Annotated in this window: 50 protein-coding genes and 6 pseudogenes (1 of these 56 running past the window's edge); 29 read left to right on the plus strand and 27 right to left on the minus strand. The window is 63.2% G+C overall.

Features of this window, described 5'->3' with window-relative positions; all coding sequences use genetic code 11:
* Nucleotides 1-1,046, plus strand: the 3' portion of a protein-coding gene (locus EL22_RS10805; protein WP_006186939.1) for a cation-translocating P-type ATPase. It extends 874 nt beyond the left edge of the window; 1,046 of the gene's 1,920 nt are visible here — the last part of the coding sequence; the start codon falls outside the window, past its left edge; it ends in the stop codon at nt 1,044-1,046.
* 28 nt (nt 1,047-1,074) lie between these two features.
* Complete coding sequence (locus tag EL22_RS10810) at nt 1,075-1,728, plus strand: hypothetical protein (RefSeq protein ID WP_006186940.1); 654 nt, start codon at nt 1,075-1,077, stop codon at nt 1,726-1,728.
* 154 nt (nt 1,729-1,882) lie between these two features.
* Here the strand turns inward: EL22_RS10810 and EL22_RS10815 are convergent, their stop codons facing one another.
* A complete protein-coding gene (locus tag EL22_RS10815) occupies nt 1,883-2,422 on the minus strand; it encodes a hypothetical protein (RefSeq protein ID WP_156184107.1) in 540 nt (179 codons plus the stop codon).
* A 281-nt stretch (nt 2,423-2,703) separates the two neighbouring features.
* On the opposite strand from EL22_RS10815, the gene lysA reads away from it, so the two are divergent.
* The 4 genes and pseudogenes from lysA (at nt 2,704) to EL22_RS19310 (ending at nt 7,142) form a co-directional block, all read left to right on the plus strand.
* Nucleotides 2,704-3,951, plus strand: coding sequence for a diaminopimelate decarboxylase (gene lysA / locus EL22_RS10820; RefSeq protein WP_050051510.1), 1,248 nt, complete (start codon nt 2,704-2,706; stop codon nt 3,949-3,951).
* Entirely contained in the window at nt 3,952-5,064 is a 1,113-nt protein-coding gene (locus EL22_RS10825; RefSeq protein ID WP_050051511.1) for a M20 family metallopeptidase, read from the plus strand.
* Between the two features lie 98 nt (nt 5,065-5,162).
* Nucleotides 5,163-5,390, plus strand: a complete 228-nt coding sequence (locus EL22_RS10830; RefSeq protein ID WP_050051512.1) for a hypothetical protein — start codon at nt 5,163-5,165, stop codon at nt 5,388-5,390.
* Nucleotides 5,391-5,673: 283 nt separating this feature from the next.
* A pseudogene (locus tag EL22_RS19310) lies at nt 5,674-7,142 on the plus strand (MATE family efflux transporter).
* 73 nt (nt 7,143-7,215) lie between these two features.
* Here EL22_RS19310 and purB read toward each other — a convergent pair.
* Entirely contained in the window at nt 7,216-8,604 is a 1,389-nt protein-coding gene (gene purB, locus EL22_RS10840) for an adenylosuccinate lyase (RefSeq protein WP_050051513.1), read from the minus strand.
* A gap of 168 nt (nt 8,605-8,772) precedes the next feature.
* On the opposite strand from purB, the gene purH reads away from it, so the two are divergent.
* The 4 genes from purH (at nt 8,773) to EL22_RS10860 (ending at nt 13,534) form a co-directional block, all read left to right on the plus strand.
* Nucleotides 8,773-10,458: a bifunctional phosphoribosylaminoimidazolecarboxamide formyltransferase/IMP cyclohydrolase gene (gene purH / locus EL22_RS10845; RefSeq protein ID WP_050051559.1), complete on the plus strand. Its 1,686-nt coding sequence runs from the start codon at nt 8,773-8,775 to the stop codon at nt 10,456-10,458.
* Between the two features lie 446 nt (nt 10,459-10,904).
* Nucleotides 10,905-11,729 carry a GNAT family N-acetyltransferase gene (locus EL22_RS10850; protein WP_050051560.1) on the plus strand — a complete coding sequence of 275 codons (825 nt, stop codon included), beginning with the start codon at nt 10,905-10,907 and terminating at the stop codon, nt 11,727-11,729.
* A gap of 137 nt (nt 11,730-11,866) precedes the next feature.
* Nucleotides 11,867-12,346, plus strand: coding sequence for a hypothetical protein (locus tag EL22_RS10855; protein WP_050051514.1), 480 nt, complete (start codon nt 11,867-11,869; stop codon nt 12,344-12,346).
* A 75-nt stretch (nt 12,347-12,421) separates the two neighbouring features.
* Nucleotides 12,422-13,534 (plus strand): glycosyltransferase, encoded by a 1,113-nt coding sequence (locus tag EL22_RS10860; protein ID WP_050051515.1) that lies wholly within the window; start codon nt 12,422-12,424, stop codon nt 13,532-13,534.
* Between the two features lie 39 nt (nt 13,535-13,573).
* On the opposite strand, the gene EL22_RS10865 is transcribed toward EL22_RS10860, so the two are convergent.
* On the minus strand, nt 13,574-14,302 hold the full coding sequence (locus tag EL22_RS10865; RefSeq protein WP_050051516.1) for a nucleoside phosphorylase: 729 nt from the start codon (nt 14,300-14,302) through the stop codon (nt 13,574-13,576).
* A 162-nt stretch (nt 14,303-14,464) separates the two neighbouring features.
* Here EL22_RS10865 and EL22_RS10870 point away from each other — a divergent pair, with 162 nt between their 5' ends.
* On the plus strand, nt 14,465-14,728 hold the full coding sequence (locus EL22_RS10870) for a hypothetical protein (RefSeq protein WP_050051517.1): 264 nt from the start codon (nt 14,465-14,467) through the stop codon (nt 14,726-14,728).
* A gap of 52 nt (nt 14,729-14,780) precedes the next feature.
* Here EL22_RS10870 and EL22_RS10875 read toward each other — a convergent pair whose 3' ends face one another.
* From EL22_RS10875 to EL22_RS10885, 3 genes are all read right to left on the minus strand, one after another.
* Complete coding sequence (locus EL22_RS10875) at nt 14,781-15,083, minus strand: HalOD1 output domain-containing protein (protein ID WP_050051518.1); 303 nt, start codon at nt 15,081-15,083, stop codon at nt 14,781-14,783.
* Nucleotides 15,084-15,223: 140 nt separating this feature from the next.
* Nucleotides 15,224-16,105 carry a carbohydrate kinase family protein gene (locus EL22_RS10880; RefSeq protein WP_050051519.1) on the minus strand — a complete coding sequence of 294 codons (882 nt, stop codon included), beginning with the start codon at nt 16,103-16,105 and terminating at the stop codon, nt 15,224-15,226.
* A 117-nt stretch (nt 16,106-16,222) separates the two neighbouring features.
* Nucleotides 16,223-17,044 (minus strand): DUF63 family protein, encoded by an 822-nt coding sequence (locus tag EL22_RS10885; RefSeq protein ID WP_050051561.1) that lies wholly within the window; start codon nt 17,042-17,044, stop codon nt 16,223-16,225.
* A 164-nt stretch (nt 17,045-17,208) separates the two neighbouring features.
* Here EL22_RS10885 and deoC point away from each other — a divergent pair, with 164 nt between their 5' ends.
* A complete protein-coding gene (deoC, locus tag EL22_RS10890) occupies nt 17,209-17,889 on the plus strand; it encodes a deoxyribose-phosphate aldolase (protein WP_050051520.1) in 681 nt (226 codons plus the stop codon).
* Between the two features lie 87 nt (nt 17,890-17,976).
* On the opposite strand, the gene EL22_RS10895 is transcribed toward deoC, so the two are convergent.
* On the minus strand, nt 17,977-19,158 hold the full coding sequence (locus EL22_RS10895) for an NAD-binding protein (protein WP_050051521.1): 1,182 nt from the start codon (nt 19,156-19,158) through the stop codon (nt 17,977-17,979).
* 280 nt (nt 19,159-19,438) lie between these two features.
* Here EL22_RS10895 and EL22_RS10900 point away from each other — a divergent pair, with 280 nt between their 5' ends.
* Entirely contained in the window at nt 19,439-19,714 is a 276-nt protein-coding gene (locus EL22_RS10900) for a ubiquitin-like small modifier protein 1 (protein WP_050051522.1), read from the plus strand.
* Nucleotides 19,715-19,769: 55 nt separating this feature from the next.
* On the opposite strand, the gene EL22_RS10905 is transcribed toward EL22_RS10900, so the two are convergent.
* From EL22_RS10905 to EL22_RS18485, 3 genes are all read right to left on the minus strand, one after another.
* On the minus strand, nt 19,770-20,729 hold the full coding sequence (locus EL22_RS10905) for a GNAT family N-acetyltransferase (RefSeq protein WP_050051523.1): 960 nt from the start codon (nt 20,727-20,729) through the stop codon (nt 19,770-19,772).
* Nucleotides 20,730-20,853: 124 nt separating this feature from the next.
* Nucleotides 20,854-22,104, minus strand: a complete 1,251-nt coding sequence (gene gatD / locus EL22_RS10910) for a Glu-tRNA(Gln) amidotransferase subunit GatD (RefSeq protein WP_050051524.1) — start codon at nt 22,102-22,104, stop codon at nt 20,854-20,856.
* A 53-nt stretch (nt 22,105-22,157) separates the two neighbouring features.
* Nucleotides 22,158-22,523, minus strand: a complete 366-nt coding sequence (locus tag EL22_RS18485; RefSeq protein WP_231587930.1) for a hypothetical protein — start codon at nt 22,521-22,523, stop codon at nt 22,158-22,160.
* 25 nt (nt 22,524-22,548) lie between these two features.
* Between EL22_RS18485 and EL22_RS10920 the strand changes: the two genes are divergently transcribed.
* Nucleotides 22,549-23,208, plus strand: a complete 660-nt coding sequence (locus tag EL22_RS10920; protein WP_050051525.1) for a hypothetical protein — start codon at nt 22,549-22,551, stop codon at nt 23,206-23,208.
* Between the two features lie 205 nt (nt 23,209-23,413).
* On the opposite strand, the gene EL22_RS10925 is transcribed toward EL22_RS10920, so the two are convergent.
* Entirely contained in the window at nt 23,414-24,178 is a 765-nt protein-coding gene (locus tag EL22_RS10925) for a metalloregulator ArsR/SmtB family transcription factor (protein ID WP_050051526.1), read from the minus strand.
* A gap of 107 nt (nt 24,179-24,285) precedes the next feature.
* The gene (locus tag EL22_RS10930) at nt 24,286-25,410 is read right to left on the minus strand and encodes a hypothetical protein (protein WP_050051527.1); all 1,125 of its coding nucleotides are present in this window, start codon (nt 25,408-25,410) and stop codon (nt 24,286-24,288) included.
* Between the two features lie 242 nt (nt 25,411-25,652).
* Between EL22_RS10930 and EL22_RS10935 the strand changes: the two genes are divergently transcribed.
* From EL22_RS10935 to EL22_RS10950, 4 genes are all read left to right on the plus strand, one after another.
* Nucleotides 25,653-26,036 carry a DUF5802 family protein gene (locus EL22_RS10935; RefSeq protein WP_050051528.1) on the plus strand — a complete coding sequence of 128 codons (384 nt, stop codon included), beginning with the start codon at nt 25,653-25,655 and terminating at the stop codon, nt 26,034-26,036.
* Nucleotides 26,037-26,064: 28 nt separating this feature from the next.
* Nucleotides 26,065-27,006 (plus strand): Vms1/Ankzf1 family peptidyl-tRNA hydrolase, encoded by a 942-nt coding sequence (locus EL22_RS10940; protein ID WP_050051529.1) that lies wholly within the window; start codon nt 26,065-26,067, stop codon nt 27,004-27,006.
* 77 nt (nt 27,007-27,083) lie between these two features.
* A complete protein-coding gene (locus tag EL22_RS10945) occupies nt 27,084-28,100 on the plus strand; it encodes a DUF1611 domain-containing protein (RefSeq protein WP_050051530.1) in 1,017 nt (338 codons plus the stop codon).
* Nucleotides 28,097-29,137: a dipeptide epimerase gene (locus tag EL22_RS10950; protein ID WP_050051531.1), complete on the plus strand. Its 1,041-nt coding sequence runs from the start codon at nt 28,097-28,099 to the stop codon at nt 29,135-29,137. The genes EL22_RS10945 and EL22_RS10950 overlap by 4 nt, the downstream gene beginning before the upstream one ends.
* Nucleotides 29,138-29,149: 12 nt before the next feature.
* On the opposite strand, the gene EL22_RS10955 is transcribed toward EL22_RS10950, so the two are convergent.
* Nucleotides 29,150-30,187: a hypothetical protein gene (locus EL22_RS10955; protein ID WP_050051532.1), complete on the minus strand. Its 1,038-nt coding sequence runs from the start codon at nt 30,185-30,187 to the stop codon at nt 29,150-29,152.
* A 129-nt stretch (nt 30,188-30,316) separates the two neighbouring features.
* Nucleotides 30,317-31,372 (minus strand): hypothetical protein, encoded by a 1,056-nt coding sequence (locus tag EL22_RS10960; protein WP_050051533.1) that lies wholly within the window; start codon nt 31,370-31,372, stop codon nt 30,317-30,319.
* Nucleotides 31,373-31,667: 295 nt separating this feature from the next.
* Between EL22_RS10960 and EL22_RS10965 the strand changes: the two genes are divergently transcribed.
* The gene (locus EL22_RS10965) at nt 31,668-32,165 is read left to right on the plus strand and encodes an FxLYD domain-containing protein (RefSeq protein ID WP_394298905.1); all 498 of its coding nucleotides are present in this window, start codon (nt 31,668-31,670) and stop codon (nt 32,163-32,165) included.
* A gap of 45 nt (nt 32,166-32,210) precedes the next feature.
* Here the strand turns inward: EL22_RS10965 and EL22_RS10970 are convergent.
* A pseudogene (locus tag EL22_RS10970) lies at nt 32,211-33,043 on the minus strand (PspA/IM30 family protein).
* A 211-nt stretch (nt 33,044-33,254) separates the two neighbouring features.
* A complete protein-coding gene (locus EL22_RS10975; RefSeq protein WP_050051535.1) occupies nt 33,255-34,232 on the minus strand; it encodes a helix-turn-helix transcriptional regulator in 978 nt (325 codons plus the stop codon).
* Between EL22_RS10975 and EL22_RS10980 the strand changes: the two genes are divergently transcribed.
* Both EL22_RS10980 and EL22_RS10985 read left to right on the plus strand, forming a co-directional pair.
* Complete coding sequence (locus tag EL22_RS10980) at nt 34,231-36,027, plus strand: M23 family metallopeptidase (RefSeq protein WP_231587931.1); 1,797 nt, start codon at nt 34,231-34,233, stop codon at nt 36,025-36,027. The genes EL22_RS10975 and EL22_RS10980 overlap by 2 nt on opposite strands.
* Before the next feature lie 74 nt (nt 36,028-36,101).
* Nucleotides 36,102-36,731, plus strand: coding sequence for an alpha/beta hydrolase (locus EL22_RS10985; RefSeq protein WP_050051536.1), 630 nt, complete (start codon nt 36,102-36,104; stop codon nt 36,729-36,731).
* 89 nt (nt 36,732-36,820) lie between these two features.
* On the opposite strand, the gene EL22_RS10990 is transcribed toward EL22_RS10985, so the two are convergent.
* Nucleotides 36,821-38,713, minus strand: a complete 1,893-nt coding sequence (locus EL22_RS10990) for an ATP-binding protein (protein WP_050051537.1) — start codon at nt 38,711-38,713, stop codon at nt 36,821-36,823.
* Nucleotides 38,714-39,182: 469 nt separating this feature from the next.
* On the opposite strand from EL22_RS10990, the gene EL22_RS10995 reads away from it, so the two are divergent.
* Complete coding sequence (locus EL22_RS10995) at nt 39,183-41,207, plus strand: AMP-binding protein (protein WP_050051538.1); 2,025 nt, start codon at nt 39,183-39,185, stop codon at nt 41,205-41,207.
* Here the strand turns inward: EL22_RS10995 and EL22_RS11000 are convergent, their stop codons facing one another.
* Together EL22_RS11000 and EL22_RS11005 are read right to left on the minus strand one after the other, a co-directional pair.
* On the minus strand, nt 41,208-41,642 hold the full coding sequence (locus EL22_RS11000; protein ID WP_050051539.1) for a PIN domain-containing protein: 435 nt from the start codon (nt 41,640-41,642) through the stop codon (nt 41,208-41,210).
* Nucleotides 41,643-41,888 (minus strand): AbrB/MazE/SpoVT family DNA-binding domain-containing protein, encoded by a 246-nt coding sequence (locus EL22_RS11005; RefSeq protein WP_050051540.1) that lies wholly within the window; start codon nt 41,886-41,888, stop codon nt 41,643-41,645.
* A gap of 103 nt (nt 41,889-41,991) precedes the next feature.
* On the opposite strand from EL22_RS11005, the gene gatB reads away from it, so the two are divergent.
* On the plus strand, nt 41,992-43,476 hold the full coding sequence (gene gatB, locus EL22_RS11010) for an Asp-tRNA(Asn)/Glu-tRNA(Gln) amidotransferase subunit GatB (protein ID WP_050051541.1): 1,485 nt from the start codon (nt 41,992-41,994) through the stop codon (nt 43,474-43,476).
* Between the two features lie 132 nt (nt 43,477-43,608).
* The gene (locus tag EL22_RS11015; RefSeq protein ID WP_050051542.1) at nt 43,609-44,589 is read left to right on the plus strand and encodes an MBL fold metallo-hydrolase; all 981 of its coding nucleotides are present in this window, start codon (nt 43,609-43,611) and stop codon (nt 44,587-44,589) included.
* A gap of 18 nt (nt 44,590-44,607) precedes the next feature.
* Here the strand turns inward: EL22_RS11015 and EL22_RS11020 are convergent, their stop codons facing one another.
* Nucleotides 44,608-45,402 carry an N-acyl homoserine lactonase family protein gene (locus tag EL22_RS11020; protein ID WP_050051543.1) on the minus strand — a complete coding sequence of 265 codons (795 nt, stop codon included), beginning with the start codon at nt 45,400-45,402 and terminating at the stop codon, nt 44,608-44,610.
* 212 nt (nt 45,403-45,614) lie between these two features.
* On the opposite strand from EL22_RS11020, the gene EL22_RS11025 reads away from it, so the two are divergent.
* Nucleotides 45,615-46,034 (plus strand): hypothetical protein, encoded by a 420-nt coding sequence (locus EL22_RS11025; protein WP_050051544.1) that lies wholly within the window; start codon nt 45,615-45,617, stop codon nt 46,032-46,034.
* A gap of 147 nt (nt 46,035-46,181) precedes the next feature.
* On the opposite strand, the gene EL22_RS11030 is transcribed toward EL22_RS11025, so the two are convergent.
* The 4 genes and pseudogenes from EL22_RS11030 to EL22_RS16095 form a co-directional block, all read right to left on the minus strand.
* Nucleotides 46,182-46,730, minus strand: coding sequence for a homing endonuclease associated repeat-containing protein (locus EL22_RS11030; protein WP_050051545.1), 549 nt, complete (start codon nt 46,728-46,730; stop codon nt 46,182-46,184).
* A 193-nt stretch (nt 46,731-46,923) separates the two neighbouring features.
* The gene (locus tag EL22_RS11035) at nt 46,924-47,928 is read right to left on the minus strand and encodes a Cdc6/Cdc18 family protein (RefSeq protein WP_050051546.1); all 1,005 of its coding nucleotides are present in this window, start codon (nt 47,926-47,928) and stop codon (nt 46,924-46,926) included.
* Between the two features lie 74 nt (nt 47,929-48,002).
* Nucleotides 48,003-48,176, minus strand: coding sequence for a hypothetical protein (locus EL22_RS18065; protein ID WP_197075891.1), 174 nt, complete (start codon nt 48,174-48,176; stop codon nt 48,003-48,005).
* 550 nt (nt 48,177-48,726) lie between these two features.
* Nucleotides 48,727-49,334: pseudogene (locus tag EL22_RS16095) on the minus strand (IS6 family transposase).
* A gap of 173 nt (nt 49,335-49,507) precedes the next feature.
* Here EL22_RS16095 and EL22_RS11045 point away from each other — a divergent pair.
* Nucleotides 49,508-50,737, plus strand: coding sequence for an HAD-IIA family hydrolase (locus EL22_RS11045; protein WP_050051547.1), 1,230 nt, complete (start codon nt 49,508-49,510; stop codon nt 50,735-50,737).
* Nucleotides 50,738-50,814: 77 nt separating this feature from the next.
* On the opposite strand, the pseudogene EL22_RS18490 reads toward EL22_RS11045, so the two are convergent.
* Nucleotides 50,815-51,095 (minus strand): annotated as a pseudogene (locus tag EL22_RS18490) (transposase); the annotation flags it as partial.
* Nucleotides 51,096-51,154: 59 nt separating this feature from the next.
* On the minus strand, nt 51,155-51,877 hold the full coding sequence (locus EL22_RS11050) for a uroporphyrinogen-III synthase (protein WP_050051548.1): 723 nt from the start codon (nt 51,875-51,877) through the stop codon (nt 51,155-51,157).
* 93 nt (nt 51,878-51,970) lie between these two features.
* Between EL22_RS11050 and EL22_RS11055 the strand changes: the two are divergent.
* From EL22_RS11055 to EL22_RS11065, 3 genes and pseudogenes are all read left to right on the plus strand, one after another.
* A pseudogene (locus EL22_RS11055) lies at nt 51,971-52,192 on the plus strand (deoxyhypusine synthase family protein); the annotation flags it as partial.
* 350 nt (nt 52,193-52,542) lie between these two features.
* A pseudogene (locus tag EL22_RS19315) lies at nt 52,543-53,360 on the plus strand (ParA family protein).
* Nucleotides 53,357-53,773: a hypothetical protein gene (locus EL22_RS11065; RefSeq protein ID WP_050051550.1), complete on the plus strand. Its 417-nt coding sequence runs from the start codon at nt 53,357-53,359 to the stop codon at nt 53,771-53,773. The pseudogene EL22_RS19315 and the gene EL22_RS11065 overlap by 4 nt, the downstream one beginning before the upstream one ends.
* A gap of 183 nt (nt 53,774-53,956) precedes the next feature.
* Here EL22_RS11065 and EL22_RS11070 read toward each other — a convergent pair whose 3' ends face one another.
* Nucleotides 53,957-54,652 (minus strand): hypothetical protein, encoded by a 696-nt coding sequence (locus EL22_RS11070; protein WP_156184108.1) that lies wholly within the window; start codon nt 54,650-54,652, stop codon nt 53,957-53,959.
* Between the last annotated feature and the right edge of the window lie 118 nt (nt 54,653-54,770).

Genomic DNA, 54,770 nt, shown 5'->3' on the forward strand with positions numbered 1-54,770 from the left:
CCCGGTCGGGCGTGCTGATGAAGGGCGGCGAACACCTCGAACGCGCCGGCAAGATCGATCTCGTCGCCTTCGACAAGACGGGGACGCTCACGAAGGGCGAGACCACCGTCTCCGACATCGAGGGGTTCGGCGTCGCCGCCGCCGACGTCCTCTCGCTCGCAGCGACCGCCGAGAAGAAGAGCGAACACCACCTCGCGGACGCCATCGTCGACATGGCCCGCGAACGCCAGACGGCTGCGACGGACGGTGGAGCGACGGTCGCCCAAGCGGACGATACGGACGTGGGGCGCAGGTCGGTCCCCGATCCCGACGACTTCGACGTGGTCGCCGGCAAGGGCGTCATCGCCCATGCCGATGGCCAGGAAGTCGTCGTCGGCAACCGCGCGCTGCTGGACGACCGCGACGTCGATGTCCCCGATCGGGTCGCCGACTACGTCCGCGAGCGTGAGGGGCGCGGCGAGACAGTCGTCCACGTCGTTCGGGACGGGGACATCATCGGCGCGATTGCGATGCGGGACGAGCTCCGGGAGGCCGCTCCTGGGGTCGTCGCGGCGCTCCAAGACGCTGGCATCGAGACGGTGATGCTCACCGGCGACAACGATCGGACGGCCGCTGCCGTTGCCGAGGAGGTCGGTATCGACGAGTACCGTGCCGAACTCCTCCCCGAGGACAAGCAGTCCGTCATCGAGGGCTACCAGGCCGACGGCCACGTCGTCGCGATGGTCGGCGACGGCATCAACGACGCGCCATCGCTGGCCACTGCCGATGTCGGCATCGCGATGGGTGCTGCGGGAACGGACACCGCTATCGAAACGGCTGACATGGCGTTGATGGCCGACGACCTCGAACGCATCCCGTACGCGGTCAAACTCAGCAAGGCGACGCGCTGGAACGTCCTCGAGAACGTCGGGATCGCGGTGCTGACCGTGACCGTCCTCCTCGCGGGCGTGCTCACCAGCTACGTCACCCTCGCGTCGGGAATGCTGGTCCACGAGGCCAGCGTCCTCCTCGTCATCCTCAACGGGATGCGACTGCTCCGCTACTGACCACGAGACACGATCACAACCACAACTCATGACATCGAATTCGACTGCGACTGACACGACCCAGACGAGAACCAATTGGCAGGTCGACTACGACGTCGAGCCGATCGAAATCCGCGACCCCGTCGCGGAGGCCCTCGACGTCCTCGAACCGGGCGAGCCGTTCGTCATCGCTTATAGAGACGCGGTGAAAGAGGCAGGACACTCCTGTCCGACTGCCTCGGGCGCCTACCGGATCGTCCAGCTCGGGCTCGACGCCCTGTATCCCGACGACTATCCAGTCCGGAGCGAAATCGAGGTCCAGACGGCCGGCCCGCAGGAGGATGCTGCGTACGGCGTGATGAGCCGTATCATCTCGTACGTGACTGGCGCGACCGGCGATGACGGATTCAGCGGGCTCGCCGGCGGCTATGGCGGCCGCCGCGACCTCCTGTGCTTCGACGGGTTCGACCCGGACACGGCGGACCCGACGTTCCGGTTCCGGCGAACCGACACGGACGAGACCGTCGAAGTGGCCTACCACGTCAGCGACGTTCCTAGCGGTGGACCCGCAATCGGGAACCTCCAGAGGATTCTCGACGGATCGGCAAGCGACCAGCAACGGGAGGCCTTCGCTGACGCTTGGCACCGCCGCGTGCAGGCTGTTCTCAGAGACGCCACCCTATTCTCCGTCGAAGGGGTATGAACGCGGCGGTGTACCCCTCACACTCGTAATGAGAGTTACCGCGATATACTGTTGGGCTCCTTGGGTACCTTGGTAGCGCCATCACCTAACTCGCCGACATCGATATGAGAGTACCCCACGCAAACCATCCCCTCAGAGTTGTCCAAGTATCGAGCTACAACCGCCAACCCAAATACTCAAACAAGAATCTCGCCCATCCCGCGTCAACTGCCATATGGAGCAAGGTAATAACGGCGAACGACGAGTTCTCGGTCAGGGCGCGAAACCGTTGTTCGGACAGTTCGAGCTCGTGTTCACGTGCTTCGAAACCGGTCGCATAGTAGCCGAGCAGGATTCCTGCAGCCATAAAGAGACCGACGTCATTAAGAACGAGAACAGTCGGCTCGCCGGCGGGTACTTGTTCGAGTGAGATGATGAATAGTACCCAGACGGTGACGGCCACGCCGACGAGTGCGCCACCAAGAATCCACATAGCCAGCTGAATGATACGGTCGGTTGGATGTGTTCGTGCCAGCCAAGTTCCGCCAATGATGAGGCTAACTCCGACAATAAACGGAAGTGATACTTCGATAAAATCCACGACAAGGTTGTTGGTATCATTCTCGTAGAGATATCGGAGCACTCGCTCGGCGTTGCTCGGCTCCTCGAGTTCCGCGGAGGTGTGCTCTTCGAAATCCTCGATATCGATCGACATACGGGAACCAACGAGCCGGATCATCAAGAGTGTATCCGAAATATTATTGATATGGGCTGTACGCTTGTATTCTTGTATCCTTGTACTCTTGTATCTGACACATTCACCTTATTGGCAAGCGGAGACAGGCGGGCTGACGATGAACCAACACGGAGTGGATCGGATCTGCCTGCGACACCGAACCTGAGGGAGTAGACGGTATCGATTCAGGTGGTCCACCCGCTTCTCGGCGAGCGGACGAACCCAAACGCTTGAATCCTCCCGGTCACTTCCAGTTGATAATGAGTGATTTCGCGGACTCGCCGGCCGTTCGCCGGCTCGTAGACTGGAATCTCGAGCGACTCGAGTCGCTCGCCGCCGAGTACGACACGCCGCTTTACGTGATGGATCTCGATCGCGTGAAGGAGAACTACGGCCGGTTTTCGGCCGCGTTTCCCGATGCCCACGTGATGTACGCGGCGAAAGCGCACACTGGAAAGGCGGTCCTCGAGGCAGTGCTCGAGGTCGGCGGGACGATCGAATGTGCGGCCTGGGGCGAACTGCAACGCTCGATCGACGCCGGTGCGGACCCGAACGAACTGCAGTACACCGCCGTCAACCCACCGGACCACGACCTCGACTACGCGACCGACCTCGCCGTGGATAATCCGGGGCTGACGATCACCATCGGCGCGGTCGACACGCTCGAGCGCCTCGCAGATCGGGGTTACGACGGTCGCATCGCCATTCGGATCAACCCCGGCATCGGAACGGGCCACCACGAGAAGGTCGCGACCGGCGCGGACGCGAAGTTCGGCATCCCCTACGAACGCGTCCCAGAGGTCGCCGACCGCGTACGCGAGGCGTTCGACCTCGTCGGCCTCCACGCCCACGCCGGCAGCGGCGTTCTGACCGCCGGGCTCGAGGACCACTGTCGCGCCATTTCTCGCATCGGCGAGATGGCCCGCCGGGTCGGCGACGAGGACCTCGAGTTCGTCGACGTCGGCGGCGGCTACGGCGTTCCCTACCGTGAAGACGACGAGCCACTGGACCTCGTGAAGACCTCGAATATGGTCCGCGAGGCGGTTGGCGACCTCGACGCCCAACTCAAGCTCGAGCCGGGTCGCTACGTTGTCGCCGACGCGGGGCTAATCCTCTCGGAAGTGAACACGATCAAGGACGCGCCGGACACGACCGTGGTCGGCATCGACGCCAGCCTCGCGACGCTCATTCGGCCCGCGATGTTCGGCTCGTATCATCCCATGCGCAACGTCAGCGCGCCCGAGCGCGAGCCCCACGAGGTCACCGTCGGCGGGCCGGTCTGTACCAGCGCAGATGTCTTCGCTCACGATCGGCCGATCGCCCGGCCGGAGCGCGGTGACGTCGTCGCGATCGGTAACGCGGGATCGTACGGCTACGAACTCGCCAGTCAGTTCCACTCCCAGCCCCGACCAGCGGAAGTGGCGCTCGAGGACGGAAAGGATCGGGTCGTTCGCCGGCGCGAAACGCTCGAGGACGTAACGCGCGTCGAGCGCGAATCGGGGCAGTAGATGGGCTTCGATATCGCGCAGTTCCACGCCGACGCGGTCCGGACGCCCTCCCACGAGGACGTTTCGGAGATGCGGGACCTGCTCCGTGAGACGCTTCGCGACGCCGGGCTCGAGCCGACGGTGGACGACTACGGGAACGTCCTCGCCAGCCGAGGCGCCGGCGGACAGGGATCGACCGACGGAACGGACGCCTCCGGCCCGCACATCGTCTTGAACACCCACATCGACACCGTCGCTCCGCACGTTCCCTACGAGCGAGACGGCGATATCGTCCGCGGGCGCGGGGCCTGTGACGCGAAGGGGCCGCTCGCCGCCCTGCTCGCCGCGTTCCTCCGGGTCGAACCGACCGACGGGACGCTCACGCTCGCGATTACTACCGACGAGGAGACGCTGATGACCGGCGGGGCGGGACTTCAGGAGACGCTGGTCCCGTCTGCCGACGGCTTCATCGTCGGCGAACCGACGGACCTCGACGTGTGTACCGCCGCCCGCGGCCAGTGCGAAGGGACGATTACCCTCGAGGGCGAAAGCGGCCACGCGGCGAAGGTACCCGCTGACCGAAACGCGGTATTCGGCCTCGAGACCGTTCTCGAGGCGCTTCGAAGCTACGACGACGAGGCCGGACCGGGCGCGGACGCCACGCTCGGGGAGCCGAAACTGACGGCGACGATGCTCGAGGCCGGCGAGGCACCGAACCGCGTTCCGGACCGGTGCCGGCTCACGTTCGACCGGCGGAGCGTCCCGCCGGAGACGAGCGAGTCGTTCCGTACGGATCTCGAGGCGTTTCTCGACGACCGCGTTCCGGACACGCTCGAGGCCTCCGTCGATCTCATCCGGCCCGATACGCCGTTCCCGAAGGCGTTCGTCACGGACGAGGACGACGCGCTCGTTCGGAGTCTTCGAGCGGCGAGCGGCGGCGACGTCCGGCCGTTCGGCGCGGCGACCGAAGCCGGGTTCTTCGCCGCCGACGCGCCGACCGTCGTTTTCGGACCGGGTGTCCTCGAGGACGAGGACGGCGGCGTCGCCCACGCTGAACGCGAGTACGTTCGCCTATCCGACATCGAGCGAGCGACGGCAGCGGTCCGCGAGACGCTCGAGGAACTCGTCGGCTGATCGGCAGCGAGACCGCTCGAAGAAGTCATCGAACGGCTTCGCAGCACATTCTGTAACGGCCCGTAACTCTATTACTCCCACGCGAGTACTCGACTCGTATGGGACGGTACGGAAAACTCGATTATCCCCATCTGACGAAAGCCGGGTTCCTTCTCGGCCTTGGATTGCTCATTATTGGCGTCGGCGGCGAGTTCGTCGGGCAGACGTACTTCGGCGGTCTCCCCGCCTGGGAGGATACGCTGTTGTATGCCCTCTCGATCGTCGGCCTCCTTGTCGGCTTCTTCTCGCCGTTCGTGTTCGGCATCTTCCTCCCGCTCACCGAATAGGAAGACCCCTGGCCGTTTTCGATAGCTCGATCTTGAGTCGTATGAACACGTTTTCGCTGTTTCCTGTGACCGTGAGCGCGGTTTCCTTGGTTCCGCGACGCACACCCACGAAATGCCTTTACGGGCTGACTGACTAGTCAGTTACTATGTGGCAATTGAAACATCGAGGCTGGCCGAGGGAGTCGGATCGGCCGCTCGAACGGACTCCCCTCCCCGATCGTACCGACGCGTTCCCCCGCTCGAGAGCCCTGCCAGCGGATAGTCGCCGATCGTCGGGTGGAAGATGAGCGCGGCCGGCGAAGATCGATCCGTCGATGTGACTAACGGAGAGCTGTTGAAGCCGATCGTCTTTCTCGCGATTCCGCTCGTGTTGACACAGCTACTGCAGGTCGCGTACAACATCGCGGATACGTTCTGGGTGGGCCGGGTCGCTCCGACGCCGTCGCCGCGATCTCCTTTGCGTTTCCGATCATCTTCCTGGTCATCAGTATCGGCGGGGGCTTTACGGTCGCTGGCACCATCCTAATCTCCCAGCACAAGGGTGCGGACAACGACGAGCGGGTCGATCACGTCGTCGGGCAGACGATGTCGTTCGTGCTTCTCGTCTCGCTGCTCGCCTCGATCGTCGGCTACGTTTTCGCACCGCAGTTGCTCACGCTCGTCGGTGCCGAGGCCGGGAGCGCAGTCCACGGAATGGCCGTCGACTACACGCGAGCCTGGTTCGTCGGGACGGTCACCGTCTTCGCGTTCTTCATGTTTCAGGCGCTGTTGCGCGGGTGGGGCGATACGCGAACGCCGCTTTACCTGATGACCGTCAGCGTCGTTCTCAACGTCGTCCTCGATCCGTTCCTCATCCTCGGGTTCGAAAGCAATCCGCTGTTCGGCGCGCTCGGGCTGGAAACGCTCGAGTCGTCGCTATACTCGCTGACCGGCTTCGCCGGCCTCGGCGTCGAAGGCGCGGCGATCGCGACGGTGTTTAGCCGGGCAGTCGGCGCTGTCGTCGGCGTCTGGCTGCTGTTCTCAGGTCAACTGGGTATCCGACCCTCTATCTAGCAGTTCCGCCTGCAACTCGAGACCGTGAGGAAGATCGTCCGCCTCGGAATCCCCGCGGGGATCGAACAGAGCACTCGAGCACTCGGCCTGACGGTCCTGACGGCGCTGGTAGCCATCGCCGGTTCGGACGCCGTCGCGGCCTTCGGCGTCGGCAGTCGTGTGTACGCGGTATTTACCCTCCTCTCGCTCGGGATCGCGCAGGCGACCGAGGTCGTCGTCGGGCAGAATCTCGGTGCGGAGCAGTCAAACCGCGCCCGCAACGGCGTCCTATTGAACGCCGGGATCATCGGCGGGGCGTTCGCGGCGATGAGCGTCGTCGTCTACGCGTTCGCACCGGAGATCATCGGCGCCTTCTTGACCGGTGAGGAGTCGGCGACGGTGATCGACATGGGTGCCGAATTCCTCACGATCGTCGGTCCGACGTTTGCGTTCCTCGGGGTATTTCAGATCCTGATGGGGGCGTTCCGCGGCAGCGGAAGCACCCGGATCGCCATGGCGTTCTCGATCCTCTCGCTGTGGATCATCCAGGTCCCGGTCGCCTACGGGCTCATCCAGTGGGGTGGGTTCGGCGAGACCGGCGTCTGGTACGCGATGGCCATCTCGAACGTCGTGAGCGTCGTCGTCGCCGGCCTCTGGTTCTTCCGCGGGACCTGGACGAGCGGCGTCATCGACGCGCCCGCGTCGCCGACCACAGACTGATCTCGACTCCACGTTTCGAGGAACGTTTCTCGCCGCCGGACTCCGTTGACCGACGACTCGTCTCGAGTCGAGATTATTGGGGAACGTCGTCGACCAGATCGTCTGCGACGCCGGTGTACCCCGCCGGTGTCAACGCGTGCAGTTCTTCACGAACGTCCTCCTCGACTTCGAGCTCGTCGAACAGTTCTCTGAAGTCCGCGATCGAAACGTCCTTGCCGCGGGTGACGGCCTTGACCCGTTCGTAGGCGTCCGCCTGTCCTTCGCGTCTGAGAATTGTCTGGACCGCCTCGCCGATGATCTCGGGGGTCGACTCGAGTTCCTCGCGCATGACCTGCTCGTTCGGGACGACCTTCGAGAGGCCCGCGGCGGTCTTCTTGTAACCGATGAGACAGTGTGCGAACGCCGCACCGATGTTCCGTTTGACGGTCGAGTCCGACAGGTCGCGCTGGAGTCTCGAGGTCGTCACGTACTCGGCGAGGAAGGAGAGATCCGAGTTGGCCTTCGAGAGGTTGCCCTCGCTGTTCTCGAAGTCGATCGGGTTGACCTTGTGGGGCATCGTCGAGGAGCCGGTTTCGCCTTCGACGGCCTCCTGGCCGAGGTAGCGATCGGAGACGTAGAGCCACATATCCCGGTCGAGGTCGAGCAACACGTCGTTGATGCCGCGGAAGGCGTCGAACAGCGCCGCGAGGTCGTCGCAGGGGTTGACCTGCGTCGTGAGCGGTTCGAACTCGAGACCGAGGTCGGTGACGAACGCCTCGGCGAATGCCTGCCAGTCGACGTTCGGGTACGCCGCGATGTGGGCGGCGTAGGTGCCGCTCGCACCGCCGAGTTTCCCCCGGAGTTCGTCGGTCGCGTCGCGAACGCGAGCTGTCGTTCGACCGAGACGGGCCGCGTAGACGGCCAGTTCCTTCCCGAAGGTGGTCGGGGTCGCGGGCTGGCCGTGGGTTCGCGCGAGCATCGGCAGGTCCCGATGTTCGCGGGCCATCTCCGCGAGCGTCTCCTGTAGCTCGTACAGTTCGCCCAGCAGCACGTCCTCGACGGCGTCCCGGACGAGCAACCGGTGGGCGAGGTTGTTCACGTCCTCGCTGGTGAGCCCGAAGTGGATCCACGCGGAAGCGTCGCTATCCGCGGGCAGGTTGTGACGGATGTAGTACTCGACGGCCTTTACATCGTGGTTCGTGGCTTCGAACTCCTCGTAGCCCTCGGTCTCGAGGGTCTTGATCAACCTCGCGTCCTCCTCGGCGAAGTGGTTGTAGAGCCCCGAGAGCCGGGTTCGTTCGTCGGTGTCTAGCTCGAGCGGCGTCGCCTCGCAGTCGGCGAGCGCGATCAGGTACTCTACTTCGACGCGGACGCGGGCGCGCATGAGCGCAGCTTCGCTGGCGTAGGGCGACAGCGGCGCGGTGCGACCACCGTACCGGCCGTCGAGCGGCGAGACGGCGTACAGCGCGTGAGTGTCGGTCATGCTCGAGCATCCTCCAGCGCGGTCCAAAAGCGTATCGAAACGTGGGGCCACGAGCGTGCATACTGTCCGGGATACATCGGTTCGTGGCGAGTATCTATACCCACATTCATGCATATTATGCCGTTCGAGACCGCAATCACTTTCCCGTTTGCGAGCGCGGGTTCGAGTATGATTCGAATCGCCGGGATGGCCGGAAACCGCGGGCGCAACCTGCTCAACATCGCCGACCGCGCGCCGGGCGGCGCGGAACTGTCCGTCGTCCTCACCACGAGCGAGGACGCTCCAGTACGCGAGGGCGCTGCCGAGCGCGACGTTCCGACCGAGGTCGTCCCGCTCGAGGACGAGATGAGCCGAACCGACCACGAGGAGGCCGTCCTCGAGGCGCTTGCCGACTACGAGTTCGACCTGGTCTGTCTCGACGGCTACATGCGCATTCTCACCGATACGTTCCTCGAAGCGGCGCCGACCACGCTTAACGTCCACCCCTCGCTGCTGCCGTCGTTCCCCGGCATGGACGCCTGGGGCGACGCGCTCGAGGCCGGCGTCTCGACGACAGGCTGTACCGTCCACGTCGTCACCGACGCGACAGACGACGAGGGAACCGTCGTCGAAAGCGAGGTCGACGCCGGCCCGATCGTGACCCAGGAGCCGATCCCGGTCTACGAGGGTGACGACGAGGATTCGCTCGCCGACCGGGTGCTCTACGAGGGCGAGTTCCGGGCGTACCCGCGGGCGGTGAAGTGGTTCGCCGAGGACGCGGTCACGGTCGACGAAGACAGCGGGACGGTTTCGGTCGCGGACGACGTTGCGACCACCGCCGAGGGCGACCACGACGGCCTGCCGGGTCGCCGCCTCGTCTCGAACGATCGACTCGAGACGCTTCGGTACGGGGAGAACCCCCATCAGGACGCCGCGGTCTACACCGACTACACCTGCGAGGAAGCCTCGGTCGTCCACGCCGAGCAGTTGAACGAGGGGGCCAAAGCGCTCTCGTACAACAACTATAACGACGCCGACGGCGCGCTCAATCTAATCAAGGAGTTCGACGAGCCGGCAGCCGCGGTGATAAAACACACGAACCCGGCGGGCTGTGCGACCGCGGATTCGCTCGCCGAGGCCTACGAGAAGGCGCTGTCGACGGACCCGATGAGCGCGTTCGGCGGCATCGTCGCGCTCAACCGCGAGTGCGATGCAGAAACCGCCGAGCAGGTCATCGACTCGTTCAAGGAGGTCGTCGTCGCGCCGGGCTACAGCGAGGACGCCCTCGAGATTCTCTTCGAGAAGGACAACCTGCGAGTGCTCGACGTGGGTCGCGAGGCGCACAGCGCCTCGGAACGAACGAGCGGCGGTGAGCCGCGAGCACTCGGCGAGCGAACCGAACGCTTCACCGAAAAACCGCTCGTCGGCGGTCGGCTCGTCCAGGAACGCGACACGCAGTCGATCTCGGTCGACGACCTCGAGGTCGTCACCGAGCGCGAGCCGACCGACGAAGAGCTCGAGTCGATGGTCTTCGGCTGGCAGACGCTCAAACACGTCAAGTCGAACGGCATCCTGTTCACCAAGGGAACCGAGACGGTCGGCGTCGGCATGGGACAGGTCTCGCGCGTCGACGCGGTGCGACTCGCGGCGATGAAAGCCGACGAGCACGCGGAGGGCAAGGACGCCGAGGGTGCCGTGATGGCTTCTGACGCCTTCTTCCCGTTCCCGGACGGCATCGAAGAAGCCGCGTCGGCCGGCATCGAAGCCGTCGTCCAGCCCGGCGGCTCGGTCAACGACGAGGACGTGATCGCGGCCGCGGACGAACACGACATCGCGATGGCGTTTACGGGGAAGCGGAGTTTTCGACACGACTGAGCGGCAGCGACGGAGTGTCGAACGCTCAGAAGACGAGCGGATCGAGTCTTCCGTTGTTTTCGACACGACTGAGCGGCAGCGACGGAGTGTCGAACGCTCAGAAGACGAGCGGATCGAGTCTTCCGTTGTTTTCGACACGACTCGAGCTATATCTCGATTTCCCGGGCATCCTGACGCTCGCTGGTAGGAAACAGAGACGAACTCGAGACGCGAGTTGGTTTAATAAACCCTATAATGAGATATTAAAAACACCGAACTGGGGTGACGGAGCGAAACCGCGACCGCAACCCAACGGGAACTCGAGTCGAGCGCGCAGGCTGTGATCGAAGTCAGGCGTGCGAAAACAGCCCGGCACGGTCGGGAAATCGGTCGTTCCCACACACCCAGCGAACGGGAGCCACAGTACGGCGCCCATAATTATGGTCGCCGTCGTCGGGTTCGACTCCATGAGCACCCATCCGACGTTCTCGTTCGACGATCCCCTCCAGCAGCGGGTGTACGAGTACGTCGAGCGAAACGGGGCCGTCCCGTCCGACGAACTCGCTCGAGCGATCCGCGTCGACGCCGGCGGGTCCCCATCGAAGCCGGCCCGGTCGGCGGAGTACCGCCAGCAGGTCAGGCCCTCGAGCGACCGACTACAGGACGCGCTCGACGAACTGAAAACGGACGGCTACCTGCTCGAGACCGACGGCCGCCTGCGGATCAGCGTGACCGCGCCGGAGCGAACCGTAGAACTCGAGGACGGCGTCGTCCGAATCCGACCGGCTCGGGAGTTCGACCGCGACGGCCTCGTCGACGCCATGCGGGAGATCGCAGGCGAGCAACAGTACATCGTCGCCGAGAATGTGGCCGACCGACTCGAGCGCGAGTCCGCGCTCGTCCGGGCCAACGCGGATCGATCCCGCGTGTTCTTCGTCGCCACGTTCGAGCCGGACCCCGAGACGGAATCCGAGCCGCGCTCCGACGTCGTCGGGTGGCTCCACCTCGACGCGCCGGAACTGCCGTCGCTTCGCCACACCGCCGAGGTGACCGTCGGCGTTCGCCCGGAGGTTCGACGGGAGGGGATCGGTTCGACGCTCCTCGAGTACGGCCTCGAGTGGGCTGACGAGGCCGGCTACCGAAAGGTCACCCAGAACCTGCCGGCGACCAACGAGCGGGCGATCGAGTTCCTTACGGAGCAGGGCTGGCAGCGGGAGGGCGAACGCGAGCGCCAGTACTGCATCGACGACTCGTTCACCGACGAGGTGCTGATGGGGATCTGGCTCGAGTAACGGGGTCTCGGGTGGTGGGCCTCGGGCGAACCTCGTTACTCGAGTAACGGGATTCGACCGAGCGGCTCACGTGCGAGGGTTCGCGGGCGACCGGGCTCCAGAAAAGCTTTGCTCGGGGGCCGCGTTACGAACGACTCGTGACGAGCACCGACGACCCGTCTCGCGCTCGGCCTCCCCTCCCGCTACGGACGCGAGCGCGACGGCGCGTTCTGCCGACGCTTCACCGACTCAAACAGCCGCTGGGCGGGTTCGCACAGTGTCGCCAACACCCTGCGGAGTACGTCGGCACGGTCCAGCGCAGCCTCGAGGAGTTCCGGGCCGACCTCGAGGCGATGTCGTTCTCGCCGGAGCCGATCGCCTCGCTGAAGGTCCACCGCGACGGCCGGCTATCGGCCGGAAGCTGGGTTCGACGACCGTCGCCGCTCTCGACGTGGCAGCTCCACGTCGCGCTGTTTCGCACCGACGACCGGTCGCTCGAGGTGTTCGCCCACCGCGAGTATTCCTGGATACGCCACCCGTACAAACACTACACAGGCGAGGGGTGGGACACGAAATCGGGCGTCGATCGAATGCGAGCGCTGCTGGGACGCCACGGCGTCTCGTTCAGCGTCGAGTGAGGAGTGACTCGCTGCCGTCTCGAGCGAGCCGTAACGAGAGCATAGTTTTAGGACTGCCCGGTTGACTCGCCGACAATGGGGCGAGTCGAACGCGTCGCGGCGTTTACCGACCTCTATCACCCGACGGTCAACGGCGTCACCTACACCGTCTCGCTCTGGCGGGACCGGTGGCCGCGCGTTCGAGACTCGATGGCGGTCGTCTTTCCGAAGATGGACGGCTACGACCCCGACGTCGGGGAGTACGCGGTCCCGAGCGTTCAGGCGCCGCTGTATCCACGCTACCGGCTTGGCGTGCCGCGGATTCCGAGCGGACTCGAGCGCCCGGACGTCGTCCACGTCCACACCCCGTTTACGGTCGGCATCGCCGGCATTCGCTACGCGCGAAAGCACGGGATCCCCACCGTCGCCTCCTATCACACGCTGCTCGGCGACCGGGCGGGCCAGCACGTGCCGGACGCGCTCGTCGGTGGGCTGGAACAACTCACGCGCGCCTACGAGCGGTCCGTCTTCGAACTCGCCGACCGCGTCATCGCGCCGACAGCGTTCGCTCGACGGAACTTGCTCGAGCGCGTCGCCGCGGACGCCGACGTGCGCATCGTTTCGAACGGGATCGACACCGAGTTCTTTCGACCGGTCGATCCGACGCCGTTTCGCGAGGCGCACGGACTCGCGGGGATCGACGATCCAATCGTCGGGTACACGGGCCGCCACGGATTTGAAAAGAATCTTGAGGAACTCCTCGACGGCGTCGCGGGAACGGACGTGACGGCCGTCGTCGCCGGTGACGGTCCCGCCCGCGAATCGCTCGAAGCGCACGCGGCGAGGACCGACGCGGACGTGCGCTTTCTCGGATTTCTCGAGCGCGAGGAACTGCCGGCGTTTTACGCGGCGCTCGACGCGTTCGTCTTTCCGAGCCCCGTCGAGACACAGGGCCTCGTCGCGCTCGAGGCGACGGCGTGTGGAACCCCGGTCGTCGCCGTCGATGCGGGCGCACTCACCGAGTCCGTGATTCAGGGCGAGACCGGATACCGGTACGAAGGTGGGGATCTCGAGGACTTTCGGGAGGCGCTCGGGCGAACGCTGGCAGAACGTGACAGGCTGTCGGACCTCTGTCGCCGACGCCGGCCGATGCTCTCGGTCGAGCACTCCCTCGAGCAGTTGGCGGCGCGCTACGACGAGCTACTGTGATCGAGACCGAGTCGAAAATAGAAGCGCGATCGCCGGCGTTCAGAGGGTCGTCGCGGCCTCGAGCGAGAGATCGATCGCTCGGCCGACGTTGTTCTTCGCCTTCTCGGGCAGTTCGTCGTCGTCGGTGTCGGTCCCCTTCTGGGTTCCCTCGACTAAGTTGCCATCGACGGTGCAGATCGCACCCGCGCGCAGTCCCTTCCGACGGGCGAGCGAGAAGACCGCGGCGGCTTCCATCTCGACTGCGAGCAGCCCGGCGGCCTCCCAGTCGTCGACGGCCGCGTCGGTCTCGGCGTAGTAGGCGTCGTCGGAGGCGATCGGGCCGACGTGAACGTCCTCGTCGTTGGCTTCGGCGGCGTCGACGAGGCTGGAGAGCACCTCGTAGTCCGGAACGGCGGGGTACTCGACGGCCTCGTACCGTTTGCTCGTCCCCTCGTTTTTCGCCGCGCCGGTCGCGACGATCATGTCGCCGATTTCGATGTCGGACTGGAGCGCGCCGGTCGTCCCGACGCGAACGAACGTCTCGACGCCGACGTTGGCCAACTCCTCTATCGCGATCGCGGCCGACGGACAGCCGATTCCGGTCGAGCAGATGGTTAGCTCCCGTCCCTCGTAGCTCGCGTTGACGACCTTGTACTCGCGGTTCTGTGCGACGGTCTCGGCGTCGTCGCAGTGGCTCGCAATTCGGTCGACGCGTCCCGGATCGCCGGGAATCAACGCGATGTCCGTCAGATCGCCCTCGTCGACGAGTAAATGCGGTTGTGTCGCCATACCCACCGATTCCGGGGGCGGCGAGAAAAACCTTCTCCAGTCCGTTCAGGTCGTCTCGAGCGGCCATCGCCGAGACAGCAGTCACCAACCCCGACGGTCGGGTCGTGTTTCGACGACCCCGACCGAGACGGTAACAGCCGTGCGAAACGATCGAGACGAGCGATGAAAGTACAGATCGGAGAGCGGCAGGCGACTGCTCGAGCGCGTCAGAGCGGCGCGTCGACCGGTTCGAAACGCATCGATCGATTCGGGACCGGTGCGGAACGTTCAGTTGGTGCGGGTGGGTCGACCGGTACGGGACGTTCGGCCGATGCGGCGTTCGACCGATGTTGGTGGGTCGACCGGTACGGGACGTTCGGCCGATGCGGCGTTCGGCCGATGCGGCGTTCGACCGATGTTGGTGGATCGACCGATACAGCCCCGTAACCAGTGGGGCGTTCGGCCGGTTCGGGACGCGTCGTCCGATGCGAGACGTCGGTCAGCGAGTTGCGTACACGTGGACCCGCTCGGGGCCGACGACGACGGTTGCGTCGTCGGCCTCGAACCGGACCATTCCCATCGACCGCTCGGTGCCACCGAGGGTGCTCTCGAAGAGGTCGTCGAGCGCGTCGGGATCGATATACTGGTAGAGTTGGGTGCTGCCAGCGGTCACGTCTTCGCCGTGAAACGACGCCAGCGCCGTTGCGACGGCGACGCTCGGCGGTTCGTCGTCGCGTCTATCGTATTGGACGTGCGTGCGATTGTCGCCGGGTGCAGACGCCCAGGGGGTACCTTTCATCATGTCTCTCAGTCACGGAATCGTGACTTTCTGGTCGAAGGGCCAACGGCGCCGGGTATATAGCTACCGTCAGACGACACTAACTGAGAACGGACAGGACGCTGGGTCCGAATCTTTCACGACCGGTCATATATCCGTGTCGGTCACCCTCGACCCTCGAGAAAGGTCTCGACGGCGTCGATCGTCGGCGCGCTCTGTGACCCGGTTTGACTCGCGGTGAGTGCGCCACAGGCGTTCGCGTACGCGAGCGCCGTTTCGGGGTCCCCCGTTCGACGGTGCGCGGCGATAAAGCCCGCGGCGAAGGCGTCGCCCGCGCCGCTCGTATCGATCGAGTCGACCTCGAACCCCTCGTGGACGAACGAGCCGTCCGGCGTGTGGACTTCGCCGCCGTTTCGTCCGAGTTTGGCGACGACCGTTCCCTCGGTGAACGCCGCGACGGGGTCGTCGCCGTCGACCATCGTCTCGAGTTCCCGACCGTTCGCGAAGACGATATCGGCCAGCGCGAGCGTGTCAGCGTACTCGCGGTCGCCGAGTCGGCGACCCGGATCGAAGCTCACGGTCGCCCCCGCTCGGTCCGCTAGCCGCGCGATTTCGGCGGCCGTCTCGGGTCGCTGACTCGTCAGATGGACGTGCTCTGCCGCTCGAATCGGTTCCGGATCGACGTCTTCGGGCCCGATCGCCTCGTTGACGCCGTCGTTGCCGAGCACCGAAACCGCCCCCGAGTCGGTGACGAGGAGGTACTTCACCGAAGTCGCGGCGTCCTCGACGACCCGGAGCCCCTCGAGCGCGATGCCAGTCCGCTCGAGGTCGCGCCGGACCAGGCGACCGTGTTCGTCGTCGCCGATGCTTCCGACGATTCCCGTCTCGACCTCGAGTCTCGAAAGCGCGGTGGCGACGTTGGCGGCGCTCCCACCGCCGGACTGGTGTCGAGACCGGATCGCCGCTTCACCGTCTGGTTCCGGGAATCGATCGACGCGGAGGGTCACGTCCCAGTTGACGTGACCGGCGATGAGCACCGTGACCATTCACGGCTCGGAACACGGCACCGCGGGAGAAAAACGGTTGCGTTCAGGAGCTGTCGAGGGACGGTCGCGTTCGGAGACTGCCGTCCGAGCCTCGCTGCGGGTTATCGGCGGTGAACCTCAAGCGATCGTAAAGAGCACCACGTTGTGGACGCCGGGGCCGAGCCCGACCGCGGCGATAAAGGCGAGCAGGAGCCGCGCCTGTCGGGGCGCGTCGCGAACGTACTCTTTGAACAGGCCGACGACGGCCAGCGCGAGCGCGACCTTGACGGCAACGAACAGCCAGCTCGCGCCGATATACTCGGCGGTCGGCAGCGCCTCGCCGGCCGCGAGAATCAGTCGCGAGGCGGGGACGTTCTCGCTCGCGCCGAGCACGCTGTAGCCGACGGCGGTCGAAACGCCGTCGAGTGCGTGGCCGAAGACGACGAGTATCCCCGTCGTGCCCACCAATGCGGCGGTCTCGCTCGCCCATCGCCGCACGCCGAGCCAGGCGATCGCGGCCAGAACCGCGGCGAGGACGATCGAGACGGCGGGCCAGAACCCCTCGAGCGTCCCGGTTTCGCGGCCGGTCTCGAGTGCGTACCCTGCAGCGGCGACGAAACAAACGGCACCGACGACGCCGAGGACGACCTCCGCGGACAGTTCGGGCCTCGCCCGCTCGAGTGCGCGACCGGCGACCCAGACGAGTCCCGCGAGCGTCGCCGTCGTCACGTAGACGACCGGCGCGCCGAACAGTGGCGCGATCGCGTCGGGGACAGCGGCGACCTGATAGAGGACGTACAGCGTCGACCCGAGCATCATCCAGGGCGTAAACGAAAGCACCGTTCGATCGGTCACGGGCGGAGCTGTTTTCCACACCAGTGCGAGGGCGACGGCGAACGCGCACAGAAGCGGCACCAGAAGTTCCAGCGGCGGGACGGCGAATCCCTCTGGGAGCACCATATACGGCAACTGGTACGTGCCAGCGACTAACCGCTTCCGATCCGCGGACAGCGCCCTCGAGGTCATGTGGCGCGAACGCGAGCCGAGAGGAGGTCGCTTTCGGCCGGGACTCGCGGCCGCGGAGAACCGGGCGTATTTTTCAGCCTCCGAGCGTTCGTCGTGGTATGGACCGGCACGAACTCGCATCCCTGATCGACCACACCGTTCTCGGCCCCGAAACGACGCCCGCGGACATCGAGACCGTCCTCGACGACGCCGCGGCCTACGGGATGAACGCCTGTATCCCGCCGTACTATCTCGAGGAGGCGACGGCGTACGCGCCCGACGTAACGCTCGCGACGGTGATCGGCTTTCCCCACGGACAGAACGACCACGACACGAAACGCCGCGAAGGCGTCCTCGCGTGGAAGGCCGGCGCGGACGAACTCGATGTCGTAATTAATATCGGACGCCTGCAGGCGGGTGACCTCGAAGCCGTCGCCGCCGAGCTCGAGGAGCTCGTCGCGGCCGTGCCGATCCCGGTGAAGGTAATTATCGAGACGGCGCTGTTGACCGACGAGCAAAAGCGCGACGCCTGTCGGGCAGCCGTCGACGCGGACGCGATGATGGTCAAAACCTCGACCGGGTTCGCGGAGAGCGTTGTTTCGGAGAAACAACGTGCGAACGGTGAAACCGTGAGCGGCGGCGCGACCGTCCGCGATGTCGAACTCATGAGCGAGTACCTCCCCGTCAAAGCCAGCGGCGGCGTCGGAAGCTACGACGACGCGATTCGCATGCTCGAGGCCGGCGCCGAGCGAATCGGGGCCTCGAGCGGGGTCGAGATCCTCGAGGGCGCTCCCGAGTAGCGGCCCGTTGCAGACGCTCCAAACCGGTCACTTTCCAGACGCCCTCGAGTAGTCAAATCACCAGCTACACTACGATCGAGCCGCCGACTACTCCTCGTCGACTATCCGGTCGATCAGGGCTGACTCGTCGTCACCGAGCGCGGATCGGACGAGCAGGTGGCCGCCGAGGACGGCCGGGCTGATGACCGTGTCCGCCCCCGCGCGTTCGAGTTTTGGGATGTTCTCGCGGTCGGTCGCGGCGGAGACGATCGGCGTGTCGGGCGCGAGTTGGCGCGCCGTCAGGATCGCCAGCGCGTCGTCGGCGTCCGTGTCCGTCGCGACGAGGATCGCCCGAGCGCCGTCGATATTCGCCCGCTCGAGCGGTTCCTCGTCGCTGGGATCGGCGACGACGACCGGGACTTCGTGCTCTGAAAGCCACTCGGCCGCGTGTTCGTCGTCCGTGACGACGGCGAACGATTCGCCGCTGGTCGTCAGTTCGTCGACGATCGGTTCGGTCAGTTCGCCATAGCCGAGCACGAGGACGTGTCGGTCGATGAGTTCGATCTGTGAGTCAGTCATGATTCCTAAGGTTTTCGAGATGCGGGCCTGAATCGCGGGGCCGACGAGGGCACCGATCGCGATACCGAAGCTAGCGACGCCGAGGACGACGACTGACATCGTAAACAGGATCGCCTCCTGGGTCTGCGGCCCGATATCGCCGTAACCGACGGTGCTCGAGGTGATAAGCGTGAAGTAGAAGGCGTCGAGCAGGGTGTCGATGCCGTCGAAGCTCTCTCGCAGGGTGTAAGAGCCGAACGTGCCATAGGCCTGAACGCCGACGAGCGCGGCTCCCGCGGCTATCTGGGTCGTCGTCAGCGAGAGTTTCTTGTCGAATCGGTCGCGGCTGGCCAGCAAGAACGGAATCGCGAGCACGGAGAGGGCGACGAGTGGGATGGAGGATCTCCGAACCTGCAACAGCCCCTGAATCGCGGTCACGGGGAGCAAGAGCAGCGTCGCGTACCAGCCGACGCGCAGGCCGCGGCGCAACGCGAGGGCGCTTCCGACCATCAGAAAGCCGGTCAGCGCGCCGGTAAAACCCACGGTCTCCTGTACAGCGATTGGAACGATACCGGCGAGGGGACCTTCGTGGACGGTCTCCTGACTGATTTGGATGACACCAGTGAACACAGACAGCAACGCGACGAGCAGGGCCAGCGTCACGGCTACTCGCGTCGTCACCAGCCACTTCCAGTCGTCCGGAAGCCACTCCAGGCGCTGCTCGTCGGCCATACGGCTGCATCGGAGACGCGGTCAGATAAGCGTCTTCGTTCGGTGCACTCGAGCGCGGGTCCGCGGGTGGGAGGTCCACGGGTGGAAACCCGAGAATGGAGGGCCTACGGATGGAAACCCGCGGCTGGGACAGCCTCGAGTAGCGGACCGCAACACTGCCGAGAGTGGCGCGGTCGGTACGCTACCGAGAATGGTGTAACTAACATACTGCTGAGAGTGGCGCGACCGAGACGTTGCTGAGAGCGGTAGCTACTTGCCCGCGGCGCTGATACGGCCCCACATGAACTGGAAGTTGTTCGCCGATCTCGCCGAACTGGCGGGCGACAAACACGTCTCCGTCGACGTCGACGGAGACGCGACGGTCGAAGACGCACTCGAGGCGCTGCTCGCCGACCGACCGGCGCTCGAAGAGCGGGTGCTCGAGGACGGCGAGTTGCGCACGCAGATCAACGTCCTCCGCAACGGAACGAACGTCCAGACGCGAGAAGAGGGCCTCGAGACGGAACTCGAGGCGGACGACGAACTGGCGCTGTTCCCGCCGGTCAGCGGCGGGTAGGCGAGTTTCGTTCTACGGCGATAGCGCAAGGTGACCCGTACTGGCAGCGTAACGATCACGCACCGGTGAGATCGATCCCCAGAACGAAATCCGGCTCGTCCGCGACGCCGACGCCCGCGTAGGAGGCGTCGCTGGCGTATTCGACCGTTTCGGGGATTAGAACTCGAGTCTCGTCGACCCCGAGCGACGCGGCGTCTCGGGCGATGGCCGCGAACAGCGACCGCGCCGCGTCGACGTCCGCCCAGGCTCCGACGCCGTACTCGGCGAGGGTCGTCTCCCCGCCGTCCTCGGGTTGTTCCATGGTTCGCGTTCGATACGCGACTGCGCGGACACCGCCGCGCTCGGGCGTCGCCGGGCCAGCGGCGGGGTCGTCGCCCTCGACCGCGAACAGTGCCGTCTCGTCGGCGAACCGCGGGAAGTCCTCGCGCGTGAGTTCCCTGAGCGCCCAGCTCTGCTCAAGTGCCATCCCGAGCCCGCGGAGGTGATCGCGGGCGTCGCTTTCGTGCCAGAATCGCCACGCGTCGGCGGGGTCGCTCGAGACCGACAGCGGCCCGGACGCATCCGCGTCGGGTTCGGGCGTGGCGAAGCGAAACTCCGTGATCGGCTCGAAACCGCTCTTTCGAGCCGCCCCGAGCGACGGGGAGTTCCACGAGAAGACCATCACGCGACCGATCGTCGCGCCCTGTCGGCGAGCCCACTCGAAGGACGCCTCGTTGAGCCGCTGGCTGACGCCCCGGCGCTGGTAGGCGGGGTTGACGCGCATGCCCTGAAACCAGGCCTCCTCGGGCGAGAGCATGACTCCCTGAACGATGCCGGCCACGTCGCCCTCGAGTTCGGCGAGGAACGTCTTCTTTCCCGTCTCGTCGTCGTCCTCGAGCCAGTCGTGGTAGACGTCGGGGATGTAGTCGCCGCCGCGATCCGCCCAGATCCGGCCGGTGAACGCGGCCACGTCCTCGTAATCGTCGTGAGTTGCGCGGCGGATTTCCACGGCGTCGGCGTCTGAACCTGTTGTCATCGTCGATCGAACGCTAGTCAGTTGTCCGGTGAGATACGAAAACGCTTCGCAAGAAACGGGACGACGCTCGAAATACCGACCGTCGGGCGGATCAGCAGGCCGCCGGAACCGGTGAAGCGGCTCGCTACTCCCAGGGGACGGAGCGCTCCCGAATCTCGCCCGCGAGCGACGTGCCCATCGCTTCGTCGACGTCCTCGCTGTTCTCGAGCGCCCACATCAGCTTGACCTTCGCGGTGCCCGGCAGGGTGTCCTCGCCCTCGAGGACGCCCGCCTCGAGCAGGTCGCGGCCGGTGTCGTAGACGCGGTCACAGACCCGACCCTCGAGACATTGACTGGTCATGACGACCGTCGTGCCGTCCCCGATCAAGTCCTCGATTTTCGGGATGAGGTCGGTGTGAACGTGTCCGAGGCCGGTTCCCTCGACGATCAGGCCCGCAGAGCCCTCGGCGATCTCGAGGAAGGCGGGGTCCATGCCGGGCGTGAACTTCACGAGTTCCACGTCGGTCTCGAGGGCGGGCGATAGCTCGAGGTCGACGGCGTCGCGTTCCCGGTTCGCTCGGCGGAAGGTCACGTCCTCGCTCTCGTAGTCGACGGTGCCGAGTGGCTCCGCGCCGACGGTTTCGAACGCGTCTCTGCGCGAGGTGTGGTTCTTGCGGACGCGGGTGCCGCGGTGGAGTGCGCAGGTCGTGTCCGAATCGCTCGCGTGCATGCAGACGAGCACCTCCGCGCAGTCGCTCTTGGCGGCTTCGACGGCCGAGACGGCGTTCATCACGTTGTCCGAGGACGGCCGATCGGCCGAGCGCTGGCTGCCCGTAAAGACGATCGGGACGGGCGTCTCGAGCATGAACGCGAGCGCCGAGGCGGAGTACTGCATCGTGTCGGTGCCGTGCATGACGACGACGCCGTCGGCTCCGGCCTCTATCTCCTCGTAAACCGTGCGTGCGAGGTCCTGCCAGATCGGCGGTTCCATGTTCTCCGAGAGGATGTTCGCGACGACGCGCCCGCGGTAGTTGGCCCGGCCGGCGAGATCCGGCACCGCCCGGAGGACGTCCTCGGCGTCGAACTGGGCCGTCACCGCGCCTGTGCGGTAGTCGACCGTCGAGGCGATGGTGCCGCCCGTCGAGATGAGCGAAATCGTCGGGAGGTCGTCGTCGAACTCGACCGTCGAGGCCTCGCCTTCGTCGCCGTCCTGTGCGCCGTCGATCTCGTAGACGTCCTCGGCGAGAACGTCGATCTCGGATCCCTCGCGGTCGATCCCGACGTTGTACCCGCCTTCGAGTTTCACGACGAGATCGTCGTCGGTGCTCGAGGGGAGCAACACGCCTTCGTACGTTCGATCGTCGGAATCGACGCGAACGCGATCGCCTGGATTCATGCCCGGTGGTTGCGGGCGAGCGGACTTGAAGCCACGCTTTCGAGCGCGACGGCTTAGCTAAACACGCCGAGGAGGAAGAGTCCGAGCCCGAGTACCAGGAGAATGCCGACGATGAGGGTGGTGAGAAATCGCAGCGAGGAAAGCGACTCCTCCGGGGCGTCGAGGTGCGGATAGACGTATCGGGCGGCGAACTCGAACGCGAGCCCGCCCGCGAGTGCGAGGATCCCGAGGCCGATCAGATCCGCGTCCATCGAGCGAGTCCACCACGCGGAGCGGCAAAAAAGCGCGCCAGCGAGAATCGCGTCGGCAGCGGGACCGACGCGGTCGATTTTCCGGAAGCGCTCGATCGAACCGCTGCCGCCGATCGGCCGACGGTGGTCGAAGAGAGACGGGGATCGGCCCCGTAGGGAAAGGCCCATGGTGTCGGCCGGCCTATACTCGCCCATGAGCGACCGCTCGGACGAGGTGACGACGAGCCGAAACCCGAAGTCCACCGACGAACTCTTAGCGGAGACCGACGACCTGCTTTCGGGTTCTACCGGTTCGTCGGACTCGAGCGCTCGCGCCGACGACCGATCGACCCGATCCGACGGGATCGAATCCAGCGACGCGCTCGCGGACGAGGGTACCGAATCAGGCTCGAGGTTGCCGTCGTTCGGCTCCGACGACGCCGATTCGGAGTCCGAGTCGGACTCCGAATCGAGCGGCTCGCGGCTCTCGTCGGTGCGGTCGCTGTTCTCACTGTCGCGGCTGTCGCCGACCAGTTTCTTCTCGCCGAAGGCGTATCTCGCACTCGTACTGGTCATCGGCGCCGGGATGATCGCCGGCAGCGCCGTCCTCCCGTTCGCCGGGCGGATGATCGGCATGTTCGCCGCGGCGTTTCTCGTCGGACTGATCGCGTCGAAACGCAGGTACCTCGAGATGGGTGCAGCGGGTGCCTCCGTCGGGATCATCGCGGCGACGTTCAACTTCGCGATCCTCGTCTCGCTCGGCTTTCCACAGGGGGTTCTCGCGGTCGGGACCACGACGGGCGCGCTCGCTTGCCTCGTCGGCTACTACTTCGGCCGCGATCTGAAAAGCGGCCTCTCGAAGGACATCGAGTGAGCGGGCGTCGACGGAGGTCTGATCGGTGTGAACTGATCGACGGGCAACTAATCTGCGGGGCCCGGACTAGCGGAAATAAGACACAAAATACGCTGTAGCCGTCGGCATCGAGTATCGTATCGCGGGCGGCAGGTGCCGGTGGCGGCTGTCGGTTCTCGGTTCGCAGTCGATCCCGCGGATTTCGCACTCGAGAATCGCGCCACCGTTAGCTGTCGGTCGAAAGTTCCCAGCCCCGCTCCGTTCGCCGGACGACGCCCTCGTCGGCCATGTTCTCGAGCAAGTCGGCGACGATTTCCGGGTGCGTATCGATATCCGCCGCGAGTTCGGTGACCGATTTGGGGTCGCCGCGAACGCTCGCGAGCAGGTCGGCGTAGATCCGATTCTCCGGTCCAGTGCCGACGACCTCCGATACCTGATCGAGCGTCTCACAGAGCTTGCCCTGAACCCACCGCTGGGCCAGCGAGAGTTCGTTCTCGAGGGTTTCGAGGCGCTCGAGCGTTCCGAGTAGCTCCTCGAGTTCGTCGCCCGATTCGGTGGTGGCGTCGTCCGATTCGGTGGGGGCACCGCCCGCTTCCGAGGAAACGTCGCCCGTTTCGGCGGCGACCTCGTCCGCCTCGGCGACGTCGTCGCCCGCTTCCGAGGCGACGTCGACCGAGAGGTGACGGCAGGCGGTGATATCGACGCTATTGTTCGCCGGGTACGCGCTCTTGCTGGCGAAACCGTACGGCGAGACGTTCACCTCGAGGCGGACGTTTCTGGCGATGTGGAAGTACTTCCGCCGTTGATCGTCGACTCGGCTCTCGACCAGTCCGGCCTCGTCTAACTTTCTGAGGTGTTCGATGACCGCCTTTGGACTCACTCCGAGGTACTCCGAGATCTCGGTGACGTAACACGGTTTGCGGGCCAGTAGTCGGAGGATGCGTCTCCGATTTTCGTTCCCCAGCAAATCAAGCAACGCGGCGGAGTCCATCGAGCGAGCCTAGACGGCCGCCGCTGAAAAGCGTGTCTGCTTCGGCGACTGACACCGGGCCGGGCGAACCGGGACAGCGACACAGTTCGATTCCCACCTAGAGTGGGCTACTCGAGTTCGTCGAGCCAACTCGCGTCACTCTCGCTCTCATCGGACCCCGAATCGCTTTCGTTCACGTCTTTGTTGACCTCGGTAGTGCCGTTCTCAGCCCCGTCGCCTCCGGTGTCGATACGCTCGTGTCCGTCGTCAGTCCCGTCCGCCGATTCATCGACCGGGTAGTCGACCACCTCCGTCCCGTTGATCGACCCCTCGAGTACTTCCGCATCGTCACTCCTGTTCGTGACGGGTATCGAGCCGTCGGTCGCGTTCAACGAACTGCCGACCACGTCAGTCGCGTCGGTCGCGTTCACCGGTTCGCCGGGTATATCGGTCGCATTTATCGATCCGTCGGCCACAGCAGCCGTGTTCACCGCGCTATCGGCGAGTGACGTCTCGTTTTCGGCCGCACTGAGAACGGTCGACCCGTTGGTAACGCTCTCCGGATCGATGTCGCCGATATCGGCCGTCGATTCGTTCACCTGATCCTGAACGCTTTCGGGGACGGGATCGGAGAAATCGATTCCGATCAGCCCGTCTGCCGCCTCCGTGACATCGGGCGTCCGAAGGGAGGTTGCACTCGAGTGCAGTTCCTCGAGTGCAGGCACATCGGCGTCGATATCCGTCGCGTGCTGTTCGACGGTCGAGACCGACTTCTCGAGCGCGGAGATCTGGACGGCCAGTCGCGTCATTCGGGCGTCGTAGGCGACTGGGTTCATCTCGTCTTCGTTCGATTCGAGCCGTTCTCTCTCGGCCTCGAGTTCCGCGACTCGGTCCTCGAGCGTCCCGGCCCGCTGCGTGACGATCGATTTGCGCGCCTGGTCGTCGGCGTTCTCGTAACTCGCGTTGAAGATACCGATGTCGACCGCCGTCTCCGTCTCGGCGGCGCTCGATTGCATGAACGTAGAGACGTTAGTGCCGGGCGAGTCCCCGTTCTCGGCTGATTCGGTGTCGGCCTGTGTCGCGTGGCCGGCGGCGGAGGCCGGGCGGTCGCCGGTTTCATCGTCGATCTCGGAGTCGAAGGCGTTCGTGGGCCCGTCGAACGGGTCGGCGAACCCCGCGGTCGCGAGCGGTGCGATCGCGAGACCGACGACTGCGATCAGTACCACGATGAGGATGCCGCGGGAACCACTCATTACCTTCCCTTCCGAACGACCTTCCTAAAAAAGGACGCCTTCGTTCTCATCTTTCACCCGAATGCATACGCCGCGCAGATCCGGTTTGAGCGTTCAAAAACTGCTTTGCGCGAGTCGTTCTAACGAGTCCGGGGAGACACCCGAAACCGGTTCGGCACCGTCCGCCCAGTCGCTCGAAATGCGCTCGTCATAAACGTATCTGCAGAATAGTTATCAGTCCTCGGTCCTTGGTACCGAATGCCATGTTTGAGGTATTCTCGCGGAGCTACTATCTCGGACGACTGTACGTGACGCCGACGGACGACGAGCACGCGTCCATGCAAACCGACCAGCACGAGCGGATCAACGACGCGGTGTATACCTCTGGAGAGGGAATCGAACGACTCGACGCGCCGCTCGTGATGAAACTCGAGTCAGGGCACTTTCCGGTCCACGGCGACGACGGCGTGCCGGAAAACACGCTCGCGGTCCCCGAATCCGTCCTCGATCGAACGCAGATCACGAACCCGCCGTCGCTGAAGGAGGTGTTTCTCGCCCGCCGCGAGCGTGCCCGGCAGTTGCTCGAGTTCGCCGGTGCGTGGCCGCCCGCGGGGGCGGAAAACGAGTATCCCGACGCCGGAACCTAAAAGTGGCCCCGGTTCGCGCTTTTTCTCGATGATCGACCAGTTGCTCGGTCGCGCGTCGCTGAAAGACCGAATCGACGAACTCGAGGACGAAGCCGAGCGACTTCGCAAGCGCTACGAGGCCGAATCCGAGCGGAAAGCCGCCGCCGTGACCGCGAAACAGGATGCCGAAGAGCGCCAGAACCGACTCGAGGACCGCATCGCGCAGTTAGAGGGCGAACTCGAGCGCGTGGACGGAACGGGGGACGACGACGGGGTCGAGTTTCGCCGCGAAGAGCGACTTCGCGGCGCGCGACTTGAGGAGGTGCTCGACCGTCTCGAGTCCGTTCGGACGGGTCCGGAGGGTGCGTGTACGGTGTTTCTCGATCCGCATCGCGAGGAAGACACGCGAAGCGACGGAGAGCGAGACCGGGTGCTTTCCGAGATGCTGGGCAAACGAGCGTCGCTCGCCCGAACCGGCGATCCCTGTCTCGTCTGCGTCGACGACGCCGGACTCGTTTCGGTGCGCCTCGAGCCGCCGGTGCGTCCGGAACGGGACCTCGAGGCGACCTGGGGCGATCGCTTCGAACTCGAGCGCGAGTGGTTTCTCCCGACCGGGACCTACGCGCTCGCGCTGGTTCGAGCGGACCTGTTCGCACTCGGCGTCTACGAGGACGGCGAGCGGATCGACTACAAAGGGTTCGAGAGTGACGTGAAAGGGAGCCACTCGAAAGGCGGCTTCTCCCAGGCCCGGTTCGAACGCATCCGCGACGACCAGATCGACGACCACCTCGAGCGCTGTCACCGGACGCTCGCCGAGTTCGACACCAACCCGCTCTATCTCGTTGGCCAGCGCGGCGTCCTCGAAACGCTCGCCGAAGAAGGCGAGTTCGAACCGCGAGCCAGCGCCGCCGTCGACGCGACCGGCGACCCGAAACCCGCCCTCGAGGACGCCCACCGCTCGTTCTGGACGACCGAACTGGGCGTGTTTTGAAGTCACATCGTCTCGCTTCAACCGACTCTCTCACCGGAAACTCCACCGTTAAGTGGCCGACTGGCTATACTCTCCGTATGCGTATCGCGATTCTGGCCCACGAGAAGTTCCCCGGCCGCGCTAAAACCGCACTCGGAATACTGCGCTACAGCGACGACGAAGCCGTCGCGGTCCTCGACCGTGACAACGCGGGGACTCGAGTCGCCGATCTGGTTCGTGACGTACAGGACGCGCCGATCGTCTCGCGGATGAGCGACGTCGACGAACCCGTCGACGCGCTGGTGGTCGGCATCGCCCCCATCGGCGGCGGGTTCGACGAGAGCTGGCGCGACGACGTTCGAACCGCGCTCGAGCGCGGTTGCGACGTGATCTCGGGACTTCACTACTTCCTCGCCGACGACGCGGAGTTCGCCGCGCTCGCGGCCGAAAACGACTGTGACATCTGGGACGTGCGCAAGCCACCGGTCGATCTGACGGTCAGCGAGGGGAAAGCGGCCGACGTGGACGCCGACGTGATCCTGACGGTCGGGACCGACTGCTCGGTCGGCAAGATGACGGTCTCGATGGAACTGGCCCGCGCGGCCCGCGAGGCGGGACACGACGCCGCGGTGATCCCGACCGGCCAGACCGGAATCATGATCGAGGGCTGGGGGAATCCGATCGACCGCGTCGTCAGCGATTTCGCCGCCGGTGCCGTCGAGGAGATGATCGTCGAGAAGGGCGACGAGCACGACTATCTCTTCGTCGAGGGACAGGGGTCGATCGTCCACCCGGCCTACTCCGCGGTGACCTGTGGCATCCTCCACGGCGCGATGGCCGACCGACTCGTGCTCTGTCACGACGCCGGGCGAGAGGTCATCCACGGCTACGAGTCGTTCTCCCTGCCGTCGATTCCGACCTACGTCGATCTCTACGAGGACCTCGCGTCGCCGGTTCGCGAGACGACGGTCGCCGCGGGCGCGCTCAACACCGCGGGGATCGACGACGAAACGGCCGCCCGCCGCGAACTCGAGGCCTACGGAGACGAACTCGGCGCACCCGCGTCGGATGTCGTCCGGTTCGGCGCGGACCCGATCCTCGAGGCGATCCTATGAGCGAATTCGCGACCGAAATCGAGCGCTGGACGCTCGCGCTCGAGCGGCCCTTTTCGATCGCCCGCGGGACCGCCACCGACACCGAGGTCGTCTTCGTTCGAATCCAGGACGACGAGGGGGTCGTCGGCGTCGGCGGCGCGGCCCCGACGAGACACTACGGCGAGACAGCGGCGACCGTCGAGGCGGTGGTACCGGACCTCCTCGAGATCGTCGAGGAGGTTGGCGACATCCACCAGTTAGAGCGGATCGAACGCCGCATGCGCGAGTCCATCCGGCGGAATCCGGCGGCGCGAACCGCGGTGAGCATCGCGCTCTACGACCTCGCGACCAAACGCCTCGAGATTCCGCTCTACCGGTACTGGGGACTCGACCCGACGGAGACTCCCGAGAGCTCCTACACCATCGGGATCGACGACACGCAGACGATGCGCGAGAAGACCGACGCGGCCAGAGAGCGCGGGTTCGGCACGCTCAAAGTCAAGCTCGGCACCGACAGGGACGAGGAGATCGTTCGCACGATTCGCGAGGCGGCCCCGAACGCGCGACTGTTCGTCGACGCGAACGAGGCCTGGACGCCCAAAGAGGCCGTCGAGACGATCGATCGACTCGCGCCGTACGGCCTCGAGTTCGTCGAACAGCCGGTTCCAGCGGAGAACCCCGAGGGTCTGAAGTACGTGTACGAACGCTCGAGGCTCCCGATCGCCGCCGACGAGTCCTGTCTGGTCAGCACCGACGTGCCGAAGATCGCCGACCGCTGTGACATCGTGAACCTGAAACTCGCCAAGTGCGGCGGACTCCGCGAGGCGATCCGGCTCGTCCACGCCGCTCGAGCGCACGGGCTCGAAGTAATGGGCGGCTGTATGACTGAGTCGAACGCCTCCATCGCGCCGGCCGCCCACCTCGCGCCGTTGCTCGACTACGCCGACCTCGACGGCTCGCTCCTGCTCGCCGAGGACCCCTACGACGGCGTCCCGATGCCCGGCGGAGAAATCGATTTAGCGGGACTCGAGCGGCCGGGAACGGGCGCGGTTAGGTAATTGGTTTTCAGGTTACTCCCAGTCGATGTCCTCGCCGCGTCCGGACTCCCGGAGGATAAACGGGCCGATGGCGAGCGTGCGTTTGGCCATCGTCGCGATCCGGAGGATGTAGGCGATCAACACCAAGAACGGGGTGACGGCGATCGTCGTCGCAGTGACGACGATCCATACGAGAACGTCGATTCCAAGGACGGATCCGCTGGCAGCGGCCGCATCGAAAAAGAGCAACATCGCGGTGGTGACGAGCAGCGCCGGCACCGCGACGTACATCATCGCCCGTGAGAGGTTGATGAGTTCCCACTGGAAGTAAAGCGTCTTGAAGTGTTCGCGAGTGATGCCGAACAGCTTCAGCGACTCGAGTAACTTATCGTAGGCATCGCTCGCGTCGTCGGTGAACGAGTCGGCGTGTGATTCCTTGATCCGGCGCGCGCGGAAAATTTTCCACGAGTAGTTGTAATCGAGCGCTGACTTCACGACGGCGTACGTTCCGAACTGTGCGTCCTCGAGATCGTTTCGGATGGAATCTGCGTGCGTCGTCAGGTTGTCGACGAAGTCGTCGACCCGCTCGACGAGTTCCTCGTCACGGCTATCCGAAACAGCGTCGCGAAACTCCTCAGCGCGCTTCGAGGAGGCCGTGACTATCGCCTGGAGGAACGACGACGGTTCCGGCGGACTCACCGGCGAATCGATCGACGACTCGACGTTCTTGCGAAACTCCATCGATCCCTCGAGCCGTTCGCGTTGGTCTGCGACGGCCCCGAGTTCCTGAGAGAGGACCAGCGAGTTGATCGAGACGACGAGCGTGACGCCGGTGATCAAGGCGGTGACGAGCGCCTGAAACAGCGTCTCGACGGGGTCAGACGCCTCGATGAGCGTTCTGAGCGAGACGGGACTAAGCAGGTTTGCGACGAGCAATCCGACGAAGACGAACAGCATGAGACCGGCGGTGACGAGCCATCGGTTGGCGTTCAAGAGCAACGTATACTTCCACGTCGAGTCGACGCTTCGCTCGGCCATGGTGTCGCTCGGCTGCGAATTGTCGTCGCTCATCGGTGTACTCCAGTAGTCGACGACGGTGTGGAAATAGCTATTGATCGGGTTAGCCGCCGTCGATTGGAACGTTCGTCGACGACGATATTACGATGGTCGTCGAACGCCAGCGTTCGCTCGCGCCGTCTGTCACCGCTCGCGCTCGTCGGACCAGACCTCGAGCGGTCCGTCGTCGGGATCTTTCTGGGGCAACATCGGTCCGACCGACGCCGTCCGCCGCGTGACGGTCGCGGTTCGGAGAATGTACGCGACCAAAAGCGCGAGCGGCGAGACGACGACGGCGATGAGCGCGCTGACGAGGAGCGGGAGGGACCGAACGGCGACGCTCGCACCACCGATATCCGCGTAGAGCAAGCCGATGGTGATCGCGGCGAGGATCGCGGGAACGCCGGAGTAGATCGTCAGTTGCGAAAACCGGGTCAACTCTCGCTGGAGGTAGGTCGTCTTGAAGTGTTCCTGTGCGATGTCGAACAGTCGGAGCGTTTCGATCAGGTCGTCGAAGGCCGCTCGTTGCCCCTCCGAGAGGTTCGACGCGTGCTGGCCCCGCAGAAATCTCGCGGCGTACACCTGCCGATCGTTGTCGTACTCGATCAGCGCGGAAACCGCGTTGAACGTTCCGAACGAAGTTTTCTCGAGCGTCTCGTCGAGCCGTTCGGCGCTCGTCTGGACGCTCGCAACGTACCGATCGACTCGATCCTCGAGCGCGGAATCGTCGTGCCCATCGATCGCCGTTTCGAGATCGGCAGCGCGCTGATGGACCGCTTCGACGAGTACCTCGAGGATCCGCGTCGGTGCTGCCGGACTCGCCGGAACGTCCGTTCGCTCCTCGAGGTCGCGTCGAAACTCCACGACGCCCTCGAGTTCCGAGCGGACCTCTCCCGCGGTCGCGAACTCCTGTGAGAGGATCAGTTGGTTGATCGAGACGACGAGCGTGACGAGCGAGAACGTCCCGGCTATCAGCCCGCTCGCGACCCTCGTGACCGACCCCTCGTTGACGAACGAGACGACCCCGAGTTCGTTCAGCGTGAAAAACAGGACGAACGTCGCGAGCGTGAGCGAGATCGTGATGAACAGTCGATCCCCCTCGATTAGCACCCACTCGCGAACCCGCGTCGAGAGATCCGTTCGATCGCCAGTATCGCCGCTGGAGGATTCGAGCGGTTCGTCTCGGTCGGAAGACCCCATGCGACAAACGGTCACTCTCGGCAGCAATAATGGTCGGCGTTGCAAACAATGACAGCGCCGTTTGGATCGCCAGTTCAACCCGGTACACGACTCGTTCAGGCCCTACACTCAAATGGATCCATCGCGTGCGTTGGGGTATGATCGATGACGGGTATCGAGTCAGTCGGATCCGGGGAGCGCCCGAGCGTCGGAGCGCTCGAGCCGATCGGTGGTCACGAGGGACTCTCGTCCGTCGACGGGTTAGAACCGACGTCGCGGGACGACGACGACAGCCCAGGGGCCGAGGTCGAGCATACTGATGTCTACAGAACGGATACGTCGTCGGAAACTCCTCGCGACGATCGGCGGGGTGACCACCGCGAGCCTCGCCGGTTGCAGCGGCGTCGATGTCGGAACCGAACCCCAGTACGAAGGCGGTGAGGTCGGCGACGTCGACGGCGAGGCGCGAACGAACGCGGAGATGGCGACCGCCCAGAGCGCTGCGGAGGGACAACGCGCGAGCGGCGTGACGCCGGTCGACTCGCTCGAGGTGGTCGATCACGAGTTTGTCTTCGAGAGCGGGTACCTCGGCTCGACCGTTCAGGGAACCGTCCAAAACGAGGGGACAGACAGGATCGAACTCGTCGAAGTCCGGGTCCGGGTCTACGACGAAACCGGGGCGCAACTCGGTCAGTACTTCGACTCGACCGGGGACCTCGACGGCGGAACCTCGTGGGCGTTCCAGGTCATCCTCCTCGAGTCGCCCGCGGACATCGCCGACTACGATATCGCCGTCCTCGGAACGCCAGCGTAGCGCGAGCGATTCGAGACGGAGCGCTCGAGGCAAAAAAGCCCGCTCTCAGTTCTCCTCGTCCTGTAACTCCGCGAGTTCGGATTCGACTTCTTCGTCGGAAACGTCCGTGTTGGATACGTCCGCGTCGAGGTCCTCGAGTTCGTCGTCGGTCGTCTCGGGGGCCGGTTCGGATTCGGATTCGCCGGCGCGACATCGGATTTGAGCGTCTCGAGTTCGGCCTCGACGCCGCTGTCGGTCGAGAGTTCCTCGAGTTCGCGGTCGATGTTGTCCTTATCGGAGAGCACGTCGTCGAACGCGCCCGTCTCGTGGAGTTCGTCCATGGCGGCAGAGCGCGCTTCCATGTCCTCGGTCTGTTCTTCGGCGCGTTCGATCGCGCGGCCGACGTCCTCGAACTCCTCGCCGGTGGCTGTCATCGCCTCCGAGACCGTCGAACTCGCCTCGGCGGCCTCGTAGCGCGCTTTCATCGTCTCCTTTTTCGTTCGGAACTCCTCGATCCGGCTCTGGAGTTCGTCTTTCTGCTCGATGAGCCGGTCCTGCTGGCTCTGGAGCTCGGAGACCTGCCGTTCCAGATCCTCGATCTGGTTCATCTTCGTCTTTTTCTTCTCGAGGGCGCGTCGAGCGAGGTCTTCGCGGTCCTGCTCGACCGCGGTCCGGGCCTGCTCGTTGTGCTTGTCGACGTTGTCCTCGAGCCGGCGTTTTTGCATCTCGAGGCGCTTTTTCTGCGTGGTGAGATCGGCGATCCCTCGCTTGACGTCCTGGAGCTGGTCGCGCATCTGCTCGTAGGAGTAATCGAGCGTTTCGGTCGGGTCCTCGGCTCGGTTGAGCACCGAGTTGATTTTCGACCGGATGACGTACGAGGTCCGAGAGAGGATGCCCATACTCCCTAGCTATCGCTCGTCACCCTTAAAAACATCACTTCGATAACAGTCCGAGACAACTCCAGGCGGTTCGAGCCGGTTACCGCCGCTCGAGAGGCGATTCTCGCCGTCCGAACGTCTCGAGTGACGACCACGGTTCGACCGCCCCGAGCGACGGCTACGGATCGACCGCCCCGAGAGACGGCTACGGATCAACCGCCCCGAGAGACGGCTACGGATCGACCGCCAGCGAGCGAACCGCGAACGTATCGTCGACCACTATCGTCGCCGTCCGCACGATTCCGTCCTCGTCCTCGAGTTCGACCTCGAGGCCGAGCCGCGCTGGGTCCCGCGACTCGACGCGTGCGGTCGGCGTCGGCTGCTCCCAGTCGTAGCGGTCGGGCTCGAGACCGGCCTCGGCGAGCGCGCCCACGACGCGACCGTCGGCGAGCAGCGCCCCGAGCGGGTCCACACCGACGAGAAATGTGCAATCGTCGCAGACGATTTCGACCCAGTGACCGTCCACTTCGGCGGCGATCCGATCGCCGTCGGCGTCCTCGTCGTCGCCCTCGTCCCGGAGAGCCTCGAGGCGGAGGTCGACGGTCGTCGTCCCGGCGCAGAACGGACACTGGCCAGTCCGTGCCAGGTCGATGTCGCGCCCAGCACGGCGGGTGACCGCGTCGGCGATCGCGTCGGCGTCGCGGCCCTCGAGGCCGTTTTTCGGGAACGGGTAGGTGAAGCCGGTCCACTCACAGGCCGCACAATCGACGGTTGCGAACCCCCGATCGTACCGCACCACCGGCGCTTGGTCACAACGGGGACACGCCGAATCGATCGCGGCTGGCCCGTACTCGAGGTGCTCGGTCGGGCGGTGTGCGAGGACGGTTCGGTACAGCGCCGTCACGCTCGCCGTCGGGACGTAGCCGTCCTCGAGTTTCCTGACGTAGACTCCCCGAAGCTTGTCGAGGTGGTAGTTGAACTGCCCGCTGTCGCGCAGTCCGACCGCCCCCATCAACTCGGCGTAGGACTTCGGCTCCGTGTAGACGGCATGCCAGTCCTCGAGCAGCGCCAGCAGGATGTCGAGGCGAATCTCGTGTCCGAGCAGCGAGAACGCCTCCCGAACCCCGTCCCGATCGTCACCGTTCGCGCTTTCGTCGTTCCGGTTTACGTCCCCGTCGTTCCCGTTCTCGCTCCCGTCGTCTCTCCCCATGAGTGCTCGTTCGCCCGAGGCCGCAATGATCGTTCTGGACTCGAGGATGGTCGTTGACCGCTCGAGCCGGACTGGCGAAAACAGAGAGACTGCGGGCGATCGCTCGAGCGGAGCCGACGGACGTGTCAATATGCAGTATGAAACGCAGTTCACAAAGCCGTTACGTTCCTTCCGATCCATCGTCGAACTGATGACCGAGAATTCGACCGCGGAATCTGCGACCGCGTCACTCGCCGCCCGCCTTCGACGACGCGTTCGATCGTTCGAGCCGATGTACCTGGCGTTTCTGGGACTGCTCGCGATCCCGAGTTACGTCTTCGACTCGCTTGCCGTTCTGGAAGTCTTCGAGATCTTCTATCTCGCCTTCCTCTGGCCGTTCGTCGCGCCGCTGCTCGAGGCGGTGTTGCAACGGGGGACCGACGCGGACGAGGCCGTCGAGCCGACCGACTGGATCGACATGGGCCACTGGAGCGAGTACGCCGTCTGGCTGCTTTCGATTCCGTTGACGTTTCTCAACCCCTTCGTCCTGGCCCAGGACTTCCGACAGTGGCTCGGCACGCTCCTCGCGCTCGCGCGCCACCGCGGCTCCGTTCCCGAGGCCGGAGACGCCGACCGACAGGTCTCCTACCGGCTGCCCTTCGACGGCGCGTGGACGGTCGTCAACGGCAGCCACAGCCGAGACTACTCCCACTCGTGGTTTCCGGTCAATCAGCGCTACGCCTACGATTTCGTTATCACCGACGCAGAGGGGAGCACCCGTCCCGACAGCGCGGCCGCGACCGTCGAGAATTACTACTGCTACGACGAACCGATCCTCGCGCCCGCCGATGGGGTCGTGATCGACACCTTCGACGGCGACCTCGAGCCGTCCCGCGCGGGCGGGTTCTCCCACCCGCTCAAGCGAGACATCCGCGGCAACTACGTCGTGATCCAGCACGCGCCCGACGAGTATAGCTGTCTGGCCCACCTCGTGCCGGGGAGCGTGACGGTCGAACCCGGAGAGCGAGTCGAGCGCGGCCAGCGAGTCGGCCGCTGTGGCCACTCCGGGAACTCCTCGGAGCCCCACCTGCACTTCCAACTGCAGGATCAGCCGAACTTCGCGCTCGCGACGAGTCGGCCGATCGCCTTCGACGATGTCGCCTTCGAGTGGCCCGGTGCCGAGGCGCCGATCACCGAACCGTACCTCGGCGCGAGCGGGGACGATGGCGGTGCACGCAACGTCGCGCTTCCCGGGGATTTGGCGGACGGCACCTACCGCGCTCGAGCCTTCCTCACCGCCGGTCAGCGCGTGGCCCACGTCGGCCACGACGCCGACGCGGACCGGGCCGACAGCGACGCTCCCGACGACCGGCGCCGCGAGATCGCCACGGGAGCGAAAGCGAATCGCCGTCGCCCGGCGAGCGTCGCGCTCGGACGGATCGGCTTCGGAGCCTGCGTCGGCGGCGTCGCGGCGGTCGTTGCGTCGATTTTCGTCTCCCCGCTGACCGTCGCCGGACTCCTCGGCGTCGCCGCGGCGGCCGCTCCGCTCGCGAGGATCGCAGACCGGTCCATACACGACGCCGACGGGAGACTCGAGCGTCGACTCGAAGCAGTTGGAACCGCCGCCGGCATCGCCGCAGTTGGTGCGGCCGTGGCGTGGTACGGGCTGACCGACCCAGCGGTCGGTTTCGGCCCGCGCACCCTCGGCGTATCGGCCTTCCTGCTCGGGTTCATCGTCGACGCCGCCGCCGGCGAGTACGACAGGCGACAGTTGCGCGAGTCGTTTCGCGGCGTCGTCTCCCCCGCGACCGCCTGATCCAGCCGACCGTCGCCGACCGCCTCGAGAACCGATGACGCGGTTTTGATTAGCCGTCGGACCGATCGACCGGTATGAGCGACGTGCTGATTCCCGGCGGTCGCGACGTTCGCGGAACGCTCGAGGAGCCCACGTTCAGCGATCAGGCGGGCGAACGCGCTCCGAACGCAATCGTCGTCGCCTGCCCGCCTCATCCCCAACAGGGCGGCTCCCGAAGCGACCAGCGGCTCCGCGCGGTGAGCGAGGCACTCATCGAGGACGGGATTGCCTGTCTGCGCTTCGATTACGGCCCCTGGGACGAGGGATACGGCGAGCGCGAAGACGTTCGAAACGCCATTCGCTGGGCGGACGAGCGATACGAACGGGTCGGCGTCTTCGGCTACAGCTTCGGCGCGACGCTCTCGTTGCTGGCCACAGCGGCTCTCGATCCGAGTCCCGATGCCGTCGCCGCCCTGGCACCGACCGCACGGCTCGCCGACGACCTCGATGCACTCGAGGCGATGGACGGGCTCGAGCCGCCGACTCATGTTCTTTACGGCGAACGCGATACGACGGCCGAGTGGAAACCGGTCGTCGAATGCGCACGCGAGCGGGGCGACGAAACGACTGCGCTGGCGGGCGACCACTTCTTCGTCGGCGCACAGGACGATATCGCGTCGACCGTCGCGTCGTTCTTCATGCGAACGCTGCTCGAGTCGACCTGATGGACCCTCCGAGCGGTCGGAAATCCGCTCGAGTCGGAGGCAGTTACAGTGCCTTCGTGAACTGCTATTCGCCGTGTCGATCCGACAGATTAGTCTCGGCCGTGTCGCGTGAGACACTTCGAGAGTCCGATCAACTCCACGGGTTCCGAATTATCGGGGGAGTAGACGACCATCTGCCCTTTCTCCATGTAGGGCACTTTCGACTCGAGGCTGCTCGGGATGTTCACGCTCTTGATGGCGTCCTCGTCGCCGAGATTGAGGACGACGGTCGTGTTGATCTGTTTGAAGACCGCGTCGTCGATGTCCTGCGGGTCCTGCGTGATCAGAAAGAGACCCAGTCGCTCCTTTCGACCCTGCTTTGCAGCCTCGGTGAACTTGCGGATTACCTTCCCCGCCTGCACGCTGTCGGCGTCGGTCAGGAAGTTGTGGGCCTCGTCCATTCCCAGAATTAGCGGCGTCTCCTTGATCCGGTCGTAGGTCGGATCGTTCGAGAGCTTCTGGTCGATGAGCAGACTCGAGAGCGCGAGGACGACGGCTTCGGTCGCCCTCGAGTCGTTGATGTGATAGGTCGGAACCACCGAGAGCCCGCCGGGGCGGACGAACTCGTGTATCAGGTCGGTGATCGGCCGGGCGTCCTGGTCGAAGACGTGGCCGAAGCCGAGGACGCGCCGGCGGACGGCGTCGAAGGTCGCCTCGTGGACCCGGCCAGATTCGTCGAGTTCCTCCCGCAGCGCCGGGTCGTCGAGGAAGGTCGTGAACTCGCGGTACGTTCCGTCGGGGCCGTACTGGTCTCGAAATCGCGGGAGCAGGACGCTCGTGAGCGCGCCGTACTGGTTGTCGTTGAGGCCGCTGCCGGCGACGAGCCACGGGTTCTCGTGGACCATCGAGAACGGAATCGTGAACGCGACCTGCTCGGCGCGGTGGTGACCCGCCGCGTACGACGAGTCCCCCACTTTCGGCACGAACGCGGTGGTCTTCTCGACGCCGCCGTAAGCGATGTTCTCGCGCTCGAGTCGGCGCGCGAACTCGTCGTCCAGTTCGGGGTTGTCGTCGTGCATCTGGGCGTACTCGTCCTGCGGGTCGAACTGGACGACCGCGGGCTGGACATCACGGCCGTCGTCCATCGGGTACGTTCGGTCCTCGGCGAGGTACTGCCGAAGGACGTTCTTCGCGGCGTGGGTCTTCCCCGACCCCGTTCCGCCAGCGACCAGCGAGTGTCGAAAGACGAGCGGGTCGCCCGCCTCGTAGTCGTCTTTCAGCGGGTAGTCGATCGTCGGCGGCGAGGCGGCCGTCCGAACCTTCTCGCCGCCGACCGAGAGGTGGCCGAGGAAGACGCCATCCTCGGGGATCTTCAGCCCAGTCTTGATCTCCTCGGTGTCGTCTGCCGTCCGGATCACCGTCTGGGGTTTGGGCACCCGATCGGTCATCCGACGCTTGAGCTCGCCATCATCATCGTACAACACCGCGACCGGCTCGAGCGAGGCGATGAACTTGAAGTCGGCCTCGTCGATGCCGTCCCGGCGCATCGCCCGCCGGGCGTGGATTTCCGTCGCGTCGTCGGCGTGGTACTGCTGGGCGTACTCGAGGCCCGTGATTCGACAGAACAGGGTCTCGTCGCTCGCCGCTCCCGCCGGGCCGTCGCCTCCGGCCGGCGAGCCCGTGGCCTGCCCCGTCTCCTCGGGATAGGACGCGAGCAGGTACGTTCCGATCCTGATGTCGGATCGGTTCCCCCGCGTGACGTAGGCCCGAAGCGTCGTGTCGTCTTCGTCCTCGGCGATTCGAAGGCCCTGGGAAACGCAGATGGTACCGATGCCGATGTCTTCGCCCTGCGGGTCCACCGCCGGTGACTCGAACTCGTCGGCGGCGGTCGCGGCGTTCGTTTCCGTCCCGCCGCCGGCCGAACTGTCGGCCGAATCCGCCGTCCCGCTCGAGTCGTCGCCGCCGTCGGCGGCGTGGTCGGTGAAATCGCCCAGATCGCTCATATACACGATATCTTATTCGTCCCTCAAAGAAATACCGAGACACGTGTCGGAGTTGTGTTCCGGACGGCGGCGACTCGAGAACAAACGGTACGAGAGCGAGTCGGACAACCGAATTCGTGGAGAGAAACGAACGATTCAGCGCTGGTGAATTACATGGCTTCGTGGACCTGAATTATTAGAACGAGAGGAGGTTCTTCGGTTCGATTCTACTGGACGGTTGGGCCGGTATTCTACTGGTTGTGATTGCAGTCACGAGTTTTTTCATCGCTTCGACGATTGGTCTGCGATTTCTCGCAACCGCGGGAATCCCCAATAAATAGATCTGCGTGTGCCGACTTCTGAGTCCGTATCGGACGGATCGCTAGCGTTCGTACGCGCTGCAGGCCTTTTTGTGAGGGAGTCCTGTCGTAGCCACGTTTCGAGTCGACCTCCAGTTTCATGATAACATGACTCGTATGTGCGAGTGACTATGCCAGAGGACCCCGCCCTCGAGGACATCGACGACGTCGTCCACGAACCCAGCCAGGAGTTCGTCGAGTCCACGAACGCCTACGAGTTCATGCAGACGTACGGAATCGACGACTACGACGAGTTGATCGAACGGACGACGACCGATCTCGAGGGGGTCGAGGAAAGCGGCGTCGACTGGTTCTGGGACGAACTCGTCGACTACCTCGGGATCGAGTTTTTCGACCCCTACGACTCGGTCAGAGACGACAGCGACGGCCCGCAGTTCACGGAGTGGTATCCGGGCGGGGCGCTCAACATCGCGCACAACACGGTCGACCGTCACGCGGCAGTCGGCGAACCCGCCCGAAATCGGGTTGCGACGATCTGGGAGGGCGAGGACGGCGAGTGTCGGCAGATGACCTATCAGGAACTCCGGCGGCGGTCGAATCAGGTCGCCAACGCGCTCGAGCACTCGGGGATCGAGACCGGCGACACAGTCGGCCTCTACATGCCGATGGTGCCGGAGGTCGTCCCGATCCTTTATGGCTGTTTCAAGGTCGGCGCGATCGCGGTGCCGATCTTTTCCGGGTTCGGCGTCGACGCCGTCGCGACGCGGATCGACGACGCCGCGTGTTCGGTCCTGTTCACCGGCGACGGCTTTCTCCGGCGGGGGAAGCCGGTCTTTCTAAAGTCCACTGCCGACGCGGCGATCGACCAGGTCGGCCACGTCGAGCGGACGATCGTCTTCGACCGCCTCGGCTCGAGCAATCCGACGAGCGAACACGAGATTCCGTGGACCGACGGCCGTGACGAGTGGTGGGCCGACGCCGTCGAGACCGCGGACGACGAGTACGAGACGAAATCGCTCGAGTCGAGCAGGGAGTCGATGCTGCTGTACTCCTCGGGAACGACGGGGACGCCGAAGGGGATCGTCCACACCCACGCGGGTATCCAGGTGCAGTGTGCGAAGGAATTGCACTTCGGGTTCGACCTCGAGCCCGCTGACCGGTTCTTCTGGGTGAGCGACATCGGCTGGATGATGGGGCCGTGGACCCTGATCGGCGTCCACACCTTCGGCGGCACAGTCTTCATGTACGAGGGGGCACCCGACTACCCGAATCCGGACCGGTTCTGGGAGCTGATCGACCGACATGAGATCACTCAGTTCGGAATCTCGCCGACCGCGATACGGGCGCTTCGAAAACACGGGGATAGCTGGATCGAGGGTCACGACCTCTCTTCGCTGCGAGTTTTGGGGTCGACCGGCGAGCCGTGGGACCCCGAATCCTGGCGCTGGTTCTACGAGCACGTCGGCGGCGGCGAGTGTCCGATCATCAATATCTCCGGCGGCACCGAGATCTGCGGCTGCTTTCTGATGCCGATGCCGACCGAGCCCCTGAAACCCTGTACGCTCGGCGGACCGGGACTCGGGATGGACATCGACGTCGTCGACGCCGCAGGCGAGTCGGTCAGGGACGACCACGAACGCGGCTTCCTCGTCGCTCGAGACTCCTGTCCCTCGATGACGAAGTCGCTCTGGTCGGGCGACGACCGCTACCTCGAGGAGTACTGGTCGACGTTCGCGGACCCGCCGCTGTGGAACCACGGCGACTGGGCGCAGGTGGACGACGACGGCTTCTGGTTCCTCCACGGCCGGGCCGACGACGCGCTAAATGTCGCCGGGCGGAAGGTCGGCCCGGCCGAAGTCGAAGGCGCGCTCATCGACCACGAGGCGGTCACCCAGGCCGCCGCGGTGGGCGTCCCCGACGAGACGACCGGGACCGCCGTCGTCGCCTACGTCATCGCCGGCGACGACGTGGCAGAAAGCGACGAGTTGCGCGACCGGCTTCGCGAGCGGGTCGGCGACGAACTCGGGAAGCCCTTCCGACCCAGAGAGATCCTTTTCGTCGACGACTTCCCCAAAACCCAGTCCGGGAAGATCATCCGCCGAGCCATCGAGGCGACCTACGCGGGCGAGGATCCCGGCGACATGGACAGCATCGAGAATCTGGAAGCGCTCGAGGAACTCGAGTCAGCCAACTGATCAACGAGGGTCGTACGGATTCGTCGGCGTCGTGAGGCGAGCAATATCGTCTATCCGATCGAAATCGTCGTCGAACGCGTACAGGTACTCGAGTCCGTTCGATTGCAGATACGCGACGAGACAGGCATCAACGAACGAGAGTGCGTCGTAGGTCCGGAATACTGATTTGGCGGTCGCTCGCTCGTCTGGGTCGAGCGTGTCGACGTGGAACCGGACGTTTTCTTCTACTCGATCGAGAAAATCGACGGCTGCCTCGTGACCGGCGTGTATTGTGAGCCCGTTGAGTGTCTCGGCGAGTACGTAGTTGAGAACGACAGCTTCCGGGAGTGACTGGTCGTCTATCCCCCGCAGGATCGGCAATGCATCTTCGTGGCTTGCATCTCGACGATAGCTCGCACCGAACAACACCGATATATCGACGACAGCGCGTGGCATTCACTCGAGTCCCCAGTCGTCGTGATCGGACGCCGCATCCGTCTCCTCGTCACCGTCGTAGCCCGCGAAGTTGGCGAACGATCCACCCCGACGGTGGACGACCTCGATTCGCACCGTTCCGTCGTCCTCGACGCTCCATCGAAGTTGATCGCCGTCGTCGATCTCGAGTTGTCGGCGGATCCGAGCGGGAATGTTCGCCTGGTTCCCGGAGACCTCACTCTCCGCGTCGACACGATCGGTGCTCATAATTGTGGAAACTCGCCACGGGAATAAATATCGTGTGGTGGATTACTGATGGGACGACTCCGTCCCGTTACGCTTTACCCCTGCCGGGCCGAATCGAGGAGCAATGACTGCCCAGACCGTCCAGCGGGGCGACCTCGTCACCGTCATCGGCCTCGAGGTTCACGTCCAACTGGAAACCGACACGAAGATCTTCTGTCGCTGTTCGACCGAGCCGGCCGACGACCCCAACGAGAACGTCTGTCCCGTCTGTCTCGGACTCCCCGGCGCGTTGCCGGTGCTGAACGAGGGAGCCGTCGAGGCCGCCGTCAAGATCGGGAAAGCCATCGACGCAGACATCCCCAAGGAAACCCGCTTCCACCGGAAGAACTACTACTACCCCGACCTGCCGAAGAACTTCCAGATCACCCAGTACGACGAACCGATCTGTCAGGAAGGGGAACTCGAGATTCCGGTCGAGGGCGAGCGCCGCGACGTTCGCATCGAACGCGCACATCTCGAGGAAGACCCCGGCAGCCTCCAGCACGTCGGCGGCAGCATCGACAGCGCGGACTACACCCTCGTCGACTACAACCGCGCTGGGACGCCGCTCATGGAGATCGTCACGGCACCCGACTTCCGGAGCGCCTCGGAAGTGCGGGCCTTTCTGGCCGAACTCGAGGAGGTGCTCGAGTACCTCGGCGTCTTCGACGCCGGCCGGGACGGCAGCCTGCGGATCGACGCCAACCTCTCGATCATCGAGAGCGAGGAAGCCGACGAGAACGGCGAGATCGGGGTCGACGCGCTCGAGGCCGCAAACCGGACGGAGGTCAAGAACATCTCGAGTCACAAGGGTGCGGAGAAGGCCTTGGCCTACGAGGAGACCCGACAGAAAAACGCCATCGAACGCGGCCGCGTCGTCGAACAGGAGACCCGCCACTGGGACGAGAGCCGCGGAATCACGGTCTCGATGCGCTCGAAGGAAGAAGAAAAGGACTACCGCTACTTCGAGGAGGCAGACCTCCCGCCGCTTCGGGTCTCCCACTGGAAGGACGAGATCTCGATCCCCGAACTGCCGACCGCTCGACGCGAACGGTTCCAGTCCGAGTACGGCCTGAGCGAGGAGGCGGCTTCGAAGCTCACCTCGACCAAGCAGGTCGCGGACTTCTACGAGTCGGTCGCTGGCGAGTTCGACCCCGACCTTGCGGCGACCTGGGTCGCGGACAACCTGCTCGGCGAACTGAACTACCGCGACATGGAGATCACGGACATCGCGGATCGACTCGGGGAGGTCACCCGACTCGTCGAACTCGTCGCCGAGGACGAGATCACGGCGAAAAACGCCCGCGAGACGGTGCTTCGGGACATGCTCGACGAAGGAGAGGAACCCGATTCGATCGTCGAGGCGGCCGGACTCGGCAAGACAGACGACGACGAGGTCCAATCCGCCGTCGTCGAGGCCATCGAGGAGAACCCCGACGCCGTCGGGGACTACGAGAGCGGCGACGACGGCGCGATCAACTTCCTCGTCGGGCAGGTCATGCAAAAGACCGGCGGCAGCGCCGATCCGGGCGACGTGAATCAGTTACTGCGTGCGGAACTCGAGGACTGACTGTCTCGGGGTCGCTTCCAGACCGCACGAATCACTTTCGCGAAATTCGTCGATTCCACAGGCGCTCGAGTTCGCGGAACCCCAGTTCCGCAATCGCGTCGGTTAAGAGCCGAGACAGTGTGACTTTGCACCATGGATCGGATCATACTGGGAAACGACGAGTTCGAGGGGGAGAACAATGCCTACGTTCTACACGAGGGGGATTCTCTCGCGCTCGTCGACACGGGGATCGCGACGACCGACGTTCGTGACGACCTCCGGGAGGGACTGGCCGAGTACGGCTACGAGTTCGCGGACGTCGACGATATCGTGCTCACGCACTTTCACCCCGATCACGCCGGACTAGCGGGTGAAGTGCAGTCCGAGAGCGACGCGACCGTCTATGTCCACGAGGCCGACGCCCCGCTCGTCGAAGGCGACGAGGCGGCGACCGCCGCGCTGGACGAGCGCCGACGGGAGTACCTCGAGGCGTGGGGAATCCCCGCCGCGAAACGCGAGGAACTGCTGGATGTCGTCACGGCGGTAACCGGTTTGAGCGAAACGCACCCGACCGTAACGCCCATCGAGAACGGCGACACCCTCGAGGTCGGTGGCCTCACCCTCGAGGCGGTCCACGCGCCCGGGCACGCGCTGGGGCTGTGCTGGTTCGAGATCGTCGGCCGTAACGAAGCGTTCGTCGGCGACGTAATCCTCCCCGTCTACACGCCGAACGTCGGCGGCGCGGACGTCCGTGTCGAGCGGCCGCTCGAAACGTACCTCGAGACGCTCCGAGCGCTCGCCGATCGGGACTACGACCGCGTCTGGCCCGGTCACCGCGATCCGATCGAAGAGCCGACCGAGCGGGCGCTGACGATCATCGATCACCACCGCGACCGAACGGAGCGCGTCGTCGCCGCCCTCGAAGAACACGGCCCCGCGGACCCCTGGACCGTCAGCGCCGAACTCTTCGGCGAACTCGAGGGGATTCACATCGTCCACGGACCGGGCGAGGCGTTCGCCCACCTCGATCACCTCGTCCACGAAGGAGTGGCTTCGGTCGAGGACGGCCAGTACCGACTCGTCGACGGCGACGCGGATCTCGAGTCGGTCGTGCCGACGGCGGAGCCGAACTGACTGAGACGAACCGGCGGGTCAGAGTTCGGTCCGAATCGTCTCGAGGTCCCGTTCGTCGTGGCCACAGAGAACCGTCGCGTCGCTTCGGCGCTGTTCGTCAGCGAGGAATCGGCGGCTCTCGGTCCACGCGCGTTTGCTCCAGAGGAGTTCGCCGCCCATCGGATGGGCGTCGTCGTAGTTCTCTCGAGTGTAGGCCTGATCGCCCGCGAGGATCACGGTACCGGCTTCCTCGAGATCGAGCCGAACGCCGAGCAATCCGGGCGTGTGGCCGGGCAAGTGGAGGAACTCGAGGTCGGCAAAGTGCTGTTCGCGCTCACCGTGGACGATTCGCCAGTCGAGGTCTCGGTCGAAGTCCCCGGCGAGGTAGGCCTCGTCGCCCGCGTCCGTCTTGGCGCTGTAGTAGGCGAACTTGAGTTCGCGCTCGTGGACGAAAATCGGCGTGTCGGTCCCCTCGAAGGCGTACAGTCCGCCGGCGTGATCGAGGTGTAAGTGCGTCTGGATCACGTAGTCGATGTCGTCGACGGAAAACCCGGCCGTCTCGAGGTCGTCCTCGAGCGGGCGTAGTCCGGTGTGTTCGAACGCTGCGTACAGTTCGGCGGGCCAGTGGCCCGAATCCGCGTCGGGATGTGAGCCCGTATCCCAGAGGATCGTTCCGTCGGGATGTTCGATGACGAGGTTGTACACCGGACCGTCGACCATCACCGTCTCGGGGTCGGATTCGGCCGCCGAACCGAGCGTGTGGCCCTCGAGTATGTTGTTGATGTCGGTCGTTATCGTCCCGCGCTCGAGCAGGTAAACGTTCGCGTCGACCATACCCAGAGGACGGGAGCCGGGCTGAAATACGTGGGCGTGTCGGCTCGTCCGAACGAGTCGGGTCGACGGCGCGAAGGTGGCCGTCACAGAGCGGTTCCACACTCTCTCCGTCACCGCCGAACGCATGACTATTAACCGCTCGAGGGATAACTAGTGATAAGAGGTATTTTCGTGAATATGATACACAGCGTTTCGACGCACGGTGGTACCGCGTGAACCCATCTCGAGTCGATTTTCTGGTCGACCTCGCCTACGGCTTGATGATCTTCGTTTCGGTCGTACTCTTTAACTTCGTCGGGACCCGCGTCGGCATCGCGTTCGGGCTCGGCGTGATGATCTCCTACGTGATCCACGTGGTCTGGAAGATGGCCCGGTTCGATCCCGAGTGGATGACCAAGGAGGTCACACAGAACGTCGAAGACACGCTCACTCGAGAGGTCGACGAGGTCATCGACAAACTCGAGACGGTCAACGAGCGCGTCGATCGGCGGCCGCGGGCGGAGGAAGTCGAAGAAACGGTCGACCAGAAAGTCGACGAAACCGTCGACGAAAAAGTAGACGAGACCGTCGACAAGAAAGTCGATCAAACGGTCGATGAGAAAGTTGTCGAGACTGCACTGCGCACAAATTAGATTACCATTGCTTTCACCCCTAAATACAAGCGTGTATTCAATACTACTGTAGAATATGATTTCACTCCTAACGCGGTTGTCATTGTAACTGCTGTCGAATGAAAAGAAAGCGGAATTAATAGAACACGTATATAATGCTTCTGGCCCCTACTGATTGTATGTTTGCGGGAGGACTCCCGCCTCGTCGAGCGCGTCGTCCCAGCGCCCAAAGCGCCTCCGGTACGTGCCGATGCTGTGATTGCCGTGCTTGTTCATATCAGTTGTCGTCGGTGTGCGGCCTAGTTCGTCAGCAAGTCGGTTCAGTTCAGCAAGCAACGTTTCGTTCGGAATCTCGCCATCGCCACTGGCCTTGATCCCCGCCCCCTCGAGCGCTTCCTTCCAGGACCCAAATCGGTCGCTGTATGTTCGGTAGTGAAACTCCCCGTCGCTGGCCATCTCGTTTGCAGCTGGGGCCCGACCGAGTTCGTCAGCCAACCGTGTAAGTTCCTCGAGCAATTCCTCGTCGGTAACTCGGCGCTTCCGTGACGCCTTGAGATCGATCTCGGCAAGTGCTTCGCTCCACGACCCGAATCGGTTGTTGTACGTGAGCGCGCTGAACTCTCCCTGCTCGTTCATCTCGGTTGTGGTCGGTGGATGCCCGAGGTCGTCGGCAAGACGACGGAGTTCATCGATGAGATCCTCCCGCGGAATCTTCATTTCAGAGTACTTTCGACTTCACTCCTAAGACTGTTATGGGCGTTTGAGTATCGCGATAGTCTCCGTTGAGGAGATGTCGTATTCGACAAGGCGACCAGCATCTATAACAAGTGCAGTTCACGACTCCGGGATCGGCGGCTTCGAACTGGGCCGAGAAGTGATATAATACGACTGCAATTAGCCCCTCCTACCATTAGTCCTCATTAACAAGCGAGTAGGTCCGCCCCTTCCGGTCACCCTTTGATTCGATCAGATCATAGTGAGTCATCTTCGAGAGGTAATTCCGGAGCGTTCGCCTGGTATTCGGATCGTCGACGATCTCCTCGTACGCGTCGTACAACTCCCCGGGTTCGACCTCCCCACGCTCCTCGATGACGTCGTACAGGATACGTTGGTGCTCAGTCAAATCGTCGATGATCTGCTGGCGCAACTTATTCCGCGTCTGTGGCTCTGCGGTCTCGACGATCTCGTCGGTGATCCGCTCCTCGCCTTCGCGAGCGGCGATCCGGGCGGCCGTATGGAGGATGCCGATCCCAACACGGGCGTCACCCGATGCGGTGTGGGCAATCGACTGGATCTGGTCGTCATCGATCACCTGCGGTTCCAGTCCTTGCCGAGCTCGCTCGGAGAGGATCTCCACGAGTTCCTCGGTCCCGTAGCGGTCGAAGTAGACGCGAGTCCCAGCTCGCAATCGGGACCGAACACGGTCGTCGAAGCCGGCGAACATCTCTTCCTCCCGGTTCGCGATCAACACGAGGTGGACGTGTGGCAAGCGGTGGAGGTCGTACAGCGTTTCCGACTCTTCGTGCTGGTCGATCTCATCGAGGACCGCCACAATTGGGTCGTCGGTCTCCTGGAGAAGTTTGAACAGCTGGTCTTTCGGCGTCGATCGGTGGACGTCCCGCGCCTGGTCGATCTCCTCAAGGAGTCGGTAGTGAACGCGAAAGCGGGTGAACTCCTGCCAACAGTTGATGTAGGCGGTCTTGATATCGGGGCGTTGGTCGGTGAGTTGGTCTAGGACGTATTTCGCGGTGCACGTTTTCCCGGCCCCCGTCGGGCCCAGCATAAACGCCGTTTCCGGTCGCTCGCCGTCGAGAACCGGCTCGAGGGTCGCCGAGAGGTGATTCAATTCGTCGTTCCGGTGTTCGATTTCTCTAGGGACGAAGTCCTCGTGCAGGACGCGGTGGTCGACGATCATACTCGAGACATTCAGGATTTCGTGAGATAAGCGTCTCCGGGGCACTTCCGATAGTTCCGATTTCCGATACGGGGTTAGTCGTTGAGGACGTCCACTGCTTCCGCGGGGGAGACGCCGTGTTCGACCAGGCGGTCGGCTGCCAGCTGCCACGCGTAGTTCGCGATCTCGGGGTCGGCGTCTTCGAACTGGACCGAGAAGCGAGTCAATGCAACTGCGATTAGGAGGTCGTCGCATTTTGCTGCGGACATCGTGGGGTCTGGCCGTGGCATCGGACTTAAACTCTCGCAGAAGGGGTTGAGTAGGATGGAACGTGTGACTGAATGCGCACGAGAAGGTGGTGATTTAGTGTGTCAATCGGTCTGTTGGCAACAACAGACTCCCCCACATCCTCCCCGTTCGCGTTTGGAGGTTAGCCTATAGCCATTTCAATCTTGTTGCCGATTTGACATGGATATTCGGAGTGGAAATCTGCAGTAGTGGCCGCTACCAGCGACAAAGGTGATAGGAAAACGCCAGGTGAGCTTGTATCGACATGGGGGAAGTCAACCGATTCTTCGACTCACTTTCTGAGCTCACAACAGCAATCGATACCGCTATTGATCAACTTTCTATTCCCAAACTGAGCAATTATTTCTAACTTCTACTATAGTCATTGATTCCTCGAGTTCGAAGAGGTCCCTGATATTAAGTGGGATGGACAGTCGATGTGGGAATGCCAACGCTGTGAAGCACCCCAATATGGACCGGAACTAGACGAATCTCATAATCAGGATGATAGGCTTAACCAACGGGCACTGTCTAGTTCTGCATCTCCTCGATCGGCGTCTTTCCGTCCAGAGCTTGGTTCGGTCTCTGGCGGTTGTAGTAGTGCATGAATTATTCAAACTATTCGTGTGTACTCGTCCGACTGCCCACCTACGAGTTGTGGAAGCGGTCGATCCGCATTTTGAGGGTGTGAAACCACTTTCCGATGAGGTTTTGCTCGGTGTAGTTAACCCAATCGCTCAATCCATATCGAGCAAGGGCAGTCTGATACCCGAACTGATCCACGAGAAATACGGTGTCGGAGAGACCGTATTTCTCTTCGAGTCGATGCAGAAACGCAGCTGCCGGATCGGTTCTGTGCCGACCAAACAACGCGACATCAAGAATCAGTTTCGTATCGGTGTCTATTGCAGCGTACAACCAAGACCACTCGCCGTTGATCTTGCAGTCTCATCAGCCGCGATTCGCTTCGGCTGCGCCTCAGGCGGGTCGCACTCGTTGTCAGCCAGCCGATGCACCTAGTTCCAAACCGCCCCATGCGAGCGTTCAACACCTAATTCCGCTAAGATTGTAGTTATCTCGTGGAGCGGACATCCAGTTTCATGGAGGCGGACGGCGACGCCCGTCAGGGCGTTCGCCATCCGCTCGTTCTCCCAAGATTCTTCTAAATCCGGGTCATAGCACTCGCTGAGCAGGTTTGCGGGCGTTCTAGTCCAATTCACTCGACGACCCGCTCGTTCCTCAAACTGGCTCAACTAGACAGTGCCCCTCCTACAAAAGGATACAAGTAGTTGATGGTCCTACAAAACGGCATATGGTTTCTGAGCAATTCGACGCGTTCTTGCTCGACCTTGACGGGGTAGTGTATCTCGGGGACGAGGCCCTACCGGAGGCGGTCGAGTCGGTGAATCGCCTCGATGAGCGGGACAAGGAACTACGATTCCTGACGAACGACCCACGCCCTCAGCGTCAGACGATTGCGAGCAATCTTCGCAAACTGGGGATTGACGCGGAAGAAGACGAGATCATCACGTCGGGTTGGGCGACCGCCCACTACCTCTCCCAACAGGATGTGACCACCGCTGCTGTCGTCGGTAGCGAAGGGCTGAAAATCGAACTCCAAGAGGAGGGCATCGAGATCACAAACGACGATCCCAATGCGATGGTCGTCGGCGCGGACGAGAAGACATCGTATCAAGACATCCAGCGGGCGGCGAGACACATCCATCAGGGAGCGACGTTTGTGGGGACGAATCCTGATGGGTCGTTCCCGACCCCAGACGGGCCCGCACTCGGGGCCGGGGCCATTGTCCGAGCAGTCGAAGCTGCGACGGAGACAAAGCCGACGGTCGTTGGCAAACCCGAGCCGCTTATGTTCGAGATGGCGCTCAACGGGTTGGCCGACGACGCGCAAGCGGTCGTGATTGGCGATAATCCTGCCACGGACGTTCTCGGCGCCCACCGTGCGGGACTCACCGGGATTCTGGTGGCCGAGGACGAACCGACTGCCGCATCTGCTCGTGATCTTCAGCAACCAGATTTGACGATCTCGACGCTTGCAAATCTCTTCACGGACACAACCGACACGTGGGAGGCGCCTCCCTATTCGTGGCCGGACGAGATACGTTCGGGTGTCGCTGCTGTCGTAGTGAATGACGCAGATGAGGTGCTGTTGCTGAAACGCGCCGACAAAGAGCAGTGGGCGCTACCGACGGGCACGGTCGAACGGTGCGAACCAGTCGGGGACGCTATCATACGGGAGGTTGAGGAGGAAACGGGACTGCAAATAGCGATTGAGCGGTTGATAGGTGTCTATTCACACCCGGAAGAGCAGGTGTTTTCCTATCCCTCAGGCAAGGCAGTTCACTTCGTCACGAATTGCTTTCGATGTTCCATCGAGGAGGGGACGCCCGAGGCCGACGAAGAGGAAGCCCTCGAGGCCGGATTCTTCGACATGAATAATTTGCCGTCGGACATTCTCCCGATGCAACCGCAGTGGATAGCCGATGCAAATGATACGGATGGATCTCCAGCAATTCGATAAATACACATGTTGTATTGACTGAAGTACGGAGCAAGTTCGACATTTCTCACAGCCGATTTCAGAACGAGGTCACGGAACTATCCGAACCACGTCCGCGCCCGAAGCGTGTGACCGTACCGCTGCTTGAGCGCGAAAAACACAGTCTCGACGATTGATCGTCAATGATAGGTGTCGTCGTCATGGCGAGCGTTATACGCCATATCTAGCGGGGAGAACTCTCGGTGTTTGATCACTGGCCGAACGTCGGCCTCCCGAAGTTCTTCGCGGAGATCGTCCCAATTATAGCCCTTGTCAGCGGTCACGGTCTGTAGCCGGTCGGGTTCTGTGTGAGTACCTGCCACCCAACGCGGGTGTTATGCAGACCACTCAAGCCGTGGGCTTCCGTGCTGTACCGCTGTGAAGTTACTGCTGTATCTCTCAAATGTGGCTCACCGTATCCTCAGCTAGCCGCCTAAAATCTGCTCTGGCTGGTATAATGTCGACAGAGCCTCCGTGTCTGCGGACAGCACGCTCTGTCGGTGCCCCAATTGCACCAATAACCGTCTCCTCTAGCTCGCACTGCAGCGGTGAGAGAGCGTCACGTTCGGTAGCGATCTCAAAAAAATGCTCAACCGTCTTCGGTGACGTGAACAGTATTCCGTCTAACTCACCGTCTACAGCGAGTTTAACTGACTGGCCGGCAGTATCCGGTCGTTTCAAGCGATATAGATAGGTTTCATGTACAGATGCACCAGCTTCTTCTAGCCCCCGAATCAGTACATCGCTTCCGTGGGCACTGCGAGCGATCTCGACCGTCTTCCCTTCAACTTCGTTTGCCAACTCCTCGACGAGTCCTGTGGAAGTAAATGTCGAAGGAATCACGTCCACTGAATAGCCGCAATTTCGTAACGTGGTTGCTGTCTGACGACCCACAGCACATACTGTCGTCCCATCTTGATGCCATCCTTGCTCCTCAGCGAGTTCAACCCCGGTTGAACTGGTGAAGATACAGTATTCTGCCTGCTGTGGAGCCTGCCCTGTTGGACAGATGGTCAGCATTGGATTTGCGATTGGCGACACATCCAGTGATTGAAGATAGCAGACGGCTTCATCGATCCGAGTGTCGTCAGGGCGGAGGACAGCCATCTTCGGCTTAGGCATAGTGAATAGTCCAGTATTGATGACCTTGGGTGTATCGAGAACTGATCGACAGATTCCGAGTTCTTCAAATCCCTTGTCGAGTTATCTGATCATATGGATAATGACGGCTCTCACGACTACGTCGTACCTGAGAGTGAGGAAGACCTTGATACACCAGACGTACGTGGCTACGACTTTCGAGGCGAATTCGACTTGCAAGAGATGCTCGAGTCGTACGCGACGACTGGATTCCAGGCGACCCAACTCGCAGAAGCCATCGATATTGCAGAACGCATGCAGGAAAAGGATGCGACAGTCTATCTCACGTTCACATCGATAAAATTCTCATTCCACTGGCCATGAAGCTACAATCTCTCCATTCGTCTCCAAGGTTGCCGTGGACCCTGTCGAAACACTATAAACGGGCGATGAAATAAACGAACCAAACGAACGGAACGAGCAAAACGAAGGTAGTGAATGAACTCTTAGGGATGAACTGGCTGACCCGTACTCAATGAACAGAATGACAGAAACGAACGTAACGAATAGAACGAACGAGCTGATAGCAACGAATGTGTTTGATTCAACGAGTGTAACGAACAATTGGTTTTAACATCATAGTGATCCTCTCACCGAGTGAAACACCCTCACCGAACGAAACGAACACAACGAGGAAAACGAAGAAAATGAGCGACACCAATACCGCACGAATCACCGTGGCGAATCAGAAGGGGGGCGCGGGGAAGACAACCGACGTCATTCATACTGGCGGCGCGCTAGCTGCCCGGGACCACGACGTCCTCCTAGTCGATATCGACTATCACGGAGGACTCACTTGCTCGCTTGGCTACAATGACCTGTACTACGACACCGACCGCACAACGCTGTTCGACGTACTGGATTTCGATCAGATGGAGTCGGTGAATGACATCATTGTTGAGCACGAGGAATTCGACATCCTCCCCGCGAGCGAGAAGCTTGCGAACAACAAGAACATCCAGACATTGCTTGAGGCGCCGAAAAGTCGAGAGCGACTGGAGATGACACTCGACGAACTCGATGAGGACTACGACTACATCATTGTCGACACGCCCCATCCCTGAACGTCCTCACCGATAACGCCCTCGTCGCGACCGGCAACGTCGTCATCCCTGTAATTCCCGAGAAACTCAATGCCAACAGCCTCCAGATTTTCGCGAAGCAACTGAGCTCCCTCGAACAGGCGTATGGAGACATCAATCGTCTCGCGATTGCCTGCAACCGTGTCGAACAGAACGCCGAGCACCGCGATACCATCGAGGAGATCAAATCGGCGTACTCCCTCCCAATTTTCGAGATTCCGAAGCGTACCGATCTCTCCCAATCGATCGGCGAAGGTGTGTCTGTCTTCGGCTTCGCCAAGGAGAACAAGCGCGTCGAGGATGCACGTGAACTGTTCAACGAAATTGCCGACCTGTTCGACGAGACGTTCGAGAAGACCGTGCCTGAGGAGGTGGAAGCATGACTGACGGCTGGGGCGATGCTTCCGGCATCGAGGGCAACTACGAAGGGGAGGACGATGAAACCGATTCCGGCGATACGAGTGAGGTGAGTGAAACGGTAGAAACCAGTTCATCGACCGAAACGACCGAATCGACTTCAACGAGTGAAACGAACGAAACGAGCGAAACGACCGAAACGAAGACAAACATCAAGGACGAGTGGAACGGGCGGACGATCTACATTCCCGATGGTGTCCTCGACGAGATGGAGGATACTTACCTCGAGTCCCAGCTGAAGCTCCGAAAGGCGGGTCAGGACGAGTTCAAGAAGAACCGCCATTTCTATCCGCTTCTCGTTCAGTTCGGTGTTGAGTCGCTCTCTGAGGCGGATGCTGAGGAAATTCAGACCCGGCTTTCGGAACTCGGCGAGGAGTGACGCCGCGCAGAGTGAGGCCGAGTTGAGTTGCGAACGACACGAAACGTTTACCGGAGGGCCACATCCTGACTTGCCACGTAATTATATCCAGATAGTCACTCGGCAGTTTGAGTAGTCATCTGATATTCAAGTCGTAGCTGATTCAGCGCTCGTTAGCCTGAGGCTTCACCGTTTTTGACGTCATCAACTTTCCTCTGCAAATGAAATACTGGGCCGCAGTTCCATGGAATACAATTTCTCGAACGACTCGTTCTCGGAGCCTAACAGCTGATTACGAATAATTCGCTTGAGAAGTACCATCACTGCACCTTGTGTAGCGATCAGGTCTCCAATCGGCATATTCGGAGCGCCATGCGACACGTGATTGCGCGCGTCTCTCCAGAAATACTCGGGTATATTCAGGTTGCTTGGTTCTGAAACGACCATTTGGGCAAGATCATTCGTCTCTACATCCAGCTTCGTGATTAGATGCTGGATTTTTTCGCCGGTCGCCTCTGAGATCTGCTCTTCCCGAGCATGCCAGAGGGCAAGCAGTTCGATTGCGCTGCACACGCTGAGGAGTTTGCCCTCTACTGGCCGGTTCGGATCTCGCGCATCAATGTAGTACCCGAGTACCTGTCGAAGGTGAAGATTCTCCCGGACGTACGGCGTATAATTGTCATATGCTTCCTCGACATATTCGGAGAAGTTCGTCCAGATGACTTTGTCTGGGAAGGGAGCGAATGCGGCACTAACATTCGATGTTCCTCCTGATTTTAACACCTCATAGTGAGCATCCATATCGTCAGATGGTGTATTGTCTATCGCGGTGATCTTGGTTCGGATGTATCGCGGGGCCGTCTCTTGAATGAGTTGCGACACTTCGAGAATTTTGGTCACGGTCTCTGCTGCGCGCTCAACGCGGTGGGACAGATCCCCCGCCCGCTGTTGTTTGACTCTGATCGGCTCTGTTGAATCGCTGTAAGGCGGTGGATTTCACTGTGTGACGGCACGTTTG

Origin of the sequence: Halostagnicola sp. A56 (assembly GCF_000691505.1) — an archaeon.
Classification (GTDB): Archaea; Halobacteriota; Halobacteria; order Halobacteriales; family Natrialbaceae; genus Halostagnicola.

Excerpts from the sequence above, each read along its gene's own strand:
- EL22_RS10875 (WP_050051518.1), bottom strand. The coding sequence starts at position 15,083 with ATGATGAAAGGTACCCCCTGGGCGTCTGCACCCGGCGACAATCGCACG.
- EL22_RS10990 (WP_050051537.1), bottom strand. The coding sequence starts at position 38,713 with ATGAGCGATCTGGGCGATTTCACCGACCACGCCGCCGACGGCGGCGAC.
- EL22_RS10960 (WP_050051533.1), bottom strand. The coding sequence starts at position 31,372 with ATGGGGTCTTCCGACCGAGACGAACCGCTCGAATCCTCCAGCGGCGAT.
- EL22_RS10900 (WP_050051522.1), top strand. The coding sequence starts at position 19,439 with ATGAACTGGAAGTTGTTCGCCGATCTCGCCGAACTGGCGGGCGACAAA.
- EL22_RS10830 (WP_050051512.1), top strand. The coding sequence starts at position 5,163 with ATGGGACGGTACGGAAAACTCGATTATCCCCATCTGACGAAAGCCGGG.
- EL22_RS11015 (WP_050051542.1), top strand. The coding sequence starts at position 43,609 with ATGGATCGGATCATACTGGGAAACGACGAGTTCGAGGGGGAGAACAAT.
- EL22_RS10885 (WP_050051561.1), bottom strand. The coding sequence starts at position 17,044 with ATGGTGCTCCCAGAGGGATTCGCCGTCCCGCCGCTGGAACTTCTGGTG.
- EL22_RS10860 (WP_050051515.1), top strand. The coding sequence starts at position 12,422 with ATGGGGCGAGTCGAACGCGTCGCGGCGTTTACCGACCTCTATCACCCG.
- EL22_RS11030 (WP_050051545.1), bottom strand. The coding sequence starts at position 46,730 with ATGAAGATTCCGCGGGAGGATCTCATCGATGAACTCCGTCGTCTTGCC.
- EL22_RS10950 (WP_050051531.1), top strand. The coding sequence starts at position 28,097 with ATGAGCGAATTCGCGACCGAAATCGAGCGCTGGACGCTCGCGCTCGAG.
- lysA (WP_050051510.1), top strand. The coding sequence starts at position 2,704 with ATGAGTGATTTCGCGGACTCGCCGGCCGTTCGCCGGCTCGTAGACTGG.
- EL22_RS11020 (WP_050051543.1), bottom strand. The coding sequence starts at position 45,402 with ATGGTCGACGCGAACGTTTACCTGCTCGAGCGCGGGACGATAACGACC.
- purB (WP_050051513.1), bottom strand. The coding sequence starts at position 8,604 with ATGACCGACACTCACGCGCTGTACGCCGTCTCGCCGCTCGACGGCCGG.
- EL22_RS11045 (WP_050051547.1), top strand. The coding sequence starts at position 49,508 with ATGGTTTCTGAGCAATTCGACGCGTTCTTGCTCGACCTTGACGGGGTA.
- EL22_RS10865 (WP_050051516.1), bottom strand. The coding sequence starts at position 14,302 with ATGGCGACACAACCGCATTTACTCGTCGACGAGGGCGATCTGACGGAC.
- purH (WP_050051559.1), top strand. The coding sequence starts at position 8,773 with ATGATTCGAATCGCCGGGATGGCCGGAAACCGCGGGCGCAACCTGCTC.
- EL22_RS10930 (WP_050051527.1), bottom strand. The coding sequence starts at position 25,410 with ATGAGTGGTTCCCGCGGCATCCTCATCGTGGTACTGATCGCAGTCGTC.
- EL22_RS10925 (WP_050051526.1), bottom strand. The coding sequence starts at position 24,178 with ATGGACTCCGCCGCGTTGCTTGATTTGCTGGGGAACGAAAATCGGAGA.
- EL22_RS11065 (WP_050051550.1), top strand. The coding sequence starts at position 53,357 with ATGACTGACGGCTGGGGCGATGCTTCCGGCATCGAGGGCAACTACGAA.
- EL22_RS10870 (WP_050051517.1), top strand. The coding sequence starts at position 14,465 with ATGAAAGTACAGATCGGAGAGCGGCAGGCGACTGCTCGAGCGCGTCAG.
- EL22_RS10850 (WP_050051560.1), top strand. The coding sequence starts at position 10,905 with ATGAGCACCCATCCGACGTTCTCGTTCGACGATCCCCTCCAGCAGCGG.
- EL22_RS10815 (WP_156184107.1), bottom strand. The coding sequence starts at position 2,422 with ATGTCGATCGATATCGAGGATTTCGAAGAGCACACCTCCGCGGAACTC.
- EL22_RS10995 (WP_050051538.1), top strand. The coding sequence starts at position 39,183 with ATGCCAGAGGACCCCGCCCTCGAGGACATCGACGACGTCGTCCACGAA.
- EL22_RS10880 (WP_050051519.1), bottom strand. The coding sequence starts at position 16,105 with ATGGTCACGGTGCTCATCGCCGGTCACGTCAACTGGGACGTGACCCTC.
- EL22_RS10985 (WP_050051536.1), top strand. The coding sequence starts at position 36,102 with ATGAGCGACGTGCTGATTCCCGGCGGTCGCGACGTTCGCGGAACGCTC.
- EL22_RS10810 (WP_006186940.1), top strand. The coding sequence starts at position 1,075 with ATGACATCGAATTCGACTGCGACTGACACGACCCAGACGAGAACCAAT.
- EL22_RS10955 (WP_050051532.1), bottom strand. The coding sequence starts at position 30,187 with ATGAGCGACGACAATTCGCAGCCGAGCGACACCATGGCCGAGCGAAGC.
- gatB (WP_050051541.1), top strand. The coding sequence starts at position 41,992 with ATGACTGCCCAGACCGTCCAGCGGGGCGACCTCGTCACCGTCATCGGC.
- deoC (WP_050051520.1), top strand. The coding sequence starts at position 17,209 with ATGGACCGGCACGAACTCGCATCCCTGATCGACCACACCGTTCTCGGC.
- EL22_RS11005 (WP_050051540.1), bottom strand. The coding sequence starts at position 41,888 with ATGAGCACCGATCGTGTCGACGCGGAGAGTGAGGTCTCCGGGAACCAG.
- EL22_RS11050 (WP_050051548.1), bottom strand. The coding sequence starts at position 51,877 with ATGCCTAAGCCGAAGATGGCTGTCCTCCGCCCTGACGACACTCGGATC.
- EL22_RS10940 (WP_050051529.1), top strand. The coding sequence starts at position 26,065 with ATGATCGACCAGTTGCTCGGTCGCGCGTCGCTGAAAGACCGAATCGAC.
- EL22_RS10980 (WP_231587931.1), top strand. The coding sequence starts at position 34,231 with ATGAGTGCTCGTTCGCCCGAGGCCGCAATGATCGTTCTGGACTCGAGG.
- EL22_RS11000 (WP_050051539.1), bottom strand. The coding sequence starts at position 41,642 with ATGCCACGCGCTGTCGTCGATATATCGGTGTTGTTCGGTGCGAGCTAT.
- EL22_RS11035 (WP_050051546.1), bottom strand. The coding sequence starts at position 47,928 with ATGATCGTCGACCACCGCGTCCTGCACGAGGACTTCGTCCCTAGAGAA.
- EL22_RS10935 (WP_050051528.1), top strand. The coding sequence starts at position 25,653 with ATGTTTGAGGTATTCTCGCGGAGCTACTATCTCGGACGACTGTACGTG.
- EL22_RS18065 (WP_197075891.1), bottom strand. The coding sequence starts at position 48,176 with ATGTCCGCAGCAAAATGCGACGACCTCCTAATCGCAGTTGCATTGACT.
- gatD (WP_050051524.1), bottom strand. The coding sequence starts at position 22,104 with ATGAATCCAGGCGATCGCGTTCGCGTCGATTCCGACGATCGAACGTAC.
- EL22_RS10945 (WP_050051530.1), top strand. The coding sequence starts at position 27,084 with ATGCGTATCGCGATTCTGGCCCACGAGAAGTTCCCCGGCCGCGCTAAA.
- EL22_RS10920 (WP_050051525.1), top strand. The coding sequence starts at position 22,549 with ATGAGCGACCGCTCGGACGAGGTGACGACGAGCCGAAACCCGAAGTCC.
- EL22_RS10975 (WP_050051535.1), bottom strand. The coding sequence starts at position 34,232 with ATGGGGAGAGACGACGGGAGCGAGAACGGGAACGACGGGGACGTAAAC.
- EL22_RS10905 (WP_050051523.1), bottom strand. The coding sequence starts at position 20,729 with ATGACAACAGGTTCAGACGCCGACGCCGTGGAAATCCGCCGCGCAACT.
- EL22_RS10825 (WP_050051511.1), top strand. The coding sequence starts at position 3,952 with ATGGGCTTCGATATCGCGCAGTTCCACGCCGACGCGGTCCGGACGCCC.
- EL22_RS18485 (WP_231587930.1), bottom strand. The coding sequence starts at position 22,523 with ATGGGCCTTTCCCTACGGGGCCGATCCCCGTCTCTCTTCGACCACCGT.
- EL22_RS10895 (WP_050051521.1), bottom strand. The coding sequence starts at position 19,158 with ATGGCCGACGAGCAGCGCCTGGAGTGGCTTCCGGACGACTGGAAGTGG.